This window comes from Bacteroidales bacterium (assembly GCA_012517825.1).
Classification (GTDB): Bacteria; Bacteroidota; Bacteroidia; order Bacteroidales; family JAAYUG01; genus JAAYUG01.
Window position 1 is genome coordinate 1 of sequence record JAAYUG010000185.1, and the last position, 44,879, is coordinate 44,879.

The window sequence follows — 44,879 nt, forward strand, 5'->3', positions numbered from 1 at the left end:
ATCCACAGATTGGTACCTTTAAAGACGATATCTTTGCGGATGGTTGCATCAGTATTCCCAAAATCCTCCAGCTCCGGTTCAAGGTTGAGGTAATGAAGAAATAAGCGGAAGTAATGTGATAAGTTCATGGCGGGTAAACCATAATTTAGGCAAAGTTGGCAAAATTTAACCTGATTTTTTCCATTACTGCTCACTTTTTTGGTGTACACTTAAGTCAGGTTTATCCCTCCCGATGTAACAGGATTCCTTTCAATTCGGCCCAAGCGCAATGTTAGCCCGGATTGCGCATCAGGAGCGAAAGCGAACTGATGCGCAGTGGGTTTGCCTTGTGCGAAAGCATCCGGGCAAATCCCGCTGAAACGAAGTGAAAGCGGCCCAACGGGCACATTGCGAATGCTCTCATGAGCAATGCGGATTAAGCCCGGATTGCACATCAGGAGTGTAAGCGAACTGATGCGCAGTGCGCAGGCCTTGCGCGAAAGCATCCGGGCAAATCCCGCTGAAACGAAGTGAAAGCGGCCCAACGGGCACATTGCGAATGCTCTCATGAGCAATGCGGATTAAGCCCGGATTGCGCATCAGGAGTGTAAGCGAACTGATGCGCAGTGCGCAGGCCTTGCGCGAAAGCATCCGGGCAAATCCCGCTGAAACGAAGTGGAAGCGGCCCTTGCGGCAACTGGCGCATTTTTAAGATACCCAATACAGGAATGATTCGCATTGCATGAGAATTTTTTTCTAATGCAATGCGTTTGACAAAATATCTTCAAAAATCAGGCTGATATTCTTTAAGCAGGCATACTTCACCGTCAAACACCGCATAGCTGCTGCCAAATATCCATTCTCCAAGGTTGATGAGGCGGGATGTGCCGTTGAGGTTGATATCAATGGCCACATGCCGGTGGCCAAATACAAAATAGTCGAAATGCTCCCTTTCCAGAATCTTTCTCGCAAATACAATTTGTTCTTCTTTTTCCTCCCCCTGAAATGCTTCTGATACCCCTTTGGAATACCTGCTCTTTTTTGACCACCAGTGGGCAAAGGCTGTTGAAGCATTGGGATGGATACGTGCATAGAACCATTGCAATACTTTGGAATGGAAAATGGCCTTCAGCAGCTTGTACCCAGGATCACCGGGACCCAATCCATCACCATGGGCAATATAGAAACGTTTCCCTTTAAGCACGGTTATCAGCGGTCCATTATGAACGGTAAGCCCTATTTCGGAAGGCAGGTAATCAAAAACCCATACATCATGGTTGCCGGTAAAAAAATGGATATCAATGCCGCGATCAGATAATTCGGCCAGTTTTCCCAGGGTCCGCACAAACCCCCTGGGCACAACCTTCCTGTATTCAAACCAGTAATCAAAGATGTCGCCTAACAGATACAGAGCTTCGGCATCCTGTTTGATCTCATCAAGCCACTGAACAAATTTCCTCTCTCTTTGCCTGCTTTTTTCAACCGGGTGCAGGCCCAGATGGAGATCGGAAACAAAATAAATGTTACCCATGCTGATCTAACGTAAAAGGGGAGCAATAATGGCGGCAAGATTATCCGGGTCGGGATTTACCGCAACGATTTCTCCATCCTTGTTGATAATGTATTCTGAAGGCAATTGCTGAACATTGTACAGCCGGGCGGCAAGTGATGTTTCGAACGGACCGCCCCAGACACTGATCCATGGATAGCCTGCATCCAGCACAAAGGCTGCCCATTTAGGCCTGTCGGGATCAAGAGAAACCTGATAAATCCGTAATCCTTTCTTCTCAAAACGTTTATACAGTTCAACAAACTCCCGGTTCTGAACCAGGCACCCCGGCAAATCGGAACGCCAGAAACTGACAAGAATCACTTTCCCTGTGAGCGAAGAAAGCCTGATGGTGTCGGAGGAAACGTTAGGCAAACGCAGGTCGGGAAATCCGATGGATTTTTTCTGCGCCAGCGTTGTCAGTAAAAGCCGTTGCCGCTGATTCATCAGCCGGTTGAAATGGGCACGAAGGGCTTTCACTTCATCAGAATGCGGATATCTTTTCGAAAGCGAGTCACCGGCTATTTTAAAATACTGAAGGTCTTTGGCCGAATAGAAGACCCATGTACTGTCATCGTACTTCTGATAAAGTGCATAGATGCTGGCCAGGGAATTGTAGTGCGAAAGAACAAAACGAATGCTCTCCCTGTGCTGGGAATCGGCCAGTGCCCTGAATTCGGCATCAAGGCTGGCCCGGTCAGAATCATACTTCTGGTCGGTTGGTAAAGCATTGTACAGATTCCGCAGAGAATCCATTTTATGAACCGTAACATACAGCCTTTGCCCCAATTCACGGATAGACTGCGAACCAGGCGAACCATTTACCTCGTATCCGAAAGGAAGTTTTTCCTGAGGCACCTTCAGGCGAATGCGCTCACCCGGTTCGGCCAGCAGCATAATCCATTTTTCTCCGGGAAAAACCAGTTTATAAAAACGCGGCTGGCTGGTCTGAACAGTGAACGTATGCCGTCCTGAATCCTTCAGTTTAGCCGAATCCATGGGAAATTCCCTGTCAACTTTTATTTCCTTCAGAACAACAGTGGTTTTATCCTTCCCTCCGGAATAATCAAGAATGATCTTTACCTTATTCTGTTTCCCGCAGGAAGCCAGAACCAGCATCAGAATGTACAGAATGGCAGCCCTCTTTGTCATAAAATTATTCATTGGTTTCAGAGTTTTTTCGCGCTTCAGCAATAACAGCACCGAGTCGTTCGGGGGGAACATCCCGTTCATAAATGCGTCCGTCTTTCCCGATTACAATAATCAGGGGCAGTGCTTCTACCGAATAAAGTTTCACAACCGGCGAATTCCAGAATTTGAGATCACTCACCTGCGGCCATGACAAACGGTCATCGGCCACTGCTTTCTGCCAGGCATCTTTGCTCCGGTCAAGGCTAACCTGCAGAAGCTGGACCTCATTGGGATTCAACCTGAAGTATTCCTGCCGGAGCATTTTGTTCAGAGCCCTGCTTTTCTGATCCCATGAAGCCCAGAAAACAAGACAAACTACTTTGCCGCGGAAAGAACTTAGCTGCACAGTATCTCCGTTGAGCGAGAGCATAACAATTTCAGGCGCAGGCATCCCTTTCCCTGCTCTTGCAACATACGATTCCTTGGCCCTCTTCTGTTCATCCCATGCGATCATTTGCGACCGAAGCATCCGCACGGGAGTGGAGGCAGGATATAAAGCATTCAGGGCTGAATCCACCATGTGGTAGTATATATAATCTTCTTCCGGGCGCAACACCGGCTCACTCCGTGATAATCCCGCCGAAGGAACCTGCTGGTACAATGCCATCAGTCCGGCCAGGTAAGAACAGTTCTTCCTTACAAAAGCGCGGGCAAATTCTTTCTTTTCCGCAACAAGACGGCGGTAGGCCGAATCCAGCTCCGGTTTTATTTCACCGGCAAAACGGGGACTGTACAAACTATCATAAAAAGTCTTCGCCAGTGCTTTGAAATCTTCCTGGTACAACTCCTGATTCCTGACCAGTTCACTTACCTTTTCGGAATCTTCCGATCCCCTGACTGTATAATTTTTCCAGTATTCCTTTACAGGGGAAGCAAGCGCAATTCTCTCGCCCGGATGAACGGCAAGCACTATACTCTTTTTGCTCTCTTCAAATCGAATGGAATAAAATTCAGGAAAATCGGTATGCAATGTAAAACGGAAACGGCCCTTGTCGTCGGTAATTGCTGAATCAACCGGTTCCAGTTCCGAACTGTTCATATGAAAGCAAACCACTTTCTGATTCATAGCAAAAGGGAAAGACCCTTCGATGACTGTTTTACCGCCTTTTCCCCTGCAGCCTCCTGCAACAAAAACAACCGCTGCTGCCAGGATCAATAACCTGCTGTTGAATCTGCATCGAATTTGCCCGGCAGAAATGATTCTTCTCATAGTTACCATTTTCGGATGCTGCGAAGATAATTTTTTCCGGACTATGTTTCTTTTATAGCGCAAAGAAACTTCAATTGCTGAAAAACTTTTGGCAAAATTTCAGGGAATGCAAATTTATTATTATATTTTCACGTCAAATCTTAACAAGCATTCCAACTAAAACGCAAATCGTTTGTTAGTTGATGCCTTCTAAAAACATTTTGAGATATGGCCTATATCAATTTCGACAAAAATAAGCTGGTGAACCTGGAATATTCACTGAGCAAGGAAATTCTCCGTTCCAACCGGGCCGGGTCGTATGCATCGACTACCATCATCGGCTGCAATACCAGAAAATACCATGGTTTGCTTGTATGCCCGCTGGAACAGATTGATGGCGACAAACATGTTCTTCTTTCATCGTTTGACGAAACGGTAATACAGCACGGCAGTGAATTCAATCTGGGAATTCATAAATATGCCGGTGATACGTATTATCCGAAAGGGCATAAATATGTCCGCGATTTTGAGGTGGAATTTGTTGCCAAAACCACCTATCGGGTCGGAGGTGTGGTGCTTACCAAAGAAAGCCTTATGGTAGGAAAAGAAGAACAGATTTTACTGCGGTACACCTTGCTGGATGCCCATTCGCCCACCACTCTGCGTTTCAGGCCATTTCTTGCTTTCCGGAATTTTCACACCCTTACCCATGCCAACCTCGATGCTAACACCAAAGCCGAACCGGTAAAAAACGGCGTCCGCATTAAAATGTACCATGGATATCCTTACCTTTATATGCAGTTTAATAAACCAGTTGATTTTGTTCCGGTTCCTGACTGGTATTATGGCATTGAATACACCGAAGAAATGAAGCGCGGATACGAATTCCGCGAAGATCTTTTTGTGCCGGGATATTTTGAACTGCCCATCGAAAAAGGCGAATCCATTATCTTTTCTGCCTCGCTCAGGGAAGCAGATCCGGCAGGGCTGAAAAGAAAGTTCCAGAATGAACTAAAAAACCGTATTCCGCGTGACAGTTTCAAAAACTGCCTTCGCAACGCAGCCGAACAATTTATTGTACGGCGCGACAAAAAAACGGAAATTACCGCCGGTTTCCCCTGGTTCGGAACATGGGGCCGTGATACGTTCATTTCTCTTCCCGGCCTCACCATCGCCCTTGATGACCCCAAAACATTCCGGGCAGTGGTTGACACACAGATCGACAAAATGAAAGACGGCCTTTTCCCCAACATGGGAAAAGATGCGGACCCCGCTTTCAACAGTGTGGATGCCCCGCTCTGGTTCTTCTGGAGTTTACAGCAATATGCCAATGAATATCAGGCGCATGAGGAAATATGGAAAAAATATAAAAAGCCGATGCAGAACATTCTCGAAGCATACCGCCATGGCGCTCCATTCAACATCCGCATGCACGAAAACGGATTGATTTTCTCCGGTGAACCCGGACGTGCCCTTACCTGGATGGATGCCGTCATTCACGGAAAACCCGTTACCCCCCGTATCGGATATGATGTTGAAATCAATGCCCTCTGGTATAACGCAGTCCGGTTTGCCCTTGAACTTGCAAAGAATGCCCGCGACAGCCGCTTTGTCAGTCAGTGGAAAGACATACCCGAAAAAACCGGAAAATCATTCATTGAACATTTCTGGAACCCTGAACTCGGGTATTGCGCCGATTACGTCAACGGCAATTACCGCGATTTTTCCGTAAGGCCCAATATGGTCATAGCCGCATCACTTCCCTACTCGCCTCTTTCAGATGAAATGATCAATTCCATCCTGGGATTCGTAGAACGAGAATTGCTCACGCCAAAAGGATTACGTACCCTTTCTCCGAATGACCCTGCCTACATTGGTATTTACGAAGGAGATCAGGCCTCCCGCGATGCCGCCTACCACCAGGGTACCGTATGGCCCTGGCTTCTGCAACCATACGCACTGGCGTATCTCAAACTTCACAAAACTTCCGGAATCAGCCACCTTAAAAAAATCGTCGAAGGATTCGAGAGCGATATGAGCGAATACGGAATTGGTACCGTTGGTGAAATTTATGATGGCGATCCTCCCCATATGCCCAGGGGTTCAATAAGCCAGGCATGGAGTGTAGCTGCATTACTCTGGATTGACTTTACACTGAATAAACTTGAAAAGAATCTGAAACAAGATAATTCGAAAAAACTATGAGGGTTCTAATGTTCGGATGGGAGTTCCCTCCTCATATTACCGGAGGGCTTGGCACTGCCTGTTATGGGCTTACCAAGGGACTCTCGCGGTACAAAGATGTGGATGTAACCTTTGTTGTGCCCAAAGCATATGGCGATGAAGACCAGTCTTCGGCCCGCATTATCGGAGCCGATGGTGTGCATATTAAGGAAAGAACATTCACTTTCAGCGACTTCTTGCGGAAAATGAAAATGATCGAAGTGGAATCACTTCTTGTGCCGTACCTCACCCCGGAAGAATTTGAGAAAAGCTTTGAAACACTCTCTGAAAAAGAAATCGGGGTCAGCCTCCAGACGCGGGTTCGTGGCCGGCTCCGGTTTACAGGAACCTATGGAAAAAATCTCTTTCAGGAAATTTCGAATTACGCCCTGGTCGCCACCGTGCTGGCCCATGAACATCATTTCGATATCATTCATGCCCACGATTGGCTGACATTCCCTGCCGCACTCGCTGCCAAAGCCGTTTCCGGCAAACCCCTCGTGGTGCATGTCCATGCAACCGATTTCGACCGGAGCGGAGGAAGCGTAAACCCTTCCGTCTATGAAATTGAAAGGAAAGGCATGGAAGGTGCCGATAAAGTGATTACTGTCAGCAACCTTACGCGCGAAACCGTCATCCAAAAATACGGCATCCCTCCCGAAAAAGTGGTCACCATTTATAACGCAGTGGATCCTCTGACCGAAGAAGAACGCGCCCGGGAAAAGAAAGGAATCCAGGAGAAAATCGTCACTTTCCTCGGAAGAATTACCCTGCAAAAAGGCCCTGAGTATTTTATTGAAGCAGCCAATAAAGTCCTGCAGAGAATGGACAATGTCCGCTTTGTTATGGCCGGAAGCGGCGACATGCTGCACCGCATGATACGACGGGCCGCCCGCCTGCGGATCGTGGACCGGTTTCACTTTACCGGCTTTCTCCGGGGTGATGATGTGCAGAAAATGTTCTCCCTCAGCGATGTTTATGTTATGCCTTCCGTCTCGGAACCTTTCGGTATTAGCCCCCTCGAAGCCATGCAAAGCAGCGTGCCTGTTATTATTTCATATCAGTCAGGCGTATCTGAGGTTCTGAAATATGCCATCAAGGTGAATTTCTGGGACGTGGACGCTATGGCTGATGCGATTTATGGAATCCTTAACTACGACGCCCTCTCGGATTTCTTTAAAAAATACGGCAAGGAAGAAGTGCTTCAGATGAAATGGGAGAACTCAGCCGGAAAACTCCGGGAAGTATATAAATCATTATGCAGATAATTGATGCCGGTATAATAATTCTCATTAATTAAAATTATCATTGCGATATGAAAACCATTTGCTTATACTTTCAGGTTCATCAGCCTTTCCGGTTCAGACGCTACCGATTCTTTGATATAGGACATGACCATTACTATTACGACGATTACAGCAACGAAAGCATTCTGCATAAAGTTGCTCAGAAATGCTATCTCCCCGCTAATACGATCCTGTACAATCTTATCAAGGAATACGGAAGCCGCTTCAAAGTAAGTTTCAGCATATCCGGAACCGCCATCGACCAGTTCCGGCTCTATGCCCCGGAAGTTCTGGAGAGCTTTAAAAAACTGGCTAAAACAGGATATGTCGAATTTCTGGCCGAAACGTATGCCCATTCACTGAGTTCGCTCATTAACCGGGAAGAGTTTGAAGCCCAGGTGACAAAGCACAGGGAAACGATCAAGGAAATCTTCGGGCAAACCCCGACTGTTTTCCGAAATACCGAACTCGTCTATTCCGACGAAATCGGCGCTATGATAGCCGACATGGGATTTAAAACTGTGGTGACGGAAGGAGCCAAACACATTCTTGGCTGGAAAAGCCCAAACTATGTATATTGCAATGCCATTAACCCGCGACTGAAAGTGCTTCTCAGAAATTTCAAACTCAGCGACGATATTTCCTTCCGGTTTTCCAATAAATCATGGAATGAATACCCGCTCACGGCCGATAAGTATGTAGCATGGCTCAATGCCCTCGACAAAAAAGAACAAACGGTAAACATTTTCATGGATTACGAAACCTTTGGAGAACACCAGGACCAGAACACGGGAATTTTCGAATTCCTCAAAGCTCTGCCCCGGGCTGTATTCTCCAGATCATCCTACCATTTTGCCACTCCCTCTGATGTTGCTGACCGGCACCAGCCAATAGCGGCCATCTCGGCTCTTCATCCCATTTCGTGGGCCGACGAAGAACGCGACATCTCTGCCTGGTTGGGAAATGAGCTTCAGCAGGCTGCCTTTAACAAACTCTATTCCCTCCGCCAGCTGGTTCTTAAAAACAATGAAGCGCAAATTTGGGAGGACTGGAAAAACCTGCAAACAGCCGACCACTTTTATTATATGTCAACCAAAGTACTCTCTGACGGGGAAGTGCATAAATACTTCAATCCTTACGATTCTCCCTATGACGCTTTTATTAATTACATGAACATTCTGAGCGATTTCGAAATCAGGCTGAAACAGGAACAAAAAATGCCTTCCGACCCTGCATACCTTATGAAACTTCTGGAAGAAAAGGAAAGGATCATCGAAGATCTCTCGAAACAAATTCCACCAAATATATCTTCAAAAACCCCAAGTAAAACCCTAAAAACCAAAACGATGAAAAAAGAAGCAACGAAAGCTAAAAAGGAGCAGGTAGCGCCTGCCGAAAAGAATGCCAAAACGGCTGAAAAAGCACCCGCCAAGAAAACGGTAAAGAAAACTACAGCCAAGAAAACAGCGGCAAAAAAAGCAACGGCAAAACCGGCGGCGAAAAAAACCACCGCTAAAAAAACAGCTAAGAAGACAACCGCTAAAAAAGCTGCACCCAAAAAGACAGCAGCAAAAAAGACAACCGCCAAAAAAACAGCCAAACCGGCTGCAAAAAAAGCTGTTGCCAAAAAAGCCGCGCCAAAAAAAGCAGCAGCCAAGAAATAATTTTGTTTTACCACGAAGCTTTATTAACCGGCTTCTTTAATATGAATCTATGACAAGTAAATTGCTCCATCCCGACTACCTCTTTGAAGTAAGCTGGGAGGTTTGCAACAAAGTGGGCGGAATCCATACCGTTCTGTCCACCAAAGCGTTAACCCTGGTTAATCAGTTAGGTGAAAAATTCCTGCTCATTGGTCCTGATGTCTACAGGGAAGAACATGCCAATTCCGAATTTTTGGAAGATCCCGGGCTTTTCAGCGACTGGAAACAGCAGGCACTGACTGAGGGTTTACGCATTCGCACAGGCCGCTGGAATATTACCGGAAATCCCATTGTTATTTTGGTTGATTTTACTTCCCTTATCAGCAGGAAAGATGAAATTTTTGCCAAACTGTGGGAAAGCTACAAACTCGATTCTATTTCCGGACAATGGGATTACATCGAACCGGCTCTTTTTGGGTATGCCGTTGGCCAGGTAATTGAAAGCTTCCTCAAATTTCACCAGCTTTTACGCGAAAAAGTTGTTGCCCAGTTTCACGAATGGATGACAGGAACAGGCATTCTCTACCTGAAAGAGAAATTGCCTCAGGTTTCCACTGTGTTTACCACCCATGCCACCGTACTCGGCAGGGCTCTGGCAGGTAACGGAAGGCCTCTTTACAGTGGTCTTGCTTCCTACAACCCCGATGACCTGGCCCGTGAATTTAACGTGGTGGCCAAGCAAAGCCTCGAAAAACTCAGCGCAAAGCATGCCGACGCATTCACCACAGTAAGTGAGATAACCGCACGTGAATGCAAACATTTTCTCCACAGGGAAGTAGATGTTATTACTCCCAACGGATTTGAAGATTCGTTTGTGCCTCCCCCCGGAGAATACGAACAAAAACGCCAGCTGGCGCGCAGTAAACTACACCAGGTTGCTGCAGCATTATTCAATGCACCTCTCCCCGACGATACCTTCTTTCTGGCAACAAGCGGCCGGTATGAGTTCCGCAACAAGGGAATTGACCTGGTAATCGATACCCTTGCCAACCTGAGCAAAAATCCCGATGGAAGAACCATCGTTGCCTTTATTCTTGTGCCCGCCAACCACTTTGGACCAAGAAAAGATCTGCTCCAAAAGTTACAGGAACATACCAGTGAACCGCTGAACGGAAACATTCTTACACACAACCTCCACGATGCCGAATACGACCCCATTTTAAACCGTATCCGCGCAAAAGGACTATCCAACCACCCCGACAGCAAGGTAAAAGTTGTCTTTGTACCTTCTTATCTAAACGGAGATGACGGTATTTTCAACCTTTCCTATTACCACCTTCTTGCTGGCTTTGACCTTACGCTTTTCCCTTCCTATTACGAACCATGGGGTTATACCCCGCTGGAAAGCATTGCTTTCTCCGTGCCCACAATCACCACTTCGCTCAGCGGGTTCGGGCTCTGGGTGCGGAAAGAAGTTAAAGACCCCGACAGTGCAGTGTATGTTGTCGACCGAAACGACAACAACGACGGGGAAGTTGTTTCGGCCATGGCATCCATTGTACGGCAGGTAGCATCCCTTACCCCCGAATCGTTTGCCTCGGCCATGAACCGCTCAAGGGAAATTTCCCTTCTTGCCTTATGGGAAAACTTTATTGACTATTATAAAGACGCTTATAAGATTGCTATTGCCAAGGCGGAAGACCGCGCCGAACTGTTCGTTTATATCGGCCCGGCTCCTCAGGTGGTCAAGCGTCCTGCAATTTCAGAACCCAAATGGACTACCCTCACCATTCAGGGCAATATCCCTCCAAAACTTGCAGCCCTTGATGAATTGGCTAACAACCTTTGGTGGTGCTGGAATTATCCTGCACAGGAACTTTTTCAGCGCATTGACCCTCAGCTGTGGGAAGCATCGGAACATAACCCCATACTGTTGCTCGAAGGTACTGACTTCAAACGGTTCAGGGAACTGGAAAAGGATCATGATTTCCTGAACCATCTCGATTATGTGTACCGCGAGTTCAAAAACTACATGGCTGTTACCCCGCCCCAGGGCTCGCCCAAAATTGCTTACTTCAGCATGGAATTCGGCCTGCATGCTTCCCTCAAACTTTACTCCGGCGGGCTTGGCCTTCTGGCAGGAGATTACCTCAAAGAAGCCAGTGATTCCAATGTCGATATGGTAGGGATAGGCCTCCTTTACCGCTACGGTTACTTTGACCAGGTGCTTTCGGTAAACGGCGAACAACAGGCAACATACAAGCGTCAGGCATTCGGCCAGATGCCCCTGCAAAAATTAACCAATGAAAACGGTGACTGGCTCACTGTATCGCTTGCGCTTCCTGGCCGTACTGTAACCATCCGGCTCTGGAAGATTCAGATAGGGCGCGTTCCACTAATCCTCCTCGATACCGACTTTGACCTCAATGACCCGAGGGATCAATCCATAACCCATCAGCTCTATGGCGGGGACCTTGAAAACCGCCTGAAGCAGGAAATGGTGCTCGGAATTGCCGGTGTAAGAGCTCTGCAGGCCCTGAAAATCGAACCCACCGTATTTCATAGCAATGAAGGCCACTCCGCTTTCATCGGGCTGGAAAGACTCAGATACTACATTGTTGACCGGAAACTCTCCTTCGAAGTTGCCAGAGAAATTGTCCGCTCGTCCACCCTTTTCACTACCCATACCCCTGTGCCGGCCGGCCACGATGCATTCCCTGAAGACCTTCTCCGGGTTTACATTTCTCACTATCCTGAAAGACTCAACATCAAATGGGAAGATCTCATCGCCCTCGGACGCTTTAACCCATACGACACTTCAGAAAAATTCTCCATGAGCGTGCTGGCGGCCAATCTTTCATGCTACATGAACGGAGTAAGCCGCCTCCATGGAAAAGTCAGCCAGGAAATGTTCGCTCCCCTTTACAAAGGATATTTCCCGGAAGAAACCCATATCGACTATGTAACCAACGGTGTTCATTATTATACCTGGACGCATAAGAAACTGCGCCAGCTCTATGAAAACTCCTTCGGAGAAGGATTCCTGCACGATCAGTCCAATCCTGACTACTGGAGGAAAATTCATCATGTTCCAGATAAAGACCTCTGGAACATCAAGCAAAGCCTGAAAACTGAACTCATCGATTACCTCAAGAAGCGCTTTCTCTCCGGCAAAGCCAGCCGCCATGAAAATCCCAGGCATCTGGTTGATATTGTGGAAAACCTCGATGACAAGGCCCTTATCATTGGCTTCGCACGGCGTTTTGCTACCTACAAACGGGGCAACCTGCTCTTCAGAAACCTGGATAGGCTGGCCCAGATCGTAAATGATCCGGACCGCCCGGTGCGCATCCTTTTTGCCGGAAAAGCACATCCCAACGATGGAGGAGGACAGGAACTCATTAAACAGATTGTTCAGATATCACGGATGCCGCAGTTTGTCGGAAAAATTGTTTTCATCGAAAATTATGATATCGAACTTGCCCAGCGCATGGTGGCCGGAGTGGATGTATGGCTGAACACTCCTACCAGAACAATGGAAGCATCGGGAACCAGCGGGGAAAAAGCTTCCATGAACGGCACCATCCATTTCAGTGTGCTTGACGGTTGGTGGTGCGAAGGCTACCGCCCTGATGCAGGATGGGCACTGAGCGAAAAACCTACTTACGAAAACGAAGACTTCCAGAACCAGCTCGATGCGGAAACAATCTACTATACCCTGGAAGATGATATAATTCCCAAATATTACAGCCGCAACCACGAAGACGTGCCTGTGGAGTGGGTAAAGTATATCAAAAATACCATTGCCGAAGTGGCTCCCCACTTTACGATGAAGCGCCAGCTGAACGACTATATTGCCAAGTTCTATGGTAAACTCCATGAACGGTATCTGCATATCACAGCCGACGACTTCAGTGTCGCCAAGGATATTGCTCTCTGGAAGCGGATGGTTGCCAGAATCTGGAAAAACATCTCGGTGATCTCTTCCTGCATGCCCGAAAATCAGCAGCAATTGCTCAAAGTGGGGGAAGAATACCACTGTGAGGTGGTCCTCGATATCGACCGGCTTCTGCCCGAAGAGGTTGGTGTGGAACTGGTGATGTTGCGGCATGAAGGAGAGAAGAAATTCCTTGACGTCCGGCAGGAATTTGAGTTCGTAAAACAGATCGACGGAAAAGCCATTTATAAAATTGCCGTTGTGCCAACCCGTCCGGGAACCTTCAGCGCCGGCATGCGCATCTTCCCCAAAAGCAACCTTCTGCCGCACAGGCAGGATTTCTGCATGGTGAAGTGGATTTGATTCTCACCGGTACAGCACTACCACACGCGGGGTGTGGATATGCGCTTAAACACAAGGCCTGTCCTGCTGGGCAGGTATAGCTTCAGCTGGTTCTCTCCCATGGATGCCAGCCTTGCCAGAGGTTCGGCAAAATAGGTCAGATTGTGATCCACCCGTGCAAAACCTCCGTACCGTGCATCGTCCGTATCCAGCACAACCGCATATTTTCCCGGATGTACCCGTACTCCGTAATCAGTAAACGATGTAACCGGATTAAAATTGAACACAAACAGGTAATTGCGCCGCTGAAAGGCAAGCACCTGATCATGCTCAACGGCGGTCATCAATGCCGGAAAAGGCTCATCGAACAGAGAAGATTCCTTTACCAGGGCAAGCATGTCCCTGTCAAAATCGGCCAGCCAGTGGTAGCGCAAATCGTCCCTGTCGCACAAACTCCATTGCCTTCTTGCGTACAAATACGACCAGTTATTGCCTTCCCGCGGAAAATCAATCCATTCAGGATGCCCGAATTCATTCCCCATAAAATTCAGGTAGCCTGCACCGGCCGTAGCAATGGTAACCAGCCTGATCATTTTGTGCAGTGCCATTCCCCTGTCAATAACCAGGCTTTGTTTACGTTTCGACATGTTTTCATACATGTCCTTGTCCATCAGACGGAATGCAATGGTCTTATCTCCTACCAGTGCCTGGTCATGCGACTCGACATATCCTATATTCTTTTCATCCTTCCTGCGGTTGGTCAGTTCATAGTACATTTCTGAAACATTCCATTGCTCGTCGGGTTTTTCCTTGATAATCTTTATCCAGTAATCAGGGGTACCCATGGCAAGCCGGTAATCAAAGCCATATCCGCCGTCTTTAAGGGGTACTGCCAGACCGGGCATTCCGCTCATATCCTCGGCTATGGTTATGGCATCGGGCCTCATTTCATGGATCAGCTTGTTGGCCAGAGCAAGATAGGCGATGGCATCCTCATCCTGGTTCTCATTGTAATACATGTCGTAGCTGGTAAAATTTTGTCCCAGCCCATGGTCCAGATAAATCATGCTGGTAACCCCGTCAAACCGGAAACCGTCGAAATGGTACTCTCCCAGCCAGAAAGCACAATTGGACAGTAAAAAATGAATGACCTCCGGCTTTCCGTAATTAAAACACAATGAATCCCATGCAACATGCTCCCTGCGGGGTCCGTCATGAAAAAACTGATAGGGTGTACCATCATAGCGGCCCAGGCCCTCAATCTCATTCTTTACGGCATGGGAATGCACCAGATCCATAATCACCGACATGCCATATCCATGGGCCTCATCAATAAGGGCTTTCAGCTCTTCCGGCGTCCCGAAACGGGAGGAAACGGCAAAAAAGCTGGAAACATGGTATCCGAAGGATCCATAATACGGATGTTCCTGTATGGCCATCAATTGAAGGGTATTATACCCTGCTCTCACTATACGTGGTAATACATTGCGCCGAAATTCATCAAAAGTTCCTATACGGCATTCTTCTGTCGCCATCCCCACATGTGCTTCATAAATCAGGGGAGCAACCGGCGGTCTTTTGTAATCATGTTTCCATACATACGGCTCGGAAGGATCCCATATCTGGGCAGAAAAAATAAGGGTATCAGGATCCTGAACAGCTCTTCTGGTCCATGCCGGTATGCGCTCTCCACCGCCTCCCGGCCATTCGATAAACAATTTGTACAGGTCTTTATGACGAAGCTGGTTAGCGGCAAGACGCAATTCCCAGGTGTCATGCGAAATTCTTGAAAACGCATATTCTCCCTTCTTTTTCCAGCCCGAAAAATCTCCGATCAGATAAATAGCCGTCGCATTCGGAGCCCATTCCCTGAATACCCATCCATCCTTCTCTTTATGCACTCCATAGTACAGATGCCCTGCAGCAAAATCCGTAAGATTCCCTTTCCCCCCGGTCAGATCTTTTTCCCGCTTGTAAACATAATTGTTCCTAACTGTAATTTTCGGCAGATAAGGTTTTAACCACGGATCACGTTCAACAAAGGAAGGAACCTTTTTCATGGTGCATGGTTTTATGCAGTTTTCCCCTATGCGTGTTTGACATTCTAAATATATCAAAATATTCGGGTTCTGCCTCCCGAAAATATTTCAAAACTCTATTTTTCCATAGTATCGGCATGCTTTTTCTTTGGCAGAAGTGGAAACGGCCCTTGCGGCACATTGCGCAGTTGTTGATGCGCAGGGTTTTAACCAATTCAAATTGATGACCATCAGAAAAAGCACCAAAACGATATGTTTACGAAATTCGCGCAGGAATAAATTCAATCAAAATCCTACCCCTCTTTCGTATTATCAGGAAACATACATTGGGAGAAAAAGGCCAGAAAAGAATAAATACTAAAGATATTCCTTCAAGGTCTGTTTTTTCAGATAATCTTTGAACTGCTCCGTCATGGTGCGGGTCACATTATTGAAAATGCATTTTTCAAACGGACATACCGGCTTTTCCATAGGGCAGTCCATAACGACAATTTCCCCTTCAATGGCTTCATAAATCTGAAGAAGGTTGATGTCAGCCGGTTTTTTGCGCATGACAAACCCGCCATTCGGCCCTCGTGTTGAAGAAAGAAAACCTACCTTGGCAAGACGCTGCAAAATTTTCGCAACGTGATGGCGCGAGGAACCCATTATATCAGCAATCTCCTGTGCATTCAATCCGTTTTCCGACCGGGCAATCAGAATCATTCCATGCAGCCCGATGGATGCGGCTTCCGACAAAGAAAAAAATCTAGCCATATCAGAACATTCTCATAGTTAATTATGTCCGCTGGCTGAAATAGGGTTGACTCTCACGAAGATAATAATAATATTAGTTCACGGTACGCTTATAACGGAATAATTTAATGTAACTTTATGGTTTCAGAAGAAAAATTTAAGCTAACGTAGAGATATACATTAGGATTATACTAAAATCAGACCTATGAAAAATCCTTCAACATCTTGGCTGGGATTGGAATTGCGCAATCCCATTATTGCCGCCAGTTCCGGACTCACGGAACACCTGCCCGGACTGCTGGAACTTGAGAAAAACGGAGTTGGTGCCGTCGTCCTCAAATCCCTGTTTGAAGAGGAAATCCTGCTGGATATAGAAAACCGGCTGAAACAAATGGCATCGGAATCATTTATATACCCCGAGACCGTGGAATTTTATGAGCAGGATGAACGTATCCAGGAACATACCGCACGGTACCTCGATCTGATCAGATCGGCAAAAAAAGAGTTGTCGGTACCGGTAATAGCCAGTATCAACTGCGTTACGGCCGAAAACTGGATTTATTTCCCCAGGGAAATTGAATTGGCAGGAGCAGACGCCCTTGAACTCAATGTTTTTATTTTGCCAACCGATACCAGGCGTACAGCCCAGGAAAGCGAATCGGTCTATTTCGACATTGTTAAACAGGTCCGCAAGCTGATTAAAATCCCGGTTGCCCTCAAAATCAGTCCGTATTTTACCAATCTGATATCGTTCGCTGATCAGATTTCCGGTATGGGAATTCAGGGATTGGTACTATTCAACAGGTCGTACAATCCCGATATCGACATTGAAAAGCTGGAAATCACATCGGCAGGGGTGCTCAGCTCACCGTCCGATATCTATAATTCGCTGCGCTGGATTGCCATCCTTTCTTCCCGTGTGCAATGCGATTTAGCCGCATCCTCCGGCATTCATGACGGCACAGCACTGATCAAACAGATCCTGGCCGGCGCAAAAGCTGTTCAGATTGCTTCAGCAATTTACAAAAACGGGCCCGGCATAATTGCAAAAATGCTTGATGAACTCTCGGAGTGGGCACAGGAGAAAAAATTTGATTCCATTAAACAGTTCAGAGGCATGCTCAGCCAGTCAAAAACCGGAAATCCTGCTGCTTACGAACGTGTACAGTTTATGAAATATTTCAGGGGCTACCACCCTTCCGCCAGTTCGCCCGATTTTATCTGAGTCAGTTTATTACCCGCATGAGGGAAATCGTTAACAACGCCTTTCGTAATGCAGCCGCTGATTACTTCTGGCTGCTGAACAGGAAGTACCCCCAGCGGCTTGTTTACAAAATTGTGTGCGACAGATACAGGCTGAATACCTTGCAGAGGGTAATTCTTTACCGGGGAATTTTCCCGGCGGAAACAGCCGCCCGGCGTCTTGAAAAACGCATCGAAGACCCGAAAGGGTATCACCTGTTGATCGATGTGTTCAATGTACTGTTTAAGATCACCAGCTACCTATCAGGCCGCCCTGTTTTTATCTGCAACGACGGATTGTTGCGGGATGCAGGAGATGCCTTTGAAAAACAGGTACCCTCAGCTCTTCTTGAACGCTCGGTCAGCCTCCTGCTTTCCTTTCTGAGGTGCGAAACTCCTGCCTCGGTGAAGTTCCTTATTGATCAGCCTGTTGATAACAGTTCCTTTTTGGAAGAAATCATCCGTAATCAGCTGGCGAATATTCCCTGCCCTGCTGAAATCAACTGCCTTTATCCGGCCGACAGGCTGATGAGGGAAAGCAGGAATGTACTGCTTGCCACAGCCGACTCAGAAATCATCGATCGCTCGGGTTGTATGTATTACGACCTGGCGCACAAAATTCTGCAAAAAGAATTTACCCCGGCCCTTCTTTCCTTTCAGGAAATTCTTCCGGAGGCAAACCCCTGAAAACGCCGGCCGGTATCAGATCAGATCACAGGCCTCTTCAGGCATCCAGTGCTTATCCTTACCCTCCCATTTGATATTGCATCCAATAGGATTGGTAACCGGTATGCTAACAGGTTTACCCGCTACCAGCTCCCCCAGGGCCCGGTCAAGGTCGTTCACCTTCATTCTCGACGGGTCCCTCGGACTATCCACTCCGCGGCCGGTATACACCAGTTCCCTTTTTTCATTGAAAACAAAGAAATGGGGTGTTCGCAAAGCTCCGTAGTCTTTGGCCGATTTCTGGCTTTGATCATGCAGGTAAACCCAGGGAAATTCATACCGTTCCATGCGTTCCACCATATGGGGAAAATCATCCTCCTGGTAGGTGTTCGCACTATTGGCATTGATGCCAACAAACTTCACCCCGTACGGGGCATATTTTTCAGCAGTCTGGCGGGTTATCTCGTCCGATCCCAGAACATACGGACAGTGATTGCACGTGAAAAAAACCACAAGATACCTGTACTGGTCGAAATCGCGGAGCGAATAGGTTTTACCGTCAGTTGCCGGAAGGGTAAAGTCGGGAGCTTTCTGCCCCGGTTGTAATGTGTAGGCCATATCGTTTTTTATTTGAAAACAAAATAGGGCCTAAAAAAGTTCAGGTGAGTAACGGAATATTATTTTCCCTGGCCACCGAGCGCACATAAGCCGCTGCTTCATCATAGTCACTTTCTTTTTCGAGGTGTTCCAGCATAAACGGGACATCCCCCAGCAAACTTGCCTGGGTAAGGAATTCGGCATAATTAAGGTATCCGTTTCCCGGACGACGCTCTTCAAGATGGGTTGTAAGAGACGATGTAAGGATAATATCCTTGGCATGGATGCTCTTAATGTAGGGCCCCAGTTTTGAGAAGCATTCTCCGATGAAGGCCGTATTCTCAAAATAGCGGCGCGGACTGTTGATCATGTTCACCACGTCAAGATGCACGGCAAATGCCCGGCGGTCAATAGCTTTGATCAATTCAAGATAGGAATCGGGAGAGTCAGGATAGGCCCAGGGCATGGGTTCAAGAGTGAAATAAGTGCGTACAGGTTTCACTTCATCAATAATGGTGCGCGTGATATCAACAATCATGTCAAACGTTTCGCGGGTCAGGTTTTTCGGATCAGGCCCATCCCACTGTTTTCCCCTGGAGCCGCTGATATTGACGCAACAGCGGGCTCCGATTTCTTCTGCCAGAGCCAGGTTGTCAATGCATTTCTTAATAGCCGCAGCCCGGGTTTCCGGATCTTCCGAAAGAGGATTGCTCCAGGCCCCGGTTTCTGCTATGACAATATCCGCTTTGACAGCTTCCTCGGCATAAGCGCGGATTACCTCAGCCGGGGCACCGGGCTCCACCGGGCAATAAGCCGCTTTGTACCCTTTCTTTTTTACAAGGGAAACCCATTCCCCCGGTGAGGTGTACTTTCCGAAAACAGGTGCTCCCAACCTCACAGGAGCGTACCTGGGAATCCCATTTACAGCCTTCGTAATAAAAGGGAAAGAAACCATACCCGCAGCCGTGAGGCGGGTGAATCTTCGACGTGACATTTTTGTGCTCATGATTATTCTACTGTAAAATCATAAGGAATCTGCAACTGATCGTATAAAGAACGCCGGCCTTTTTTGTCGGCATTCAGTACCTCCCGCGCAATACGGGCCACTTCTGCTGCATGCTCCCGGGGCACCACAATCACTCCGTCTCCATCAGCCACAATGATATCTCCCGGACGTATTAAAACCCCTCCCACAACAACCGGTCTGTTTACTGATTCCACTTCATTACGGCCCGGACGTATTCCACGCCCGCGTTTCATAACATCCATATAAACCGGAACCTGTTCCTTACTGATTTCATCCGTATCACGCACTCCGCCGGCTGACACAACACCTACGGCACCTTTTTTCTTCCAGTACAGAATATTGTTCGAACCCGTCGTTCCTGTATCATTATCACCCTGATTATCAATAACAATAATACTTCCTTGCCGGATCGAATCAACAAAGGGTTCAGGGGATATCTTTGTGTACCATTCATCCCTCCACTTCTCATACTCCTGAAGGGTAAGACCGGTAGGAAAAACCCTGTTGGTGGGAACATACCTCACTGTGAGCGCTATACCTGTTATCCGGTGTGCAAAATGCACCGGATCTTTCCAGAGTGCCGTAATGGATGGATCCAGCAAACCACAGTCATGCAACCCTATTGCATCCATTCCATCCGATACATCGGCCACGCGCAACCCTTCGTAAAGCCTGAGTATCTCTGCATCCGAAAGCGTTTTGCCCGGCTGTGCACTTACCAGCAAAGTAAAAAAACCAAAAAACAGAAAAAAAATTGTTCTCATACCACTGGAATTTAATCTGCTCCAAGATAAGAAAATCTTAAAGTATTCCGGCGCTCACGAGGCACTTTCTTATTTTCGTCCAGGTGCGTTCAATGTCGTTGTCCAGTCCGACGCTGAAGCGCACCAGCCCCTCGCTGAGGCCCATTTTTCGCTGTTCTTCCACCGGGATTTCCGATGAGGTACTTTTCCCGGATGCACTGAACAGGGTTTTGAAGTACCCCAGACTTACTGCCAGGTACCCTACATCTTCCATCTGCATCATCTGCATCACCTCATTGGCCTTAGCATGGGTGCCAAGATCGATAGCCAGCATACCGCCAAAACCATATTCCTCATTCATAAGCGATCGCATAAGCTCATGCTGGGGATGAGCAGGAAGTCCGGGATAAATCACAGGAATACCTTCCTCGACAAAACGTCGGGCAAGAAAGTCGGCATTTTTGCTGTGCTGTTTCATCCGGATGTGCAGGGTGTTCAAATTCTTTAATATGGAAGAGGAACGCAATGGATCGAGCACAGGGCCCAGAAGCATGGCTGTACCCGAATTAACATCCGAAAGAGCATTGATAAATGCCTTGCTGCCACATATGGCTCCGGCAACACAATCATTCTTACCGTTAATAAACTTCGTCATGCTGTATACAACAATATCAGCTCCAAGAATGGCCGGTGACAGAATCATGGGAGAAAAGGTGTTGTCAACCAGAAGCAGGATATTATGCCTGTGGGCAATGGCCGCCAGCCTGGGAATATCTGATACCTGCAACAACGGATTGGTCAGTGATTCTGTATAAATGCACTTCGTATTGGGCCTGATGGCATTCTCAACTGCTTTCAGATCGGTTATGTTCACAAAGCTCACCTCAATACCAAATTTGGGCAGATAATTCTTCAGAAAAGCATAGGTGCCGCCATAAGTGGTAACGCTGGTAATAATATGATCACCGCTGTTACATAACTGAAAAATCGTGCAGGTTATTGCCGCCATTCCCGATGCCGTAATCCAGGCCAGCTCCGTTCCCTCCAGTGCAGCCATCGCTTCCGCCAGGTAACGGTTTGTGGGGTTCCAGTGCCTCGAGTAAAGAAAACAACCTTCTGCTTCACCATGAAAAGTGGCCTCCATCAATTCAGCCTTCAGAAACGTGTACGTAGATGAATCGGTAATGCTGGGATTGACGTCACCAAACTCTCCAAACTGCCGAAGGTCCTGAATGCGGTTTGCCGGATCGTATTTCATAATCAGAAGAATTTAAATGTTAATATTCCTAAATTTTTTCGGGTATCTGCCGGTATAAAAAAATCGTTTGTAAATTCACCGCTGAAATCTGTCTGCTAATTTCTGACAAAAGCAGATGATATGAAAAGAAACAAATAAGGTTATAAAACATCTTTTAGTCGTTGAAGCAAACTGTTAAGAATATCATCCCCTCCTCCGGTTCCGGAAAACGGAAAGCATTTTTGTTTCACATCATATTGTGGCTCTCATTGCCTCTGTTCTCACAGCAGTATTACACCGGCAATCCTGACTCCATTGTTATTCTCTCGGTGCAGTTGATGGATGAGTCCACATTGAAACCAATACAGTTCGCCCATGTTATCAACCTGCGCACCTTCAGAGGCGGTATCAGCGATACGTCAGGCATGTTCCGTTTACCGGTAATGCATGGCGATCTTCTGCGGGTTTCCTCCATCGGATACTTTGATCAGTATTACCTGGTACCCGATACACTCAAAGGATTTGTCAGGCTGGAAATACTTATGCGGCAAAAGGTCTATCTGATCAACGAAGTCCGGATCAATACCCTGGGCAATTATGAACAGTTCCGGAGAAAATTCGTATCAACCGAACTTCCGGATAAGGAAACACGGGAATTACAAAGAAAATTCCGGCAGATGGCCCGGGATACTGCAATGAAATCGGCACCCGTAAGAACCGGTATTCCCCTGAACTTCCCAAGCCCTGAACAACGCCTCGAAATGCAACGCCAGGAATTGTACAAAAAACTGCGCGAACAGCGCATTATGGACGATAAGTTCAATCCGGTTATTGTCAGCCGGCTGACAGGGCTTCAGGGAGATGATCTTTACGAATTCATGCGCTACTGCAATTTCAGCAGGGATTACCTGCTCAGCACAAACCACTACGACATTATGATAGCTACGCTTCATGCCTTTGAACAGTATAAACGAATTAAAGGCAGAAATAAATAACAATTTGCTAATTCTTCCGGTATGGAACTTCCCGGCTTTCACGACATAGAAATGGCCCATGAACGCATTCGTAAGGTAATTCACAGAACACCGGTAATGACCTGCAGGGGAATTGATGCTATATGCGGTGTGAGCATATTTTTTAAGTGTGAGAATTTCCAGAAAGTTGGTGCCTTTAAATTTCGCGGGGCTTCCAATGCAGTACTTTCCATGACGAAGGAAGAGATTTCCGGAGGAGTTGCTACACATTCATCGGGAAATCATGCGGCTGCCCTTGCCCTTGCTGCCTCGCAGCGTGGCGTACCGTGTTATATTGTCATGCCCCGCACAGCTCCCGGCATTAAGAAAAAAGCAGTGGAAGCCTACGGAGGAAACATTACGTTCTGCGAACCAACACTGGAAGCCCGCGAATCAACGCTCAACCAGGTAGTCGAAAAAACAGGGGCTGTTGTTGTTCATCCGTATAACAATCCATTGGTCATTGCAGGTCAGGGAACTGCATCCCTTGAACTGCTCCGGGATGTTCCCGGGCTGGATGCTGTCATCGCTCCGGTCGGAGGAGGAGGCCTTCTCAGCGGAACCACAATCTGTGCAAAAAGCCTGAAACCCGACATTCAGGTCATCGGCGCCGAACCCGCTATGGCCGATGATGCCATGCGTTCCCTGCGCGAAGGCAAAATCATCCCTTCGGTGAATCCCCGCACCATTGCCGACGGACTGCTAACCTCACTGGGGTCCATTACCTTTGCCATACTCTCTGCCTACAACACCACCATTCTAACGGCTTCTGAGGAAAACATCGTTCGCGCCATGCAACTCATCTGGGAACGGATGAAAATCATCGCAGAACCCTCATCAGCTGTTGCCCTGGCAATTATCCTCGAACATTCCGGTTATTTCAGAAAAAACTTTTCAAGGGTGGGCATCATTCTTTCGGGCGGAAACGTTGATTTGCAGAATCTGCCGTTTGCTCCGGCAAAACCAGCGTAGCCAGCACAGGAAAATGGTCGGAATAGGGAATCCTGAGGGTATTCATCTCAGCCACGCTGAAAACAGGATCACTCAGGATATAATCAATACGAAAAAAAGGCCAGTACGGCAGATTATACGTATAGGATAATCCGCTCCCGGCCTCGGTAAACGTATCATTCAGCCTGCCCCGGATAATTCGGTACGTATAAGAAACCGGCGTGTCATTCAGATCACCGCACACAATTACCGGGTATACGCAGGACGCAATATGCCGCGCAATTTGAGTTACCTGCTCCGAACGTTTAAGATACGCTTCCCGGAGCCTGCTGTAAATGTCTTTCACCTCCTGCAGATGACGGTCGGAATAAGTTAAACGCAGGGTGTCGAGAAAATCATAGTTGGCTTTCCTGAAACGTACCGACTGCAGATGGGCATTATAAACCCTGATGGTATCCTTTCCGAAAAGGAGGTCGGTATAAATGCATACGTTATACGTATTTTCAAACCGGATAGCCCCCTTCCGTAATATCGGATAACGGCTGTAGGTGGCGATGCCATATCGCCCCCCCTGATGATCGGTAAAGTAATAATAAAAATAGGCATGTGGAGCAAGTGAAGCTCCCTGAGGGATTTCCTTCAGGGTAAGCCTGGATTCGGCACGGGAATAAAACTCCTGAAAACAAAGCACGTCAGCCTGCAGGGAATCCACAAAATGAAGGATTCCTCTGGCGGCATCCTTGTTGTGAGCCCAGTCATACAAATTGAAAGCCCTGACATTGTATGTAAGAATCCTCAGACTATCGCCGGAACATGCACTTTTGTTTTCTCCTGTTTCTTTCCGTATGATGTTCGCAAAAGGGAACCTGACAAAACGCTTAATCTGCACAGAGCCTGCCAGTATAACAGCCAGGGAAATAAACAGGGCCAGACGCCGGGAAACAGCCCAGTAAACAACAAAAAAAACATTAATGATCAGCAGGAAAGGAAACATCAAGCCCAGAAAAGGCGCTATCCGCAGAAAACCCGGCGGAATAAGGGGAGAGAGTACCGATGCAAGCAGGAGCAACGCAAAGAGAACATTGATGTAAATAATAATATGCCTGAGAAAACGTAACACAGATGCAGGTTTTATTATTTACCCATCCGGAAAAGCTTTTCCTTTTCCTCCCGGGTAAGGCTTTCATAGCCGCCTTTTGAGATTTTATCGAGTATTCGGTCAATTTCGGCCTGTTCATCCGCCTTGCGCCGGTTATACTCCATGTCATCCCCTGTTCTTTTGTAGGCCACATGCACTTTTGACTTCCTCCTGAAAGGGGAAGCAAGAAAAGAGAAGACGGTATCCATAAAACGTGAAAACCCGCGGCCCAGATCCTTGCCTTTTTTATACTGCCAGGCATACATAATACCGTAAAATGCTCCTCCCAGATGGGCAATATGACCGCCCGGATTCCCGTCAACGGGAATAAATATCAAATCTGTGAGAATAAAAAACAGGGCAATGTATTTGATGCGCACCGGCCCTATAAAAATCAGATAAAACGTATAATCAGGCACCAGAAAAGAAATGGTTATGGCAACGGCCATGACGGCAGCTGAAGCTCCCAATGCCCATGAAGCGCCGGAGAAAGGAACAAGCGCCGGAATGAAAGCATAGGCCAGAACAAACAGAAAGGCCCCCGCCAAACCACCCAGCAAATAAACATTCAGCAGCTTCTTCTGGTCAAGGTACATGAGAAACACCCTCCCAAACCAATAGAACCAGAGCAAATTGAAAAGAATATGCAGAAAATCAAAATGAAGGAACATGTACGAGATCAGGGTCCAGGGACGGAAAAGCAAGGTGGCCGGATTGGCCGGAAGCATGAGGTACTCCATCACATCGTGGTCAAAGCTCTGCCGGATGGCAGGCCCGCCAAGCAAATTCCCGCTGAAAAGGGCATATAACGTATACGTCAGCCGTATAACAATAAAAACTCCCAGGTTGATGTAAATAATCCTGGTCAGTGAACTGCCCCTGCGGAACGATTCTTTAATTTCCTCCCATATCTTCATACCTCAAAAAAAAGTTTTTCTGTCAGCTTTCCAGATTTTGATCAGAACAAACCCAAAAATCATGCCGCCCAGATGGGCAAAATGGGCTACCTGACTCCCCGGTTGCGTAATTCCCAGATACAATTCCAGCACACCATACAAAATAACAAAATACTTTGCCTTCATTGGTATCGGAGGGAAAAGCAACATAAGCTGGGTATTGGGAAACAGCATCCCGAAAGCAAGCAGAACGCCGAAAATTGCCCCCGAGGCACCAACCGTAGGAATGTCCATCCGGAAGGTCAGCAGATCATTGAAAAAAGAACGCGCTCTTTCCAGGTACACCGGATTCGACGGATCGGCCGACCAGTAAGTAATCAGCTTGTCATATACCTGCGTATAGTAAGCAGGAAATTGCCGCTGAATCAGATCGGCAAAACCGGCCGGCGTGGGATTACCTGCCATGAAACGGTCCATGCCGTTCACCATCGCCTGAATCTGAAAATGATTCACCAGCAGGTGAAGCGAGGCTGCTCCCAGCCCTGTAATCATGTAGTAAATGAAAAAACGCTTCCCTCCCCATACCTGCTCAAGAACCGGCCCGAACATCCAGAGCGCAAACATATTGAAAAAAATATGCGCCAGCCCTCCGTGCATAAACATATGCGTTACCAGCTGAAGCGGTTTGAAATACGCCGATTTCCAATAGTGAAGGCCCAGAAGATTGATCAGAAAATCCGGGTTATGGTAGAGCATCCCTGCCCCCCAATTCGCAATGAACAGTACAACATTGATCAGGATCAGGTTCTTAACTACAGGGGTAATATTCCTCATTCTTTTTCAATAAAATAAAGTGCGAAAATACTCATCTTAATAACTCCCCGCAATATGAATTGGTTCAGCGGAATTTTTTTTCTATTTCATCCATTGTTATGATGGTCAGTATGGCCCGGCCATCGAACGAAAAACTCGGGTTGGAACAGGCAAACAGTTGGTCTGTCATCAGGTTCATCTCTTCCTGCGTGAGCATCTTGCCGTAAGGAATGGCGGTCGCCCTGGCCAGGCTTTCTGCAATTTTTTCCCTTCCCATCCGGCCGGGATCTCCTTCCTCTTCCCGCACTGTATGAATAAACAATCGGATCATCTCTTCCGGATCACTCCCTTTCCATTCCGGCGGACAGCCATACAGCACAACCGAACCGTTGCCAAAATCCCTCAGGTCAACCCCGGTTGACTGCAAATCCTGCAGCAGGGGCAGGAGAAACTGGTATTCATCTGTTGTCAGGGCTATCTGGCGCGGGAACAATTCCTGCTGGGAAGCCGCCTGCCGGCTTTTCAGTCCCTCCAGGTACCGCTCGTACAAAATCCTTTCGTGTGCCTTCTTCTGGTCAATGACCATCAGGCCCGACCTCACAGGGGTAACAATATACTTTCCCTTCACCTGAATAAACTTCCCGGGAATCTGTTCAGCCCTGCTTTCCTGCTGAAAGAGCCCGGGCTCGCCTTCTTTCTCTTCCGGTGCCTTTTCGAAACCGGAGTAAACCTTTTCCCAGTTGAGCAGTTCTGAGGTATGAAGCGAAGAAGCATACCTTGCAGTTCTCCTGCGCTCCGATTCCTTTTCAAAGGGATTGTATTCAGGGTCTATTTGTATTTCAGGTGTTCGTATTTCCGTATTTTTCTGCAGTACCGGAATTTCAATACCGGCATCAGCTTCAAAATCGAGTGAAGGGATGATGTTGAATTTGCCCAGCCCCTCCCGCACACTGGCATGAAGTATCTGCCAGATGGCCTGTTCATCTTCAAATTTCACCTCCGTCTTGGTAGGATGAATATTCACATCAATGCTTTCAGGAGGCACTGTGAGAAAGATAAAATACGAGGGGACCGTACCCGAGGGCAAAATCTTTTCATACGCCTGCGCCACCGCCTTATGAAGATAACCATGGCGGATAAACCGGCGATTCACAAAAAAATACTGGTCACCGTACGTTTTTTTTGCCAGCTGTGGTTTCCCGATATACCCTCCTATGGAAACAAGACTGGTTTCCGATTTAATCTCTACCAGATTCTGCAATGCCTGTCTGCCCATCAGCCGCACAATGCGCTGCAGAAGCCCTGAGGAAGGAAGGTTGTATAGCTCGGCATTGTTATGCATCAACACAAACGAAATATCATGAAAAGGAATCGCCACCCTGAAAAATTCCTGCAAAATATATTTTTGTTCCGTGGTGTCTGACTTGAGAAATTTCCTGCGTGCCGGCGTATTGAAAAACAGGTTTTTTACCTGAAACTGCGTGCCGGGATTGCATGCAACCGGTTCCTGACCCAGAAACTTTGATCCCGAAATACGAACCTCCGTTCCTGTTTCGGAATCTCTGGTACGCGTGCGCAATATAACTTCCGCCACAGCCGCAATGGAGGCCAGGGCTTCGCCACGGAATCCCATGGTACGGATGGAAAACAAATCAGAAGCTTCCCTGATCTTGGATGTGGCATGCCGCTCAAAAGCCATCCGGGCATCCGTTTCCGACATGCCGCATCCGTCATCGGTTACCTGGATCAGCGTTCGCCCGGCATCCTTTACCACCAGCGAAATGTTCTTCCCCCCGGCATCAATTGCATTCTCGAGCAGCTCCTTTACCACCGAAGCCGGACGCTGAATAACCTCTCCTGCAGCAATCTGATTGGCAACCGAATCAGGCAACAAACGAATGATATCAGGCATAGAAAATTGCTTTCTACCGGTACACCAGAATATAAATCAGAAACAACAAAATGATAAGAATCGCCAGCAGCCTTAAACCGGAATTCAGATCATGCTTGCGTCTGATATCCCTGGCATCCCTCAGAAACCCCCTGCGCAAGGTTGTATAATGCTCCTCAGGATGTTTCTCTTTCTCAGCCGCAATCTCTGCCTCAATCTGCCTGATCCGTTCTTCCCTTGCCTCCTTCTGCGGATCATAATACCTCGGCGTATAATCAAACTGCCGGGGTTTCCTGGTCTGAAAAAATGAAAAAAAACTCATGACGTACTGATTTTTTTACAAAGGTATCCATTCCTGAACAATTTCCCTTGTTCATTTATCCCGGATTGCACATCAGGAGTGCAAGCGAACTAAAAAAATCTTTCTGATCCGGTTCTTCCTTTTTTTCATCGCAATGTGTTGTATTTCTTTGTGTTATATTTTTAAAGCATTGCCGGCACAAAAAAAAATTTCACCATGCTGTGCGAGATTTTCCCTTTTCGGGTATAAATCATAAAAAGACCGATGATGGATCGGGCTGGAATTTTTACTTTCGTTGCTGAATTCCAAACAAAAAAAGTATGGATCATTCACAGCTGACATTACAGCCCCTCATCAGAAAGTCTCTTGAAGAGGCCCGCCAGGTGATCGACCGGTTCATAGCAGACGAAAAAAACCTGCACCATATTGAACAGGCGGGGAAAATTATGGCGGAAGCCATCACCGCAGGCCATAAAATTATTTCCTGCGGTAACGGAGGTTCCATGTGCGATGCCATGCACTTTGCCGAAGAACTGAGCGGTCGTTTCCGCGATGACCGCCGTGCGGTGGCGGCTATTTCCATCTCCGACCCTTCGCATATAACCTGTGCCGCCAACGATTACGGGTTCGAAAGCATCTTTTCCCGCTATGTCGAAGCCATCGGACAAAAAGGCGATGTACTGCTGGCAATCAGCACCAGCGGCCGCTCAGGCAATGTGATCAAAGCGGCAGAAATCGCCCGCGAAAAGGAGATGAAAGTGGTGGCCCTGACCGGCAAAACCGGAGGAGAACTTGCCGGCATTGCCGATGTCGAAATCCGCGTCGATCACAAAGGCTATTCCGACAGAATTCAGGAAGTCCATATCAAGGTTATCCACATCCTGATTGAGATTATCGAAAAGCATCTGTGATCTATGCTGGTAAAAACATTTGCTGCTGCAGTACAGGGAATACAGGCCATTACCGTCACTATTGAAGTCACTACTGCCCAGGGAGCAAAGTATTTTCTGGTCGGACTGCCCGATAACGCCGTCAAGGAAAGCCAGCAGCGCATTGAATCAGCTCTGAAATCCGCCGGGTTTAAAATGCCCCAGCGAAGGCTGGTTATCAACATGGCTCCTGCTGATATCCGCAAAGAGGGCTCAGCTTACGACCTGCCCATTGCTATCGCCATCCTGGCCGCCGAAGAACACATCAAACCCGATAAAATTGGCCGGTACATGATGATGGGAGAACTTTCCCTCGACGGAAACATCCAACCCATAAAAGGAGTGCTGCCCATGGCGCTGAGGGCTAAAGAAGACGGATTCAGAGGGTGCATCCTGCCCCGGGCCAATGCCCGCGAAGCAGCAGTGGTCAACGGCCTTGAAATTTACGGAGTGGAACACATCAGTGATGTGATCTCCTTCATGAACAATGAAAAAGAATTGATTCCGGTTATCGTCAATGCCCAGGAAGAATTCTTTCAACAGGCAAACAAATACGATATTGACTTTTCTGATGTCAGGGGACAGGAAAATATTAAACGTGCCCTTGAGGTTGCTGTAGCCGGATCGCACAACATACTGATGATTGGACCCCCCGGCGCAGGAAAAACCATGCTGGCCAAACGGATTCCTACCATAATTCCTCCGCTCACCCTCGAAGAAGCCCTTGAAACAACAAAAATCCACTCCGTTGCCGGAAAAGTTGGCAAGGACATGGCCCTCCTTACCGTGCGCCCTTTCCGTGCCCCCCACCACACAACCTCCGATGTTGCCCTCGTGGGCGGTGGCACCTACCCCCAGCCGGGAGAAATTTCCCTGGCACACAACGGTGTGCTTTTTCTCGATGAACTCCCGGAATTCAAAAGAACTGTCCTCGAAGTCCTGCGACAGCCCCTCGAAGACAGAGTCATCACCGTGTCGCGGGCTAAATTCTCCGTTTCATACCCGGCCAGCTTCATGCTCGTTGCCTCCATGAACCCCTGCCCCTGCGGATATTTCAACCACCCCGAAAAAGAATGCGTCTGTTCGCCGGCCATCCGGCAAAAATACATCCACCGCATCTCAGGCCCCCTGCTCGACCGTATCGACATCCACATCGAGGTTGTGCCCGTCCCTTTCGAAAAACTCTCGGAACAACGAAACGGCGAAAGCAGTGCCGCCATCAGGGAACGGGTCATAAGAGCCAGAAAAATACAGGAAGAACGGTTCCGGGGTATCAAACATGTCCACTGCAATGCCCAGATGAGTTCCTCTCTCATCCGCAGGCACTGCCAGCTTTCTTCCCAGGGTCAGACCCTGCTGAAAAATGCCATGGATAAACTCGGACTTTCGGCCCGGGCTTACGACCGGATACTGAAGGTGGCACGCACCATTGCCGACCTCGACCAGAGCCAGGACATACGTACCGAACATCTGGCCGAAGCAATACAATACCGCAGCCTCGACAGGGAAACCTGGGGTACCTAACGGACGATCCTGGCGCTTCCTCCCTTTACGATTTTCTCTACTTCAGCAAGAGTGGCCATCGAAGTATCGCCGGGCGTCGTCATGGCCAGTGCTCCGTGAGCAGCTCCATACGCCACGGCAAGCTGCGGATCTTTCCCTTCCAGCAAAGCGTAAATCAGTCCGGATGCGAAACTGTCTCCTCCCCCCACCCGGTCAAAGATCTCAAGATTTTCAATTACCGGTGCCTCATGAAATTCCCCGCCTGCATAACAGATAGCCCCCCACGAATTGATGGTGGCCGTTTTGACCGTACGCAGGGTGGTGGCAACAACCTTAAAATTGGGGTAATCACGTACGGCCCTTTCAATCATTTTCCTGAATCCGGCTGTATTGAGCGAAGAAAGGTTTTCGTCAACCCCTTCTACTTCATAGCCAAGGCAGGCGGTAAAATCCTCCTCATTGCCCAGCATCACATCCACCAGCGGAGCAAGGCGCCTGTTCACTTCACGGGCCTTTTCAAGGCCGCCCGTAGCCTTCCATAACGACGGCCGGTAATTCAGGTCATACGAAACAATGGTGCCATACCGGTGTGCTGCCTGCATTGCTTCTTCAACAACTCCGGGCGTAGTCTCAGAAAGCGCCGCATAAATGCCCCCTGTATGAAACCACCGCACGCCGAGAGTACCAAAAATATAATCCCAGTCAACATCCCCCTTCTTCATAAGAGAAGCAGCGGTGTGCCCCCGGTCCGAAACCCCCACGGCCCCGCGGATGCCATAACCGCGTTCGGTAAAATTTAAGCCGTTCCGCACGGTGCGGCCTACCCCGTCATAAGGAACCCACCGGATAAAAGAAACATCCACTCCTCCCTGCAGGATGAAATCCTCCACCAGATGCCCGACTTCATTGTCAGCCAGAGCCGTAACAACGGCCGTCTTCAATCCGAAACACTTCCTCAATCCCCGGCTCACATTGTATTCTCCTCCTCCTTCCCATACCCTGAACGAACGGGCCGTTCGGATCCTTCCCTCACCAGGGTCGAACCGTAACATCACCTCACCCAGTGAAATACAATCAAATTGGCACTCTTCACGATTCCTGATGTGCAATCCGTTTTTCATAACTGAAATTTTAAGTCACTAATATTGAAGATATTACGATTTTTTCACTTCCTTCTGCTCCCGAACGCAATGTAACAGGAAAAGTTATACCTTTGTTTGCTTTTTTTGCTAAAAATATGGCAGCAAACAAATTTGCAGTCATCGGGCTTGGCCGGTTCGGCACCTCCATAGCCCGCGCACTTTCAAAAAACGGAGCCGAAGTGCTGGCGATCGATATGAATCAGGAACGGGTGGATGTTGTTTCAGCTGACGTAGCCTATGCCATTGCTCTTGATGCCATCGACAAAAAGGCTCTTGCATCCCAGAACCTGCAGGATTTTGACGGGGTGGTGGTTGCCATAGGAAACGATTTCGAACACCTTCTGCTCTCCGTGGTAGCCTTGCAGGAACTTGGCATCAAACGGATCATCGCCCGGGCCAGCGGCCGCCGCCAGCGAATTATTCTGGAAAAACTCGGTATTACCGAAATCTTTCAGCCCGAAGAAGAAGTGGGAACACTCGTCGCCGAGCGCCTCATCAATCCTTCGCTGATCTCCTACCTCCAGCTGCCCGACGAATACCGTATCGCCGAAATCAAAACCCCGAAGAACATTATCGGAAAAACCGTGGAGGAAGTCAGGTTCCGCGATAAATACCATATCAGCCTTGTTACCCTGAAACACGTTGAAGAAATTCTCAAGGATACAGAAATGTATTCCGAACACCATATCAAAGGCGTACCCAGTTCTCAAACCATCATACAGGAACAGGACTTTCTGGTAGTCTTCGGTAAAGAACCTGATATTGAGCGTTTTATTGAAGTAAATTCGTAATTTTCCTGTTGACTTCATGCCATATCTATTTTTCAAGTGGAGAGAGAATCTGCGTTTAGCCATTTACGATAACCGGCAGAAAATCCTCACTACCTTGCGCATCATCGGAATGCTGGTTGCCACCACGGCCATTGTCAGCATCCTCTATCTGTACGGATTCCCGAAGACCTCCGAATCGGTGCGCATTACCCGCGAAATCATTCAGGCAAGCCTTTTGTTCTACCTGATTAAATACTGGATTAAGCTGTTTCTGAGCCTCGACTGGAAACAATTCATCCGCCAGAACCTGTTTGAATCATTTATCATGTTCTTCCTCATGATAATGATATTGCTGTATCTGTTTTTCAGAACCAGCGTACAGCAACTCTTTCAGGAGAATCTGAACATGGAGATGTTTTCCTCTTATACCGTCATATTTGTCCAGCTGTATTTCTTCATCATCTTTGCGCTGGAACTGGGACGCGGCAGTCGTTTTATTGCAAAGGCCCATATCGGTCCGGCCCAGTTGCTCGCCCTGTCGTTTGTGCTTCTTATAACAATGGGAACCATTCTGCTTCTCCTGCCCGAAATGACTACCTCCCACCACATCAGCCTCATTGATGCGATCTTTACCGCCACCAGCGCCAGTTGTGTTACCGGCCTCACAGTGGTCGATACTGCCTCCTTCTTTACCGTCAAGGGACAGGTTGTGATTATGCTTCTGATTCAGCTGGGCGGATTGAACATTATATCGTTCGCAACTTTCTTTGCTACGCTCTACCGGCAATCCACCAGCCTGCGTTACCAGTCGCTGCTGAAAGAACTTCTGAGCGTTGAAGGTTTTTCTGACACCAGGGATCTTCTCCGGCGTATTTTTTACTTCAGTATCTCCATCGAAGCCATTGGCTGTTTCTTCATTTACTTCGTCTGGGGAAACCAGATTCTGTTTGAAGATAACGGTCAGAAAATCTTCTTTTCGGTATTTCATGCCATTTCGGCCTTTAACAATGCAGGGTTCTCCCTGTTCCCGAACGGATTGTACGAACCGGTGATCCGGAACGCCTGGTACCTGCATATCGTTATTGCCGTGCTGATCTTCTTCGGAGGAATCGGGTTCCTCGCCCTGGAAGATCTGATCAGCATCAGAAGCATCCGCGATCGCATCCGGAACCCATGGAAAAAAATATCGGTAAATACAAAAATTGTTTTGTTTACCTCACTTGCTCTTATTCTCTTCGGTGCGGTCATGTTTTATCTTCTCGAAAAAAACAATACCCTCAAGGGCATGGATGTTTTCGGAACAATTGTTACCTGCCTCTTCCAATCGATAACGCCACGAACGGCAGGATTTAACACAGTTGATTTTTCCCATCTTCTTACCCCTACCCTCCTTATCATTATGTTCCTCATGTTCATCGGAGCTTCACCAGGTTCCACGGGAGGAGGTATCAAAACCACTACCTTTGCGGTCATTGTCAAATCGGCCCTGGCTACCATTTCGGGCAAGAAAACCCTTGAATTTTTCCGGCAATCCATCCGCGAAGAGGCTGTTGGTAAGGCTTATGCCATCGTTTTGTTTTCCATGTCACTGATCTTTATTTCCACCTTGCTGCTTACCATTACCGAACCCGACAAAGGTTTTCTGCAACTTATTTTTGAGGAAATTTCAGCCTTTGGCACAGTGGGTCTGAGCACAGGAATTACACCCCTCCTGTCCGAACCCGGCAAAATTATCCTCATCTTCACCATGTTTGTGGGAAGAATCGGAACCCTGACCCTTGCCCTGATTTTCAGCCGCAAGGTCCTCTATACCAAATACCGCTACGCAACCACCTATCTGCAGATTGGTTGATTTTTCAAGGATATTCCCCTGCCATAGCGGCATTATTGCAGACGATAGCCACAGAAGAATTTCAAGAACCCCGAAAGGATGGCATTATGAAAACAGCTAATTATTTCGCCCCTTCGGGATTGGATAAGTATCACATTACTTTCGCAAGATTAAGACCAAACCTGGCAATAAAATACAGACAATTCATCTGGAATGCAAAAGAGCCAATGCCTGAATCGGGCCTATCAAAACAAGAAAGTAACCGGGGTATCTGCATATAACATTTTCACATGCAGGATTCTTCAAAACGGATTATGGATCAGGAGCGAAGCGAACTAATGCGTATTGCATATGCCTTGCCCGCCGGCATCCGGCTTTACCCCTCCGCGACGCAATGAGAACCGCCGTTTCACTCTTCCCCCTTGAGCCTTTTCCTGAGAGTATATACCTGCTGAAGAAGTTCATTTTCGCGTCGCTCATATTGCTCCTGCGTAGCCCTGAGTTCTTCCATGTTCTGCCGCATTTCTTCCTCCTGGGCAGCCATCTCTTCTGCCTGTTGCCTCGACTGTTCCAGAAGATGGGCAGTCTGCATGTTGGCCCTCACCTGGGCTATGGTTACAGCAGTGCTTTCAGCAACATCTTCAATGAATTCCCTTTCATGAGGCTCAAGAAGCCGGAACGAAGCAAGTTCAATCACTCCGTACACAACATCGCCGGTTATCACCGGAACCAGCAGCAACACCCGGGGCAGGGCCTGCCCTGTTCCGGATGTAATCTGAACATAATCTTCCGGTATCTCGGTGAGATAAATTGTTTCCTTTTCCATCGCACACCGCCCCACAAGCCCTTCACCAGGTGCAAAATGTTTTTCCAGCATTTTATCGCGACCGTAAGCATAGGCACCCCGGATAACAAGATACTGCTCTCCACCAGAATCTTCCTCAACCGTGAATAAAGCTCCCTGATTGGCCCCGACATACCGTACCAGATGGCTGATAACCTGCCGGGCAAGATTCTGCAGGTCATTACTGTTCCGGCGCAGAATGTCGCCAAACAATGCAAGACCCCTGGCCGCCCAGTTGCGCTGTTCGTCTTCCTTCTTCCTTTTTGCCTCTTCCTCCGCCGCCTGTTTAAGTTCATCCCGCATGCTGATGAGCGCATTCCCCAGCATGTCGTTCTCGCTGAGAGGTTCATAGGAAATGGTAAAATTCCCTTTCCCAACTTCAAGCGAAAACCGCGTAATGTTGCGCATTACCCCGATCAGCTTCTGAACAGCACCGGCCATAACTCCGATTTCATCTCCCCTTTGCGGCAATCGCGCGTCGGGAATAACCCCTTTCCCCATTTCCTCCAGAACTCCCGTCACAACACGAAGCGGCCTCACAAAAGATACCATCAGAAAAATACCGGCACCGGATAGAAGCAAAAGGAGCATCAGCAGAAAAAACTGATTCGTGCGGCTGACCTTTTTGTACAGGAAAACCTGCTCATCAATCAGCTGATGATATTTTCCTTCAGGCACTGCAGAAAAACGGCTCAGTTTTCTCAATGCCTCATCGTAACGCTCCGCCATTTTCATTCCTCCGGCTGCAAATGCATCCTCACCAATAACTGAATCCTGCAAGAAATGATGAACGCTGTCAAATGATTCCCTGATTCCCCCGCCGGATGCCTCTGCCGCCAGCTTCATCCTCAGCAAAACCAGGTGCATGCTTTCTGCGTTCTGTCGGGTCAGTGCCTGTAACTGGCTTTCCGGGGAATATTCCGTTCCTTTCTCCGCCAGAAACATTTTCGCCTCAAGAAGATTGTACTTCAGCTCAGCAATACCCATCTGCAAAGGAACCAGCCCTGTGGTGATACAAAGGTCGTTCGCTCTCAGCTTAAGATAAATCCTGTGAACCGATAGAGACCATACCAGAACAAAAATGCCTGTTATTCCGAAAGCAAGGACAAGTTTCAGACCTACCGGTAAGCGTACTTTCATGAATCAGAATTTATTCGGCAAATTCTACCTTCCGATGATGACTGCCTGTTTGTTTGTTGCTAACAGCCAGTCGCCATTCCATTTCAAAGATACAAGAAAATTCCTTTACCGGATACTGAAATCATGGTCAATTGCCCTGCGCAGGCGTTCAAGTGCCCTTTCGAGCAATGCCCGTGGACAGGCCACGTTGAGCCGCATGAAGCCTTCTCCTCCCGGGCCAAACATAGCGCCATTGTTGAGTCCGATTCCCGCCTGCTTCACCATGAAATCCCCGAGCTGTTCCGGAGACAAGCCGAGCTTCCTGCAGTCCAGCCACATCAGATAGGTTGCTTCCGTGGGTATGGGTTCAATTACGGGTATATGCTTCCGGAAAAAATTCTGCGCAAACTGTATGTTTTCAGAAAGATACTCCAGCACCTCATTCAGCCATTCCTCACCGTACCGGTAGGCTGCCTCGGCGGCTGTGTAACCAAACAGATTGCCCGATCCGGTATGCACTTTACGGCAAAACGATTCAAATTTTTCGCGCAGTTCGCTGTTGCTGATAATTACAGCCGAAGTGGCCAGACCAGCCAGATTGAATGTTTTGCTGGCCGATACGCAGGTAATGGTGCGCCCGGCAATTTCTTCATTCAGTGCAGCCATTGGCAGATGCCTGTAACCCGGCAGGGTCAGGTCGGCATGGATTTCGTCAGAAAGCAATATCAGATCATATTCGCGGCATATGTCCGCCAGTGTTTCCAGTTCTCCGGCAGTCCAGCAACGGCCTGCGGGATTGTGCGGATGACAGAAAAGAAGCATGCGGGCTCCCCGCGAAGCCTTTTCCCTGAGATCATCCCAGTTGATTGTATAACGCGAATTCTCCAGCTTCAGCTCGTTGTAGACCAGCCGACGACCGTTCTCCTTAACCGCCGAAAAGAAAGGAAAATAAACAGGCGGCTGAACAATGACCCCGTCGCCGGGCCTGGTAAAAGCATTCACGGCCAGATGAAGGGCCGCCACCACACCCGGCGAAAAGACAACCCACTCCCTGCGCACAGACCACCGGTGCCTCTTTTCCATCCAACCGGCCAGCGCTTCATAATAGCCGTCGGGAACAAAAGTGTATCCGTAAATTCCATGCTCAACCCGCTGACGCAAAGCCTCCACCACTGGCTCCGGACAACGGAAATCCATATCGGCCACCCAGAGCGGTATCACATCTTCCGAACCAAAAGTGTGCAACACCCCGTCGTATTTGACCGAGTTTGTTCCGGTGCGGGGAATGATCCTGTCAAAATTGTACTTCTTCATCGTTTCCTATCCCAGAAAAAATTCCTGCCCGGGGTACAGCAATTCCTGCCTGGCCTTCTCCGGCGGAAAAAGAAAATACTCCACCAGCCCTTCGGAACAGAGCGTACCATCCTGGTCAGTAAGAGTTACCCTGATTGCCGCCAGCCTGCGTTTCTGCTCTGCCAGACGGGCCCGTAAAACCAACGGCCCCTTGCTGATCCTGACCGGCTTATGATAGGTAACCTCCATCCGCGCCGTTACACCCGCAGTGCCCAGCTTTGCGAAAACAAACCAGCTCGCCGCCTCATCCATTAATGTGGCCTGCACACCTCCATGCAATACTCCCGTAAAACCCTGAAACCGCCTGTCAGGATTCCACCGGCTCACAACCTCCTCCCCTTCCTCCTCGAAATGCATCTTAAGGCCAGAATCATTATCAGGACTGCATCCAAAACAGTTGTACCCTTCCGTTCCTCGGAAAGGATTATGAATACTTCGTGCCATGGCTTTTTTTACAAGATTATGAAATTTTGCGAAATATTGAACTATTTAGTATATTTGCGTACTTATTTGCTCATTACATTTCATGAAATATATACAAACATGATAAACCCAATTGAACGGCTTCTCATCCTTCTGAAAATTAAGAAACTGCCATAACGGAAGCAAAGGGATGCAAGGCTCATCAACTGGCCCCAATAATCATATCGTTTATGGAACAACAGGGAATTGAAAAATCAACAAAGGTGGTCCTCACCGGGGAAGCCGCTTACGCCGGCGGAGCCATTGTCAGCAAAATTCTTTACAAATCGGGCTCCGGGAATCTTACCCTCTTTGCCTTTGACAAAGGCCAGGAACTCAGCGAGCATTCGGCTCCCTATGATGCCTGTGTGCAGGTCATTGACGGAACAGGGGAGATTATTATCAACAAAGTACCCTTCCGGCTTTCCGCAGGCGAGTTTATCATTATGCCGGCCAATGTTCAGCATGCGGTAAAAGCTGTGGAGCGTTTCAAAATGCTGCTCACCATGCTTCGGGGTTAAAAAGCGATGCGGTACGAAAACAGGGTTTGGTTCGAGAGGGAGACCGTCTCCCTGATGATTGGCATGTATTGCCGTGCCCTGCATGGCAGTCCTTCCCTGTGCGATGAATGCTCCCGTCTGCAGGAGTATGCCTTCACCCGTATTGAAAAATGCATACTGCACCCCGCCAAGCCGGTATGCTCTGAGTGCCGGATTCATTGCTATAAACCAATGATGCGCGATCAGATAAAACAGGTAATGCGCTTTGCCGGCCCCCGCATGCTCACCCACCATCCCCTGAGGGCTCTCGTTTATCTGTGGCTGAAATACGTTGTTTCCCGAAAAACCGAAACGGCTACGAATACCCTCCGGTCATGATGAACAGCGGCTGGAATTCAAAGCTTTTGTAATGCGGCCTGAGCCGTTCGGTATTGTAAAACCTGTTCACATCAACCAGTTTCTTGGTGCTGGTTACTACATCTATGGGGGCATTGTCATACCTTCCGTTGCGCAGTACAATAAGCCTTCCGTGAATACCTTTCAGCACCAGGTCCAGCGCAAGGTTACCGTAAGCCATGGGAACGATGGAATCAATGGCATCGGGGTCACCGCCACGCACCAGATACCCCAGCTTCTGATTGATAACTTCCACCGTCTTCCCTTTGTTGTACTTCCTGGATAGCTCCTTGATCTTTTCCGAGACAATATCGCCTATGCCTCCTAATTTCGCATGGCCAAATGCATCGGTCTCCTTGTTCTGGAAAACCATTTCGTCCATTCCCTTGAACGTGGCTCCTTCGGAAATAAGAACCACCGAATATTTGCTTGGATTGCGGTTCCGGTCTTCCACCAGCAGTTCAACCAGCCGGTCAATATCGAATTTGTATTCGGGGATAACACACCGGTTGGCGGCCCCGGCCATGGTGGGCAACATGGCAGTAAACCCGGCATACCGGCCGAACACTTCCATCACCAGAATGCGTTCATGCGAACCGGCTGACGTCCGGAGTTTGTTGGTAAGCTCTATGGTGCGGGTTACACAGGTGCTGAACCCGATACAGTAATCAGTGCCGGGAACATCATTGTCCATGGTTTTGGGAATGGCGATAACCCGTACACCTTTTTTGAACAGATGTACAGCATAACTGAGGGTATCATCCCCCCCAATGGGAATCAGATAGTCAATCCCGAGAAAGTCAAGGTTTTTGATCACATCCTCGGTCAGATCATTCACATCCTTATTGTACTTATCGGCAAGATGGGCCGGAACTTCTGATTTTTTAACATTGATGGGATTCGTACGGCTGGTGTGAAGAAATGTTCCTCCGGTTCTGCCGGCCTTGTTGACAATTTCTTCCGTAAGTACCATGTATTTGTCACTATTGTCAGCTTCCTTGTCAGGAATAATCTCCATCAAGCCAGCCCAGCCCCGTTTAAGCCCTATTACCTGAAAACCCTCTCTGAGGGCACGAATGGTAACGGCCCTGATGGCCGGGTTCAGACCGGGCACATCCCCACCACCGGTAAGGATCCCGATCGTTGCTTTGTGATTTTTTGAGGCTGCCATAGTTGATTGTTTTTATGGTTGGATTCCGGTTCGAACATGATAAAAGTAAACCATTTCAGCCAAATATACAAAAATCCGTATGGCAGCAAAACCCCATCCATTCAGGGTATAAAACATTAAGGGTGAAGTACTGCAACATCTTCAGCTTCTTCACCCTCCGGTAGTATGTGCATCATCCTTCTTTGCTCAATAAGCAGAGAAATTCTCGTCCCACTCCAGAATTTTGAAAAAGTCAAATTCTTCCGGGTTCTGAACAAATTTCTTTGCCGCCTTATAGTCCTGCTTGGTTACATAATGCAGGTTGTTTCGGTAAACAAGCTGGCACTTGTTGGAATCTATGTTCACCAGGCGGGGGCGCACTTTCCCCGTTTCATCCTCAACGTCTTTCAGATAGAGGGGCGATACATTCCCTTTACGGTCAATGGTGATCATGCATCCTGTTTCCCCTTTTTCAAACAACCTGTACACACCCAATCCCAGATGGGTGGCGTAGGAAAGGTCGTAAGCAATCGGAACGCAGCAGCGCAGTTCGTAACCCAGCTCATTGGGACGGCTCTTTACCTTGATCTTCAATGTTTTAAGCTTCTGCTGGACCAGCATATTGAAAATGTGTGATTTGCTCACATTGCCCAGCTCAGGATGGCCATGATCATCATAGGTAAAGTTAATCCCCGTACCAATGATTTCCTCATCGTTCATAAAATGAAAAACGCCTTCGCTCACAATGGCCACCCCGTAATCAATGCCCAGAAGCCTTCTTTTTACCATGGATGAGATGATGAGATTGGTGATTTTTTCGAAGGTAATCTTGGTCTTGTTGAACATTTCGGGGATGATGATCATCGGAAGATGGCATGCAGTGCCAATTCCAAAGGCCAGGTGCCCTGCTTCCCTTCCCATGGCAGAAACCACAAACCAGGTGCCGCTCGTACGGGCGTCTTCATAAATCGTATTGACAATCCGTACCCCCTCTTCCTTGGCCGAATGGTATCCGAAAGTGGGATTGCCTTCAGGCAGGGGCAAATCGTTGTCAATGGTCTTTGGAACATGAATGGTAACCAGTTTCAGGTTTTTCTCTTCCAGCCATCTCGACAGGCGCAATGCCGTTGATGCAGTATCGTCGCCTCCGATTGTTACAAGAAGTTTGACGTTGTTCTTCTCAAAAAACTCCTTGCGGAATTCATCATCGCGCGGTTTATACCGGCTCATCTTCAGGGCCGAACCTCCTTTGCTGTATATGGCATCGGCAAATTCCCAGTCCAGATAATCATAAACCGGTTCCTCGGCAAAAAGGCTTTTATACCCTCCGTGAATCCCGATCACCTGATAGCCGTTCTGCAAAAAAATCTTGGTAACCGAACTTACTACCGTATTGATGCCCGGAGCCGGCCCACCGGCGCATAGTATCGCAACTGACTCTTTCATAGCTCGTTAAATTCGTTTAATTGTTACTACTTGTTTATGTTTTAAGGTATTGAACCAGCAAATATGGAAAGAAATTTTTTCTGTACTCATCCGGAACAACTTTTTTTTCACTTCCGCCATGCATCCTTCTGCTGTACACGAAAGAAGAAACCTTCGTTGCAGGAACTCCGGAAAATTCCGTATTTTTACACAAATTCGCCGGGCTACATGAACAAAAATGTGGAGATTCTGCTGGAAAAGGCACGCCGGTACTGCAGTGCACGCGAAACCTCACGGCACGATATGAAGCAGAAGCTCAGGCAATGGGGGACGCCTCCTGAAAACATGGAAGACATTCTCCTCTCCCTGGAAAAGGAAAATTTTATTAATGAATCCCGTTTTGCCCGGGCAGCAGCCGGTGACAAATTCCGCTTCGAAAAATGGGGAAGAATGAAAATACGGCATTTCCTGCTTCAGCACCACATCAGTGAACCCGTCATTGAAGAAGCTCTTCAGTCAATTGATGAAGAAGAATACCGTTCGCTCATTTACCGCGAAATAAAAAAGAAGAACGATACCATTGCGGCAGGCAACCTATGGGAACGCAAGTCAAAACTCTTTCGTTTTGCCCAGGCCAGAGGCTATGAAAGCGAACTGGCCCTGCAGGCACTCGACCGGATTCTTAATGAATGACTGTTTTTTTCTTACTTTTGCGCCGCAAATAAACAACGAGCATGATCACCACCGAAAACATCAAAGAGCTTAAGGAACGGCATGAAGCTCTCCGGAGGCATCTTTGACATCGACCGGAAGCGCATTCAGATCGAGGAAGAAGAACAGAAAACCCATGCCCCTGACTTCTGGGACAATCCCAAAGAAGCCCAGAAACAGCTGAAGCTGATTGCCCAGCTGAAATCATGGACCAGTGCATTCGATGAAATTACCCGGAGCCTCGAGGACCTTGAGGTGATGCTTGAATTTTACAAGGAAGGCGAAGCCTCTGAAGAGGACGTAACAAACGCCTACCACCAGACGCTGACCAGGATCAGCGACCTGGAGCTTCGCAACATGCTCGGGAAAGAAGAAGATGCCCTTGGCGCCGTTCTTAAAATCAACGCCGGGGCCGGAGGCACCGAAAGCCACGACTGGGCCCAGATGCTTATGCGCATGTACCTTCGCTACTGCGAAAGAAAAGGTTTTAAGGTAAAAGAAATTGACTACCTGGCCGGCGAAGAAGCCGGCATTAAAAGTGTTACCCTCGAAATTGAAGGGGAATATGCCTACGGGTACCTGAAAAGCGAAACAGGTGTCCATCGCCTGGTGCGCATTTCTCCTTTCGATGCCAATGCCCGGCGCCATACCTCCTTTGCCTCTGTCTTCGTAGCCCCACTGGTTGACGATACAATTGAAATTGTTATCAACCCCGCCGATATTGTTTTTGAAACCTACCGCTCAAGCGGTGCCGGAGGCCAGAACGTTAACAAGGTGGAAACGGCAGTCCGCCTGCGCCACCTGCCCACCGGCATTGTCATAGAAAACCAGGAAAGCCGTTCCCAGCTTCAGAACAAGGAAAACGCCCTCCGCCTGCTGAAATCCCAGCTCTACGAAATGGAACTACAGAAAAAAAGGGAAAAAATCGCCGAAATCGAAGGCCAGAAAAAGAAAATTGAATGGGGAAGCCAGATCCGCAACTACGTACTGCATCCCTATAAACTGGTTAAAGACCTTCGCACCGACTATGAAACCTCCAATGCCCAGGAAGTACTCGACGGAAACCTCGAGGATTTTGTAAAAGCCTACCTGATGGAATACGGAGTGGCTTCCTGAATCCAGTAAGCCCGGATTGCGCATTAAACCCAAGTACCATGAATTAACAAATTCAACCAGGCTATAGCAAATTATTTTTAGAGGAAATTCTACAATTGAAAAACTAATTGACGAATTTGGGATTATCACATCTTGACTCACATCTTGAAATGGAATACAATGCTGATCCAATCACGAAGGGATGGCATTATTATAGAAAATTCCATCAGGAGAAACAATGAGAACCCCGAAGAGGTGGTATTATAAGACAGCCCATAATGCCGCCCCTTAAGGGCTTTTATTAGCTTCTTACCATTCGATCATTTTCATGTTTTGAACAAACAGCACGAAAACGGAGGTTTCGAATTCCAATGTCCATGGTCACATCCATGGTGGGTATAACGAAAGCCGTTGCAACACCGTAGGTGTTGAAGAAAACTACATGTATTCAACCTTCCGGAGGTGAAAATTCAGGAATCTGGTTTCAGCTGGTTTTGCCCGGATGCCGGCATGCAAAGGCAACGCTCTGCGCATTAATTCGCTTGCTCTCCTGATGCACAATACGTTTTAAAACTAACCTCCAACGAAACCCGGATCAATCAATCCAAAAACTTGACGAACTTTTACCCTGTTGGAAGGGCTGATAAAAAACAGGCTTTTGAAATCAAGAGACATTTTGCCGAAGGCTTACGTTTAAAGACCCTGTAATGCGTGAAAGGCTCAATGAAATTGAGAAGATGGAAAAAGAAGATACAAAACCATATCCTTTATGCTATTGTTGGTCTTACTAAAAGTATGATACAAAAAAATATTGCTGCATAATAAAACAAAAAAGCCCAGTTATGGGCTTTTTTGTTTAAAGTTAGGGCTATTTTACAGCTTGGCTATCTCCATATATTTCTTTCATACTTTCCTTTACTTTTAAAAAATTTTTCCGATAAGGATCAGGATATTTTTTTATCATTTCATCAATTTTGAGCATATATTTTTCATAATATTGAAAATCACCTGTTTTACATAA

37 protein-coding genes are annotated in these 44,879 nt (G+C 47.8%); 17 read left to right on the forward strand and 20 right to left on the reverse strand.

Annotated elements, in window-relative coordinates; all coding sequences use genetic code 11:
• The first annotated feature begins 553 nt into the window (after positions 1-553).
• Positions 554-691 (forward strand): hypothetical protein, encoded by a 138-nt coding sequence (locus tag GX419_12780; GenBank protein ID NLI25570.1) that lies wholly within the window; start codon positions 554-556, stop codon positions 689-691.
• Positions 692-763: 72 nt separating this feature from the next.
• On the opposite strand, the gene GX419_12785 is transcribed toward GX419_12780, so the two are convergent.
• The 3 genes from GX419_12785 to GX419_12795 are packed head-to-tail and all read right to left on the reverse strand — an operon-like array spanning position 764 to position 3,929.
• Positions 764-1,510 carry a UDP-2,3-diacylglucosamine diphosphatase gene (locus tag GX419_12785; protein ID NLI25571.1) on the reverse strand — a complete coding sequence of 249 codons (747 nt, stop codon included), beginning with the start codon at positions 1,508-1,510 and terminating at the stop codon, positions 764-766.
• A gap of 6 nt (positions 1,511-1,516) precedes the next feature.
• Positions 1,517-2,680 (reverse strand): AhpC/TSA family protein, encoded by a 1,164-nt coding sequence (locus GX419_12790; GenBank protein ID NLI25572.1) that lies wholly within the window; start codon positions 2,678-2,680, stop codon positions 1,517-1,519.
• A gap of 4 nt (positions 2,681-2,684) precedes the next feature.
• Positions 2,685-3,929, reverse strand: a complete 1,245-nt coding sequence (locus GX419_12795; GenBank protein NLI25573.1) for a redoxin domain-containing protein — start codon at positions 3,927-3,929, stop codon at positions 2,685-2,687.
• A gap of 207 nt (positions 3,930-4,136) precedes the next feature.
• Here GX419_12795 and GX419_12800 point away from each other — a divergent pair, with 207 nt between their 5' ends.
• From GX419_12800 to glgP, 4 genes are read left to right on the forward strand one after another with little or no spacing between them, the layout of a single operon-like run.
• Positions 4,137-6,113 carry an amylo-alpha-1,6-glucosidase gene (locus GX419_12800; protein NLI25574.1) on the forward strand — a complete coding sequence of 659 codons (1,977 nt, stop codon included), beginning with the start codon at positions 4,137-4,139 and terminating at the stop codon, positions 6,111-6,113.
• The gene (locus GX419_12805; GenBank protein NLI25575.1) at positions 6,110-7,399 is read left to right on the forward strand and encodes a glycosyltransferase family 4 protein; all 1,290 of its coding nucleotides are present in this window, start codon (positions 6,110-6,112) and stop codon (positions 7,397-7,399) included. Before GX419_12800 ends, GX419_12805 begins: the two co-directional genes overlap by 4 nt.
• Before the next feature lie 47 nt (positions 7,400-7,446).
• Entirely contained in the window at positions 7,447-9,081 is a 1,635-nt protein-coding gene (locus GX419_12810) for a polysaccharide deacetylase family protein (protein NLI25576.1), read from the forward strand.
• Positions 9,082-9,130: 49 nt separating this feature from the next.
• Positions 9,131-13,360 carry an alpha-glucan family phosphorylase gene (gene glgP / locus GX419_12815; GenBank protein NLI25577.1) on the forward strand — a complete coding sequence of 1,410 codons (4,230 nt, stop codon included), beginning with the start codon at positions 9,131-9,133 and terminating at the stop codon, positions 13,358-13,360.
• Positions 13,361-13,377: 17 nt separating this feature from the next.
• Here the strand turns inward: glgP and GX419_12820 are convergent, their stop codons facing one another.
• Both GX419_12820 and GX419_12825 read right to left on the reverse strand, forming a co-directional pair.
• Positions 13,378-15,399 (reverse strand): 1,4-alpha-glucan-branching enzyme, encoded by a 2,022-nt coding sequence (locus GX419_12820; protein ID NLI25578.1) that lies wholly within the window; start codon positions 15,397-15,399, stop codon positions 13,378-13,380.
• Positions 15,400-15,735: 336 nt separating this feature from the next.
• Positions 15,736-16,134, reverse strand: coding sequence for an Rrf2 family transcriptional regulator (locus GX419_12825; protein NLI25579.1), 399 nt, complete (start codon positions 16,132-16,134; stop codon positions 15,736-15,738).
• Between the two features lie 184 nt (positions 16,135-16,318).
• Here GX419_12825 and GX419_12830 point away from each other — a divergent pair, with 184 nt between their 5' ends.
• Together GX419_12830 and GX419_12835 are read left to right on the forward strand one after the other, a co-directional pair.
• Positions 16,319-17,338, forward strand: coding sequence for a dihydroorotate dehydrogenase-like protein (locus tag GX419_12830; protein ID NLI25580.1), 1,020 nt, complete (start codon positions 16,319-16,321; stop codon positions 17,336-17,338).
• 17 nt (positions 17,339-17,355) lie between these two features.
• Positions 17,356-18,042 carry a DUF434 domain-containing protein gene (locus tag GX419_12835; protein NLI25581.1) on the forward strand — a complete coding sequence of 229 codons (687 nt, stop codon included), beginning with the start codon at positions 17,356-17,358 and terminating at the stop codon, positions 18,040-18,042.
• 15 nt (positions 18,043-18,057) lie between these two features.
• Here GX419_12835 and GX419_12840 read toward each other — a convergent pair whose 3' ends face one another.
• The 4 genes from GX419_12840 to GX419_12855 all read right to left on the reverse strand — a co-directional run bounded on the left by GX419_12840 (position 18,058) and on the right by GX419_12855 (position 21,646).
• Positions 18,058-18,639, reverse strand: coding sequence for a thioredoxin family protein (locus GX419_12840; protein NLI25582.1), 582 nt, complete (start codon positions 18,637-18,639; stop codon positions 18,058-18,060).
• Positions 18,640-18,679: 40 nt separating this feature from the next.
• A complete protein-coding gene (locus tag GX419_12845; GenBank protein NLI25583.1) occupies positions 18,680-19,516 on the reverse strand; it encodes a sugar phosphate isomerase/epimerase in 837 nt (278 codons plus the stop codon).
• Between the two features lie 110 nt (positions 19,517-19,626).
• Entirely contained in the window at positions 19,627-20,409 is a 783-nt protein-coding gene (locus tag GX419_12850) for an RraA family protein (GenBank protein ID NLI25584.1), read from the reverse strand.
• A gap of 37 nt (positions 20,410-20,446) precedes the next feature.
• A complete protein-coding gene (locus GX419_12855; protein ID NLI25585.1) occupies positions 20,447-21,646 on the reverse strand; it encodes an aminotransferase class I/II-fold pyridoxal phosphate-dependent enzyme in 1,200 nt (399 codons plus the stop codon).
• A gap of 161 nt (positions 21,647-21,807) precedes the next feature.
• On the opposite strand from GX419_12855, the gene GX419_12860 reads away from it, so the two are divergent.
• Positions 21,808-22,620: a hypothetical protein gene (locus GX419_12860; GenBank protein NLI25586.1), complete on the forward strand. Its 813-nt coding sequence runs from the start codon at positions 21,808-21,810 to the stop codon at positions 22,618-22,620.
• Between the two features lie 21 nt (positions 22,621-22,641).
• Positions 22,642-23,610 carry a pyridoxal-phosphate dependent enzyme gene (locus GX419_12865; GenBank protein ID NLI25587.1) on the forward strand — a complete coding sequence of 323 codons (969 nt, stop codon included), beginning with the start codon at positions 22,642-22,644 and terminating at the stop codon, positions 23,608-23,610.
• Here the strand turns inward: GX419_12865 and GX419_12870 are convergent.
• From GX419_12870 to GX419_12890, 5 genes are all read right to left on the reverse strand, one after another.
• Entirely contained in the window at positions 23,546-24,709 is a 1,164-nt protein-coding gene (locus tag GX419_12870; GenBank protein NLI25588.1) for an endonuclease/exonuclease/phosphatase family protein, read from the reverse strand. The genes GX419_12865 and GX419_12870 overlap by 65 nt on opposite strands.
• Positions 24,710-24,723: 14 nt before the next feature.
• Entirely contained in the window at positions 24,724-25,644 is a 921-nt protein-coding gene (locus tag GX419_12875; GenBank protein ID NLI25589.1) for a rhomboid family intramembrane serine protease, read from the reverse strand.
• 3 nt (positions 25,645-25,647) lie between these two features.
• On the reverse strand, positions 25,648-26,457 hold the full coding sequence (locus tag GX419_12880) for a rhomboid family intramembrane serine protease (protein NLI25590.1): 810 nt from the start codon (positions 26,455-26,457) through the stop codon (positions 25,648-25,650).
• Positions 26,458-26,521: 64 nt separating this feature from the next.
• Complete coding sequence (mutL, locus tag GX419_12885; GenBank protein ID NLI25591.1) at positions 26,522-28,348, reverse strand: DNA mismatch repair endonuclease MutL; 1,827 nt, start codon at positions 28,346-28,348, stop codon at positions 26,522-26,524.
• A gap of 13 nt (positions 28,349-28,361) precedes the next feature.
• On the reverse strand, positions 28,362-28,649 hold the full coding sequence (locus GX419_12890) for a hypothetical protein (GenBank protein NLI25592.1): 288 nt from the start codon (positions 28,647-28,649) through the stop codon (positions 28,362-28,364).
• A 299-nt stretch (positions 28,650-28,948) separates the two neighbouring features.
• Between GX419_12890 and lpcA the strand changes: the two genes are divergently transcribed.
• A complete protein-coding gene (gene lpcA, locus GX419_12895; protein NLI25593.1) occupies positions 28,949-29,539 on the forward strand; it encodes a D-sedoheptulose 7-phosphate isomerase in 591 nt (196 codons plus the stop codon).
• Between the two features lie 3 nt (positions 29,540-29,542).
• Complete coding sequence (locus GX419_12900; protein ID NLI25594.1) at positions 29,543-31,081, forward strand: YifB family Mg chelatase-like AAA ATPase; 1,539 nt, start codon at positions 29,543-29,545, stop codon at positions 31,079-31,081.
• Here GX419_12900 and GX419_12905 read toward each other — a convergent pair.
• Complete coding sequence (locus GX419_12905; GenBank protein NLI25595.1) at positions 31,078-32,181, reverse strand: sugar kinase; 1,104 nt, start codon at positions 32,179-32,181, stop codon at positions 31,078-31,080. The two genes, GX419_12900 and GX419_12905, sit on opposite strands and share 4 nt — an antisense overlap.
• 116 nt (positions 32,182-32,297) lie before the next feature.
• Here GX419_12905 and GX419_12910 point away from each other — a divergent pair, with 116 nt between their 5' ends.
• Together GX419_12910 and GX419_12915 are read left to right on the forward strand one after the other, a co-directional pair.
• Complete coding sequence (locus GX419_12910; GenBank protein NLI25596.1) at positions 32,298-32,993, forward strand: TrkA family potassium uptake protein; 696 nt, start codon at positions 32,298-32,300, stop codon at positions 32,991-32,993.
• Between the two features lie 16 nt (positions 32,994-33,009).
• The gene (locus GX419_12915; protein ID NLI25597.1) at positions 33,010-34,824 is read left to right on the forward strand and encodes an ATPase; all 1,815 of its coding nucleotides are present in this window, start codon (positions 33,010-33,012) and stop codon (positions 34,822-34,824) included.
• Between the two features lie 388 nt (positions 34,825-35,212).
• On the opposite strand, the gene GX419_12920 is transcribed toward GX419_12915, so the two are convergent.
• The 3 genes from GX419_12920 to GX419_12930 all read right to left on the reverse strand — a co-directional run bounded on the left by GX419_12920 (position 35,213) and on the right by GX419_12930 (position 38,563).
• A complete protein-coding gene (locus tag GX419_12920; protein NLI25598.1) occupies positions 35,213-36,787 on the reverse strand; it encodes a GAF domain-containing protein in 1,575 nt (524 codons plus the stop codon).
• Between the two features lie 105 nt (positions 36,788-36,892).
• Positions 36,893-38,080, reverse strand: a complete 1,188-nt coding sequence (locus GX419_12925) for a putative C-S lyase (protein ID NLI25599.1) — start codon at positions 38,078-38,080, stop codon at positions 36,893-36,895.
• 6 nt (positions 38,081-38,086) lie between these two features.
• On the reverse strand, positions 38,087-38,563 hold the full coding sequence (locus GX419_12930; GenBank protein ID NLI25600.1) for a PaaI family thioesterase: 477 nt from the start codon (positions 38,561-38,563) through the stop codon (positions 38,087-38,089).
• Between the two features lie 209 nt (positions 38,564-38,772).
• Between GX419_12930 and GX419_12935 the strand changes: the two genes are divergently transcribed.
• Positions 38,773-39,102 (forward strand): cupin domain-containing protein, encoded by a 330-nt coding sequence (locus GX419_12935; GenBank protein NLI25601.1) that lies wholly within the window; start codon positions 38,773-38,775, stop codon positions 39,100-39,102.
• 6 nt (positions 39,103-39,108) lie between these two features.
• Positions 39,109-39,459 (forward strand): nitrous oxide-stimulated promoter family protein, encoded by a 351-nt coding sequence (locus GX419_12940; GenBank protein ID NLI25602.1) that lies wholly within the window; start codon positions 39,109-39,111, stop codon positions 39,457-39,459.
• On the opposite strand, the gene GX419_12945 is transcribed toward GX419_12940, so the two are convergent.
• Both GX419_12945 and GX419_12950 read right to left on the reverse strand, forming a co-directional pair.
• The gene (locus GX419_12945; GenBank protein ID NLI25603.1) at positions 39,437-40,648 is read right to left on the reverse strand and encodes an ATP-dependent 6-phosphofructokinase; all 1,212 of its coding nucleotides are present in this window, start codon (positions 40,646-40,648) and stop codon (positions 39,437-39,439) included. The genes GX419_12940 and GX419_12945 overlap by 23 nt on opposite strands.
• 186 nt (positions 40,649-40,834) lie before the next feature.
• A complete protein-coding gene (locus GX419_12950) occupies positions 40,835-42,073 on the reverse strand; it encodes a 6-phosphofructokinase (GenBank protein NLI25604.1) in 1,239 nt (412 codons plus the stop codon).
• Positions 42,074-42,136: 63 nt separating this feature from the next.
• Here GX419_12950 and GX419_12955 point away from each other — a divergent pair, with 63 nt between their 5' ends.
• Positions 42,137-42,745, forward strand: a complete 609-nt coding sequence (locus tag GX419_12955) for a RecX family transcriptional regulator (protein ID NLI25605.1) — start codon at positions 42,137-42,139, stop codon at positions 42,743-42,745.
• 41 nt (positions 42,746-42,786) lie between these two features.
• Positions 42,787-43,879, forward strand: a protein-coding gene (locus GX419_12960) for a peptide chain release factor 2 (protein NLI25606.1) whose coding sequence is annotated in 2 segments (ribosomal slippage) — positions 42,787-42,849 and positions 42,851-43,879 — 1,092 coding nt in all. Because the reading frame shifts where the segments join, the coding sequence is not laid out codon by codon here.
• Positions 43,880-44,879 lie beyond the last annotated feature (1,000 nt).

Excerpts from the sequence above, each read along its gene's own strand:
- lpcA (NLI25593.1), top strand. The coding sequence starts at position 28,949 with ATGGATCATTCACAGCTGACATTACAGCCCCTCATCAGAAAGTCTCTT.
- GX419_12875 (NLI25589.1), bottom strand. The coding sequence starts at position 25,644 with ATGAAGATATGGGAGGAAATTAAAGAATCGTTCCGCAGGGGCAGTTCA.
- GX419_12810 (NLI25576.1), top strand. The coding sequence starts at position 7,447 with ATGAAAACCATTTGCTTATACTTTCAGGTTCATCAGCCTTTCCGGTTC.
- GX419_12805 (NLI25575.1), top strand. The coding sequence starts at position 6,110 with ATGAGGGTTCTAATGTTCGGATGGGAGTTCCCTCCTCATATTACCGGA.
- GX419_12880 (NLI25590.1), bottom strand. The coding sequence starts at position 26,457 with ATGAGGAATATTACCCCTGTAGTTAAGAACCTGATCCTGATCAATGTT.
- GX419_12800 (NLI25574.1), top strand. The coding sequence starts at position 4,137 with ATGGCCTATATCAATTTCGACAAAAATAAGCTGGTGAACCTGGAATAT.
- GX419_12780 (NLI25570.1), top strand. The coding sequence starts at position 554 with ATGCGGATTAAGCCCGGATTGCGCATCAGGAGTGTAAGCGAACTGATG.
- GX419_12950 (NLI25604.1), bottom strand. The coding sequence starts at position 42,073 with ATGAAAGAGTCAGTTGCGATACTATGCGCCGGTGGGCCGGCTCCGGGC.
- GX419_12855 (NLI25585.1), bottom strand. The coding sequence starts at position 21,646 with ATGAAATACGATCCGGCAAACCGCATTCAGGACCTTCGGCAGTTTGGA.
- GX419_12925 (NLI25599.1), bottom strand. The coding sequence starts at position 38,080 with ATGAAGAAGTACAATTTTGACAGGATCATTCCCCGCACCGGAACAAAC.
- GX419_12840 (NLI25582.1), bottom strand. The coding sequence starts at position 18,639 with ATGGCCTACACATTACAACCGGGGCAGAAAGCTCCCGACTTTACCCTT.
- GX419_12920 (NLI25598.1), bottom strand. The coding sequence starts at position 36,787 with ATGAAAGTACGCTTACCGGTAGGTCTGAAACTTGTCCTTGCTTTCGGA.
- GX419_12835 (NLI25581.1), top strand. The coding sequence starts at position 17,356 with ATGAGGGAAATCGTTAACAACGCCTTTCGTAATGCAGCCGCTGATTAC.
- GX419_12900 (NLI25594.1), top strand. The coding sequence starts at position 29,543 with ATGCTGGTAAAAACATTTGCTGCTGCAGTACAGGGAATACAGGCCATT.
- GX419_12785 (NLI25571.1), bottom strand. The coding sequence starts at position 1,510 with ATGGGTAACATTTATTTTGTTTCCGATCTCCATCTGGGCCTGCACCCG.
- GX419_12795 (NLI25573.1), bottom strand. The coding sequence starts at position 3,929 with ATGAGAAGAATCATTTCTGCCGGGCAAATTCGATGCAGATTCAACAGC.
- GX419_12915 (NLI25597.1), top strand. The coding sequence starts at position 33,010 with ATGCCATATCTATTTTTCAAGTGGAGAGAGAATCTGCGTTTAGCCATT.
- GX419_12850 (NLI25584.1), bottom strand. The coding sequence starts at position 20,409 with ATGAGAACAATTTTTTTTCTGTTTTTTGGTTTTTTTACTTTGCTGGTA.
- GX419_12825 (NLI25579.1), bottom strand. The coding sequence starts at position 16,134 with ATGGCTAGATTTTTTTCTTTGTCGGAAGCCGCATCCATCGGGCTGCAT.
- GX419_12930 (NLI25600.1), bottom strand. The coding sequence starts at position 38,563 with ATGGCACGAAGTATTCATAATCCTTTCCGAGGAACGGAAGGGTACAAC.
- GX419_12820 (NLI25578.1), bottom strand. The coding sequence starts at position 15,399 with ATGAAAAAGGTTCCTTCCTTTGTTGAACGTGATCCGTGGTTAAAACCT.
- GX419_12830 (NLI25580.1), top strand. The coding sequence starts at position 16,319 with ATGAAAAATCCTTCAACATCTTGGCTGGGATTGGAATTGCGCAATCCC.
- GX419_12940 (NLI25602.1), top strand. The coding sequence starts at position 39,109 with ATGCGGTACGAAAACAGGGTTTGGTTCGAGAGGGAGACCGTCTCCCTG.
- GX419_12935 (NLI25601.1), top strand. The coding sequence starts at position 38,773 with ATGGAACAACAGGGAATTGAAAAATCAACAAAGGTGGTCCTCACCGGG.
- GX419_12905 (NLI25595.1), bottom strand. The coding sequence starts at position 32,181 with ATGAAAAACGGATTGCACATCAGGAATCGTGAAGAGTGCCAATTTGAT.
- glgP (NLI25577.1), top strand. The coding sequence starts at position 9,131 with ATGACAAGTAAATTGCTCCATCCCGACTACCTCTTTGAAGTAAGCTGG.
- GX419_12790 (NLI25572.1), bottom strand. The coding sequence starts at position 2,680 with ATGACAAAGAGGGCTGCCATTCTGTACATTCTGATGCTGGTTCTGGCT.
- GX419_12910 (NLI25596.1), top strand. The coding sequence starts at position 32,298 with ATGGCAGCAAACAAATTTGCAGTCATCGGGCTTGGCCGGTTCGGCACC.
- mutL (NLI25591.1), bottom strand. The coding sequence starts at position 28,348 with ATGCCTGATATCATTCGTTTGTTGCCTGATTCGGTTGCCAATCAGATT.
- GX419_12955 (NLI25605.1), top strand. The coding sequence starts at position 42,137 with ATGGAAAGAAATTTTTTCTGTACTCATCCGGAACAACTTTTTTTTCAC.
- GX419_12945 (NLI25603.1), bottom strand. The coding sequence starts at position 40,648 with ATGGCAGCCTCAAAAAATCACAAAGCAACGATCGGGATCCTTACCGGT.
- GX419_12865 (NLI25587.1), top strand. The coding sequence starts at position 22,642 with ATGGAACTTCCCGGCTTTCACGACATAGAAATGGCCCATGAACGCATT.
- GX419_12890 (NLI25592.1), bottom strand. The coding sequence starts at position 28,649 with ATGAGTTTTTTTTCATTTTTTCAGACCAGGAAACCCCGGCAGTTTGAT.